Source organism: Halomonas sp. LMYGS-3, assembly GCF_059509875.1.
Map to the genome: position 1 here is coordinate 115,344 of NZ_JCAKFQ010000009.1, position 56,218 is coordinate 171,561.

The following is a 56,218-nucleotide window of genomic DNA, read 5'->3' on the forward strand; positions in this document are numbered from 1 at the left end:
CGACGAGATCAGGTTGTAGAGGTCCCAGCCCATGGCCGTGTCGTAGGTGTAGAGGCGCCGCGGCATGCCCACGAGCCCCGTCCAGTGCATGATCAGGAAGGTCAGGTTGAAGCCGACGAAGGTCAGCCAGAAGCCGAGCCGGCCCAAGCGTTCCGAGGGCAGGCGCCCGGAGACCAGCGGCAGCCAGTAGACGAACCCGGCCATCAGCGGGAAGAGCATGCCCCCCACCAGCACGTAGTGGAAGTGGGCCACCACGAAATGGGTGTCGTGGACCTGCCAGTTGAACGGCACCAGCGCCAGCATCACCCCGGTGAGACCGCCACAGACGAAGATGACCAGGAAGCCGAGGATCCACAGCATCGGCAGGGTCATGCGCGGGCGGCCCAGCCACAGGGTCGCCAGCCAGGCGAAGACCTGGATGGCGGTGGGTACCGCCACCAGCATGCTGGCCGCCGAGAAGAAGGCCTGGGCCAGCTGGGGGATCCCCACCGTGTACATGTGGTGGACCCAGAGCCCGAAGCTGATGAAGCCGGTGATGACGATCGCCGCCACCACCCAGCCGTAGCCGACGATGGGCCGCCCGGCGAACACCGGCAGCAGGGTCGAGACGATGCCCGCCGCCGGCAGGAAGATGATGTAGACCTCGGGGTGGCCGAACAGCCAGAACAGGTGCTGCCACAGGATGGGGTCGCCGCCCCCCTCCACGGCGAAGAAGGGCATCCCCGCGGCGCGCTCCAGCTCGAGCAGCACGCTGCCGAGGATCAGCGGCGGGAAGCCCACCACGATCATCAGCGCCATGGCCAGGATGTACCAGGCGAACAGCGGCATGCGGTGCAGCGCCATGCCCGGCGCCCGGGTGCGCAGGATCGACACCGTCAGCTCGACGCCGGCCGAGAGCGCCGAGATCTCGATGAAGGTGATGCCGAGCAGCCAGAAATCGGAGCCCGGGCCCGGGGAGTGCTCGCCGGAGCTCAGCGGGGTGTACATGAACCAGCCGCTGTCCGGCGCCACCTCCAGCAGCAGGCTCGAGAAGAGGATGATGCCGCCGAACAGGTAGCACCAGTAGCCGAAGGCGGTGAGCCGCGGACAGACCAGGTCGCGGGTCCCGATCATCTTGGGGATCAGGTAGATCGCCAGCCCCTCGAGCATGGGGATGGCGAACAGGAACATCATCACCGTGCCGTGCATGGTGACGACCTGGTGGTAGATCCCGGGCGCCATGAAGGCCTGGTCGGGGAGCGCCAGTTGGGTGCGCAGTAGCATCGCCAGCACCCCACCGAGCAGGAAGAACACGAGCCCGGTGGCCATGAACCGCAGCCCCAGGGTGCTGTGGTTGACCACCGTCAGGGCACGCCAGCCGCGGGGATTGGCCCACACCGCCTCGAGCTCGCGGTGCAGCCGCGCGACCTCGGCGTCTCCGCTGGCACTATGCGGCGTCTCGCTCATGGGCGCAGGGTCTCCAGCCAGGCACCGAGGGCCTCGAGGGTCGCGGCGTCGAGATGGTCGTGAGCGGGCATGCGATTGCCGGGCTTGAGCGCCTGGTGCTCGGCCAGCCAGCGAGCAATGGCGCCCTCCTCCAGGGCCAGCACCCCGGCCCCCAGGGTGGCCCGTGAACCGAGATCGGAGAGATCCGGCCCCCCGCTACCCTCGGCGAGGCCGTCGACCCGGTGGCAGCCCGCGCAGTGTTCGGCGAAGGCCTCGCGGGCCGGGTCGTGCCCCTCGGCCTGGGCTGGCGGCCGGCGCCGTGCCGCCAGCCAGGCCTCGAAGTCATCGGGGGGCACGGCCTCGACATGCAGCCGCATATGGGCGTGCTGGGTCCCGCAGAATTCGGCGCACCGGGCACCGAAGACGCCGGGCGCGTCGGCCGCCAGGCGGATGCGATTGACGCGTCCCGGGATCATGTCGATCTTGCCGCCGAGCCGCGGTACCCAGAAGGCGTGGATGACGTCGGCCCCGGTGACGTGGAAGTCCACCGGTTCGCCGGCCGGCATCACCAGCCGATTGGCGGTGACCACCTCGCCCTCGTCGTCGGGATAGCGGATCTCCCACCACCACTGGTGGCCGGTGACCTCGATCACCCGCGGCAGCTCGCCACCGGGCAGCGGCAGGGGCAGCAACCGCTGTCCGGCCGGGACCCCGACGGCCAGCAGCACCAGGATGCTCACTCCGGGCAACAGGATGCCGCCGCCGAGGATCCAGCCCAGGCCGAGCCGACGCTCCCGGGCCGCGCTGCGCCGGACAGGCTCACGGCGCCGAAAGGCGGCCAGCCACAGGCCGACCACGCCCACGAAGACCAGGGTGAAGGCCGAGAGCATGCCCCACCAGAGCCAGGCCACCTCCCGGGCCGCCGGCCCGGCCGGGTCGAGAACGGAGTGATCGCCGCGGCAAGCGGCCAGCACGAGCGGCGACATCGCCAGGCTGGCAAGCTTGACCCCTCTGCGGTGGCGGCCTTCAATGCCAGGCAGGACTCCACGACGACCGACAGGGACGGTGCCATGCCCAGAGCGCAACTCAGATCGCCACGACGCTCGATCCATAGCCGCGTCGCCATCGCCGGCCATCCGCTGCACCCGATGATGATCCACTTTCCCGTGGCCGCGCTGATGGCGCTGGTGGCCAGCGACCTGGGCTACCTCTATACGGGAGACCCCTTCTGGGCCCGCGCCTCGCTGTGGCTGGCCGGGGTCGGCGCCTTCGGCGGCTGGATCGCCAGCCTGGCGGGCCTCGTCGACCTGATCACGGTGAAGGGCATCCGGCGCCTGGTCACCGCCTGGAGTCACGCCGTCGTCGCCGTGGTGATGCTCTCGCTGGCCTCGCTCAACTGGCTGTGGCGCTTTCTCGGTGAGGCGCTGCTGCCCTGGGGCCTGGTGCTGTCGCTCGCCACCGCGGCGGCGATCGCGCTGACCGGCTGGCTCGGCGGCCAACTGGTCTACGAGCATGCGGTGGGGGTGGAACTCGACGACTGAACGTTGGCGATCCGACATTCGCCTCCTCCCTGAACGCCCTCACAGCGCCGGCTTGACCAGCACCAGCCCCACCACCGCCAGCATGCAGGCCGCGGCCAGCCACCCGGCCGCCATGGCCGCGCCCGCGACTCCCCGGGTGTCGCCCTGCTCGAGGCGCAGCGCCAGCCAGCCACAGGCACCATGGGCCAGCACCATGCCGGCCACCGCCAGCAGCTTGAGCACCAGCCAGCCACCGGCGAGGCCCTGCCCCAGGAACAGCAGCGTACCCGAGGCGATGGCGAGCAGCGCGGCGGGAGCGGCCAGGCTGTTGTAGACGAAGCGCGGCATGGGCGGCGAGCCAGCGGCAAAGGAGGCCCTGCCGGACGTGGCACGCGCCGACTGCACCACCAGCGCCGGCAGGTAGAGTAACGAACCGCACCAGGTCACCAGCGCCACGATATGGAGAAACTTGAGCCAGGGCATGGGCGTCCTTGCGTCTCACGCCCGCCGACACCACCGCCGGAGGGCACTTCTCACCCTAGCCGAGCTGCCCGGTGCCAGCCAATCCGGGCACACCTCAGCCGAACAGCCCCTGGCTCCTCAGGTATTCATCGTAACTGCCGCTGAAGTCGGTGATGCCGGCGTCGCTCATGTCGAGGATGCGGTTCGCCAGCGAGGAGACGAACTCGCGGTCGTGGCTGACGAAGATCAGGGTGCCGGGGTAATGCTCGAGGGCCAGGTTGAGCGCCTCGATGGACTCCATGTCCAGGTGGTTGGTGGGCTCATCCATCAACAGCACGTTGGGCCGGGTCAGCGACAGCTTGCCGAACAGCATGCGGCCCTGCTCGCCGCCGGAGATCACCTTCACCGACTTGCCGATGTCATCGCTGGAGAACAGCATCCGTCCCAGGGCGCCGCGGATCACCTGCTCGCCGCCATCGGTCCACTGGGCCATCCACTCGAACAGGGTGGCGTCGTTGGCGAAGTCGTCGGCGTGATCCTGGGCGAAGACGCCGAGCTCGGCGCTGTCGGTCCAGCGCACCGCCCCGGCCTGGGGGTGCAGCTCGCCGGCGAGCGTCCTGAGCAGGGTGGTCTTGCCGATGCCGTTGGGGCCGATGATGGCGATACGCTCGCCGGCCTCCACGGTCATGGAGAGCCCCTCGAACAGCGCTGCCTCGCCCGGATATCCCTGGCTCAGCGCTTCGACGTTGACCGCATTGCGGTGGATCTTCTTGCCCTGTTCGAAGCGGATGAACGGGCTGACCCGGCTCGAGGGCTTGATGTCCTCGAGCTTGATCTTGTCGATCTGGCGCGCCCGGGAGGTCGCCTGCTTGGCCTTGGAGGCGTTGGCCGAGAAGCGGCTGACGAAGGCCTGCAGCTCGGCGATCTGCGCCTTCTTCCTGGCGTTGTCGGCGTACTGACGCTCGCGGGCGGCGGTGGCGGCGGTCATGTAGTCGTCGTAGTTGCCCGGGAACAGCTTGATCTCGCCATAGTCCAGGTCGGCCATGTGGGTGCAGACGCTGTTGAGGAAGTGGCGGTCGTGGGAAATGATGATCATGGTGCTGTTACGCGCCGTGAGCACCCCCTCCAGCCAGCGGATGGTGTTGATGTCCAGGTGGTTGGTCGGCTCGTCGAGCAGCAGCACGTCGGGGTCGGCGAACAACGCCTGGGCCAGCAGCACGCGCAGCTTCCAGCCCGGCGCCACCTCGCTCATGGGCCCGCTGTGCTGGTCGATGGGGATGCCGAGCCCCAGCAGCAGCTCGCCGGCGCGGGCCTCGGCGGTATAGCCGTCGAGCTCGGCGAAGCGGACCTCCAGGTCGGCCACCGCCATGCCGTCGGCCTCGCTCATCTCCGGCAGCGAGTAGATGCGCTCGCGCTCGGCGGCTACCTGCCACAGCTCACGGTTGCCCATGATCACGGTGTCGATGACCCGCTCGGCTTCGAAGGCGAACTGGTCCTGGCCCAGCTTGCCGAGCCGCGCACCCGACTCGACCATCACCTGGCCCGACGACGGCTCCAGATCGCCGCCCAGGATCTTCATGAAAGTGGACTTGCCACACCCGTTGGCGCCGATCAACCCGTAGCGGTGGCCGTTGCCGAACTTGATGGAGACGTTCTCGAACAGGGGCTTGGCCCCGAACTGCATGGTGATGTTGGCGGTGGAGATCACGTGGGGGGGGTCCAGGTCGGTGCACTAAAGTGCGCGATTGTACCGGTTATGGCCCCGCGTCACACGCCGCGGATGAAACCTCGCCACCGCGGCCGCGGTGGCGAGGTCGAGTCAGCGGCTCAGTCGTGGCGGTCCACGATGAAGATGCTCTGCAGCTTGTGCTTCTTGCCGTAGAGATGCACCGTGGTCTCGTCGAAGGGGAAACGCTCGAGGTACTCGCTTTTGCTGTTGAAACGCGGCTTGTGGGCGTTGATCATTGCCGCCGCCAGCCGTTCTCGGTTGGCGTGACCACAGAGCCCCACGGCATACCAGAGCTCCTCGCCGGGCTGCAGGAAGGAGCGCCACTTGTCCTGATCCTCGTGGTGCTCCAGGCCAAAACGTGCGCTGCGGTGCTCCCCCACGTAGAGCAGCTCCTGCACGTCCATCTCGCCGCTCTCGGGGTCCCGGGCGGCCCGGAACACGCAGTAGATGCCCGACTCGTCGGGGGCATCGTGGCGGTGCTCGTCCGTCCAGTACCCCAGCATCTTGGGCGAAAGCATCTGATCCGTCATGGCATCCTCCTCAGTAGTCCTCGAGCCGTTGCATGTCCCTGGCGATGCGTCGCACCTCGGCTTCGTGGCCGGCGGAGAGCGCATCGAAGAACTCCTGCTCGCTGCCGGCTCCGGCTCTGTCGCTGCGGTGGGCATAGAGATCCTGGAGGGTGCGATGGGCGGTCAGTGCCGTGGCCAGCACGCCCTGCACGGTCGTGCAGTCGATACTGTCGGGCAGGCGTTCGAGTACCGGTGGGTGCGGGAAGTCGGCGGGGTCGTCGAACCAGGTCTCGAGCACGCTGCGGTGCCCGCCATTCTCCACCAGATACGATGCCAGGTCCGCCTGCAGCTTGCGCTCACGATCGGCCAGATACTCCAGTGCCATGCGCACCCGCTCCTCGACACCACTGCCTGCCAGCGTCACGTACTGCTCGGCGAGGCGCCCATGATAGTCGGCCGCCCAGGCGACCAGTTCCTTTACCTGATGAAACCGCATGCCCGCCCCTCCTCGTCGCAGTTCGCCAGCGGCACCGCCGACCGGCTCTTGTCTTCATCCTAGCCAACGCCGCTGGGCCGCGCTTGATGTGTATCAACGGAGGATGCTGGAGACGGTGACCCGCCATCGCCCTAGCGGAGCAGCGGCGCCTCGATGGGGGTGAAAACGCTGGCCGCGCGGATCAGGGAATCGGCGGTGAGGCGTTCCACCCCGACCACGGTCACCTCGACACCATGGCGCTCGCGCAGTCGCTCGACCAGCAGGTCGAAGTCGCCGTCGCCCGAGACCAGCACCACTCGGTCGACCCCCGGCGCGGCCTCCACGGCATCGAGGGCGATGCCCACGTCCCAGTCGCCCTTGGTTGATCCGTCACTGCGCTGGATGAAGGGCTTGAGCTTCACGCAGAAACCGATGCGGCGCAGGATGTCCTGGAACTGGCGCTGGCGCGGATCGCCCCGCTCCACCGCGTAGGCGTTGGCGACCACGACCTCGCGCCCGGCGGCGAAGCGCGCCCAGAAGGCATGGTAGTCGAAGTGCTGGCCGAAGGCCTGACGGGTGGTGTAGTAGACGTTCTGCACGTCGACGAGGAGGGCGACACGCTCGGCGGCCATGCGGGTCACCACTCCTGGCTGGTCTCGCGCAGCGCAGCGATCTCCGCCTTGGCCTCGCGCAGGCACCAGCGCAACTCGTCGGCCAGCGCCGCCCCGCTACCGGTGACGATCAGCCCCTGGGCACCGCCGCCAGTGCGCCGGGCCACGCCATCGCTGCCATGCAGGGCCTCGAGCCTGGCCAGCAGCCAGGCCAGCCAGCTGTCCTCGCGCGAGGCGAGTTCGCGCAGCCGGTGCAGTTCGGCCATGGAGCGCCCACCGGGGCCGAGCAGCTCGCGCCAATCGTGGCGCTCGAGCAGGGCGTGCTCGGTGACCTCGCGCAGCAGTGACTGCAGCGCCAGCTCGGTCAGCGCCAGGGCCCCCTCCTCCACCGCCATGCGCCGGGCCTCGACATGCTCGTCGCCACCAGCAGGCGTCTCGAGCAACAGCTCGGCCTGGTAGAGCAACTGGTTGGTACGCGAACGCGGGGTCACTTGCGCTTGTCCTCCACTTGCCACTTGCCGTTGTCGAAGACGGCCTTCCAGCCGGTGGCCTTGCCGTCCTCGTCGGTCATCACGAACTGCTCCTTGGCCTTGCGCGAGAAGCGGATCTGGGCCGGGCGGCCATCCGGGTCTTCGCTCGGCGCATCGAGCAGGAAGCGGTACTTGTCGGGAAGCTCCTCGGCGTGGGCCTTGAGTTCACGCACCAGCGGTGGGCGGGTCTCGCGGTTCTTGGGGAACTTGCTCGCCGCCAGGAACAGCCCGCTGGCGCCGTCACGCAGCACATAGTGGTCGTCGACCTTCTGGCAGGCGAGCTCCGGCATGGGAATGGGGTCCATCTTGGGCGGCGCCACCTCGCCGTTGCGCAGCAGCTTGCGGGTATTCTTGCACGCCTCGTTGGTACAGCCGAAGTACTTGCCGAAGCGCCCGGACTTCAGCTGCATCTCGCTGCCGCACTTGTCGCACTCGATGGTCGGGCCATCGTAGCCCTTGAGGCGGAACCTGCCCTGCTCGACCTCATGGCCGTCACAGTCGGGACTGTTGCCGCAGATATGCAGCTTGCGCGTCTCGTCGATCAGGTAGCTGTCCATGGCGGTACCGCACTTCGGGCAGCGGTGCTTGGCGCGCAGCGCTTCGGTCTCGGCCTCCTCGTCGGCATCGGCGGCCACCGCCTCCTCGCCGGGCAGCAGGTCGATGGTGGTCTTGCAACGCTCCTTGGGCGGCAGGTTGTAGCCGGAGCAGCCCAGGAAGACCCCGGTGGAAGCGGTACGGATCTGCATCTTGCGCCCGCAGCTCGGGCAGTCGATGTCGGTGGGCACCGGCTGGTTGGGGCGCATGCCCTCCTCGCTCTCGGCGGCCTCGAGCTCCTGCCGGAACTCGTCGTAGAAGGCATCGAGCAGGGCGCGCCAGTTGCGCTCGCCCTCGGCCACCTCGTCGAGGCCATCCTCCATCCGCGCAGTGAAGGAGTAGTCCATCAGATCGGGGAACGACTCCTTGAGCCGCTCGGTGACGATGTCGCCGAGCTTCTCGGCATAGAAACGGCGATTCTCCAGCTTGACGTAGCCGCGGTCCTGAATGGTGGAGATGATCGAGGCATAGGTCGAGGGGCGACCGATGCCACGCTTCTCCAGCTCCTTGACCAGGCTCGCCTCGGTGTAGCGGGCCGGCGGCTTGGTGAAATGCTGCCGGGGCTCCAGCGCCGCCAGCGTCATCGGCGTGCCCTCGGCCAGGTCCGGCAGCGATTGATCCTCGTTCTTGCCGGCCGGCTTCATCACCCGGGTGTAGCCGTCGAACTTGAGCACCCGCCCCTTGGCCTTGAGCTCGAAGCCGTCGGCTTCCACGGTCAGGGTGGTGGAGAGGTACTCGGCCGGGGTCATCTGGCAGGCGACGAACTGGCGCCAGATCAGCTCGTAGAGGCGCTCGGCGTCACGCTCCATGCCGGCCAGGTCGGAAGCGCGGCGATCGACCTCGGAGGGACGGATCGCCTCGTGGGCCTCCTGGGCGCCCTCCTTGCTGGAGTAGCGGTTGGGCGCCTCGGGCAGGTAGCGCGGACCGAACTCGCTGCCGATGAAGTCGCGCACGTGCTCCACCGCATCCTTCGACAGGTTGGTGGAATCGGTACGCATGTAGGTGATGTAGCCGGCCTCGTAGAGGCGCTGGGCCAGGGTCATGGTCTTCTTGACCGAGAAACCGAGCCGACCGCTGGCCGCCTGCTGCAGCGTCGAGGTGATGAAGGGTGCGTTCGGCCTGGAACGGGTCGGCTTGTCCTCCCGCGAGGTGATCTTGAGCGACGCCGTGCGCAGCGCGGCGATGCGTTCCAGGGTCTCGGCCTCGGAGGTCGGCCGGAAGGCCTTGCCGTCCTGGCGTGTGAGCTCGAAGCGCACCGGTTCGGCGGTTTCCTCGCCCGCCCCGTCGCCCGGCAGCAGGTCGGCATGGACGTCCCAGAACTCCTCGGGGACGAAGGCACGGATCTCGCGCTCGCGCTCGACGATCAGCCGCATGGCTACCGACTGCACCCGCCCGGCGGAGAGGCCACGGGCGATCTTGGCCCACAGCAGGGGTGAGAGCATGAAACCGACGACACGATCGAGGAAGCGCCGTGCCTGCTGGGCCTCGACCCGCGGGATGTTCAGGCTGCCGGGATCCTGGAAGGCGTCATGGATGGCGTTCCGGGTGATCTCGTTGAACACCACCCGGCGGTAGCGGGACTCGTCGCCCCCGATGGTCTCGCGCAGGTGCCAGGCGATGGCTTCCCCCTCGCGATCGAGATCGGTGGCGAGATAGACGGCATCCGCCTTCTCGGCGAGCTTCTTGAGCTCGGCCACCACCTTCTCCTTGCCGGGCAGGATCTCGTAGTTGGCCTTCCAGCCGTGCTCGGGATCGATGCCCATGCGACGGATCAACTGCTCGCGGGACTTCTGCTTCCGGTACTCGGCCTTCTCCTCCGACGACATCTTCCGGGTCGCAGCGGCCTGGCGCGCACGCTCCTTGGGGTCGGCGGCCGCCTTGCCCGAGCCGCTGGTCGGCAGGTCACGAATGTGCCCCACGCTCGACTTCACGATGAACTCGTTGCCGAGGTACTTGTTGATCGTCTTGGCCTTGGCCGGTGACTCGACGATGACCAGTGACTTGCCCATAGTGCTCCACGATTGTGCATGGCGCGTTGGCATCGCATCGCGCCTGTCGGTTCCGTCCGCCCATCTCCCGGGCGGTGAAAAATCCGCTTACCCTACCCCAGCACCGCGCATCACGCCAGTCGCATGGGGTGCATGCGGCGCGAAGCGGCCTTCTGACCCTAGACCGCCGAGGCCTGCCCCGGCAAGGCGCCGTGACCGACGACACAACGACGACGCCCCCACCGGTACTCCAGCAGGGGCGTCATCCGCGGCGGCGCGCTTCAGGTCTTGTCGCCGCCCTTCGGCTTCGCCCTCCTGGTCGCCGCCGGGGTCGACGGCCGATCGGCCGGGGCCTCGGCCTTGGCGGTCGGCTTCTCGACCGGGGCCTCGGCCTTGGCGGTCGGCTTCTCGACCGGGGCCTCGGCCTTTGCGGCCGGCGTCTCGACCGGGGCCTCGGCCTTGGCGGTCGGCGTCTCGACCGGGGCCTCGGCCTTGGCGGTCGGCGTCTCGGCCGGGGCCTCGGCCTTGGCGGTCGGCGTCTCGGCAGTGGCGTCGGCCATGGCATCATCCCGGGCGGCCGGTCTGGGGGCGGCACTCTTGCGTGTACCGCTCGCCTTGCCGGTCGTGCCCGGCTTGCCCCGGGTCGTCGCGGTCCTGCGACCCTGCACCTGGGGCGGGGCGGCCTCACCGGCCGCCGCCGTGCCGGCGTGCCCCGCAGCCGAGGGAGGCAGTGACGGGGAGGCCGGGCGCGCCCGGTCAAACAGCGCCTTGATGCGCTCGAAGCGATCCGCGACATGTTCGGAAAGCTCGCCGCTGGCGGCCAGCACATGCTCGATATGCGCCAGGTCCTCGTCGATCTGCTCGGCGCTCTGCCCCTCGAGCAGGGCCGGGATCGCCGCCAATGCCGCCTCGCGATCGAGCTTGAGAATGAAGAACTGCTCGCGCATCAGGTGCTTGAAGTCGGCCAGCTGAATGCTCGGCTCCAGCTCGGCGCGGGAAGCGCGCAGGCGGTTGAAGTTGCGCTCGTCGGTGGCCGGTGCCCCGCCCAACACGTAGATCACGGCGCGCATCACCGCCTCGTGGCTGCCACCCTCGGCGATATGCGCCCGCAGCTCGGCCTGGCGGCGCTCGACGAAGCGGCGGTGCTCGGGCTCGGCGCCCGGGCGACGACGGTGGACATGGGCATCGCCGCCCAGGCCGACCAGTGACTGCAGCAACGGCTGGCCGTAGAGGTCGAGGAACAGCCGCTCGATGCTGCTGTCGCGCAGGTCACGCCAGGCGTTCAGGCTACGCGTGATCTGGTCGGAGACGATGCCCTCGACCACCCGGAAGAGGTTGTCCTCCCCGAGCGGGTGGCGCTCGGCGCGTACCCGCTCGGCCAGCACCGGGACCGGCACCATCAGGGGGTTGCGATCGGAGAGCAGCCGATAGCCCAGGCGGTTGGGGTGCATGCGCCGCATCCACTTCGCCGATTCCGGCGTGGCCAGGGCGCGAAGCCAGGGCTGCAGGAACTGCCGGTACAGCCCCAGGTTGATCTCCGAGATCCGCGCCACCGTGGCGAAGCGAGTGTCGTCCTCCGGCTGGTGCTGGACCTCCTGGTCAAGCTCCTCGATGGTCCGCGGGGTGAACTCGAGCAGGTAGTCACGCTCGATCAGTTCGGCGTCGCTGCGCTCCGCCGCCGACGAGACCGTGGTCTCGTAGAGGCCCGGCGGCAGCACGTCGATGTAGTCCATGTTGGCAGTGAACTCGGCGTGCTCCTTGCGCGAGACGCTGCCCGAGACGAAGATCCCCAGGTGGCCGGTGGTATCGTGGACGCAATAGACGATGGTCTGTTCGTTGGCGATGATGTCCTCGACCCCTTCGAAGAGGTCACGCACCCAGCCCAACGCCTGGGGCGGCGGGGTGATGTCGTCGCCCCGGGAGCAGAACACCACCACCGGCGAGCGCACGTTGCGCAGGTCGATGCGCCGCCCGTCGGAGGTCACCAGTTGCGCGGTGGAGAGGCGGTTGCCGACGAAGAGGTTGTCGACGATGTACTGGATCTCTTCGCCGCCCAGCACCACATGGCCGCCCCACCAGCGCTCGAACTCCAGGTAGCGCTCGGCCTCGGTATCGACCCGGGAAAAGAGCCGGTACTGCTTGCGCCACCAGGTGTTCGCCGGGTTCAGGCGCTCGAAGTTCTGGACGAGAAAGGCGCCGTCGAACAGTCCGTCACCCAGGTCGCTGAGCAGCGAGGTCATCCAGCTGCCGCCGGTCAGGCCGCCGGTGTAGCGCATGGGGGCGTGGCCACGCTCGCCGGCCCAGTAGGAGAGCGGGGACCCGGCGATCAGGATGGGACCGAACAGGTCGGGCTCGAGGGCCGCGGCCATCATGATCTGCCAACCGGCCTGGCAGTTGCCCACCACCATGGGTTTCTCGGTGGTTTCCGGATGGCGCTCGATGACGTGGCGCAGGAAGGCGACCTCGGCCTCGACAACATCCTCGACGGTCTGCCCCGGGACCGGATACGGCAAGAAGCCGATGAAGTAGCAAGGATGCCCCGCCCGCAGGGCCACGCCGATCTCGCTGTCGGACTTGAAGCCGCCGATGCCGGGACCGTGCCCGGCGCGGGGGTCGACCACCACGAAGGGGCGCATCAGCGAGTCGGTGACCACCCCCTCGGGTGGCAGGACCCGCAGCAACTCGTAGTTCACCGGCCTCGACAGCTCGCGACCGTCCATCAGCACTTCGGCCTCGAAGCCCAACACATTGGGCTTGGTCTGCTCGATGTGCTCGAGGTACTGATTGCCGCGGACGCGCATGACATCCATGTAGAGCACGCTTCGCTCCAGCGCATCGCGCCAGTAGTCGAAGGCGGCACGTCCAAAGCCGAACGGGTCCAGGAAAGGCAGCGCAGTGGGCGGGGGGGTCGGCATCAGGGACTTCATCTCGGGCTCCAGGCATGGCGAGAAGGAAATGCTGCGTTGCAATATAGCGCATATCCGTCAATATCACGAGCCCGGACCGGAACATGAGGATGTCCCGGTTCAACGCCTGTCCCGGCCCACGGCCTCCATCCGCGCGGCGGCCGGGAACACGCCGAGCAGCTCCTCGAGGGCACGCCGGCCGCGGCGGGAAGCCTCCTCCGGGTGTCGCCCCCAGGCCAGCAACCGTGCGTCGCCGGGGGCCTCGGGGGGACGATCCAGGCGCACGCCGGGGCCACCGGAGAAGGCGATGTCGGGGTCGAGTGACAGCCGCCACAGCAGGGCGTGCCCGCGGGGGGCGAGGCCCGGCTGACGCTCGCGTAACCGCTCCCCTGCCGCCAGCCGCAGTTGCGCGACCACCGGGTCGAGCCCCACCAGGGTCTCATCCAGCGCCTCGCTTCCCGAAAGCCCGGGGGTCATCGCCTCGAAACCGATGCGGTTGTCCCACACCCGGAACGTCAGCGTCACCACCCCCTCGTGCGCGAGGCTCGCCACTCCCTGAATGGCGAGCTGGCCCAGGTAGGTACGCTGTTCCAGCGTCAGCCAGGGCACGGGGGCTCTGACCAAGCCGTCAGGGCGAGCGTCACGGGCCGGAAGGAAGAGCGTACGGCCGGTGCCATCCGCCAGCACCGGCACCCGTACCAGGCGTCCCGCCGTGCCGGGGGGCGCGAGCGGCAGCCCGGCCTCGCGCATCCGCTGGCGCATCGCCTGACCGTCACACATCGCCTCGAGCAACGCCGGACACGCCCCGACGAGGAGCAGCCCGGAGCGACGACACGCCGAGGCCAGCACGAGCTGCCGCCGCGGCTCGCACTCGCCGGGGTGCAGGACGCGGCAACCCGCCGTGCGGGCACGCGCGACCAGCGCCTCGGGCTCCTCGCCCGGAAAGGGGGCCTCGCGACACTCGACACCGAGCTCGCGGCAGGCCTGGCGCACGCGCAGGCCTGCGAGGGGGGAGGCGACGAGCAGCAGTCGCGGGGCATCGTCATCGGCGCCGGCAAGGCGCAAGCGGGGGGGCGTCATGGCATCTCCGAGATGGCCCGGGCGGGAGTGGCGATGCTAGCATGGACTCCGGACCATCAGAGGTCGCCACGGCGATATCCGGCCGGGCGGATGCACCATGACCACCCCCAAGCTGCTCAATCGCCTGACCTTCCGTCAACTGCAGGTGTTCCAGGCCGTGTATGACCAGCAGTCGTATTCGCGGGCCGCCGAGCGCCTGGGATTGACCCAGCCCGGGGTGAGCTCGCAGATCCGTCAGCTCGAGCAGGCGCTCGGCCAGCCATTGTTCAAGTACGCCGGCAAGACCCTGCACGCGCTGCCTGCGGCCGACGCCCTGGCCGCTTCGGCCGGGGCAATCTTCGGTCAGGTCTCCCGGCTGCAGATGACGCTCTCCGACATGGCGGGCACCATCAACGGGGAGCTCGACCTCGCCGCGGTCTCCACCGCCCAGTACGTGGTCCCCCACCTGCTGGCGCGGTTCCGTGCCCACTATCCCAATGTCCGGGTGCGGCTGCGGGTCTGCAACCGCAGCCAGGCACTGGAGCGGCTCGCCGAGCGGCGCGACGACCTGGTGATCATGGCCCGGGTACCGGTGGACGACGACCTGGTGTTCATGCCGATCCTCGACAACGAGATGATCCCGCTGGCGTGGCCCGGGCACCCGCTGCTGACGGCCAGAGACCCGACTCTGGAGGACTTCGCCCGCCACTACGTGCTGATGCGCGAGCCCGGCTCCGGCGTGCGCAGCGCCTTCGAGGAGCTGGCCGCCGACCAGGATGTCCGGCTCGCCCACACCATCGAGCTGGGTACCAACGAGGCGGTCAAGCAGGGGGTCATGGCGCAGCTGGGCGTGGCGGTACTTCCCCGTCTGGCGGTGCGCCTCGAGCTCGAGGCCGGCCTGCTCGGCGAACTCGCCCTCCCCGGCTTCCCGCTGCGCCACTCCTGGTGCAGCGTCTATCCCCGCGACCGCTTCCCCACCCCGGTCACCGAGCTCTTCCTGCGCTTCCTGCGCGAGCACCTGGGCGAATTTCACGCCTACTTCACTGCCCCACCGAGCCCCCTGCCCAGTCACGGGGTCGATTGCCTGCCGCTCGCCGAGGATCGATGACGCATCACGCCGGGACGGGTGCCCGTCTGTCCAGGATTGCGGCTCCTGTGATACCTTTACGCTCCCTGCCAACGTATCGTTCGGCGCAACATACCGCTCGGTGGCGGCCCCCGGTGCAGTCACGCCGCGGCGGCCACACCACACCTTCGAGACGTCGACAGCCGGCGAGTAGAGAGGCTCACATCCTATGAGCGACACCACCTCCAAGCGAGTGCCCAGCGGTGAGAAATTCCGCAATGAACACGGCATGGCCGTGATCAAGGATGGCATCAAGCAACGCAAGCAGGTCGAGGAGCGCACCGCGACGACCGAGCGCAAGCCCCACTGGTTGCGCGCTCAGATCCCCGGAGGGGGACGCTTCGAGGCGGTGAAGAAGAACGTCGCGACGCATCGGCTCAGTACCGTCTGTGCGGAATCGCACTGCCCGAACATGGGCGAATGCTGGAGCAACGGCACTGCGACCATCATGCTGATGGGCTCGGTCTGTACCCGGGCCTGCCGTTTCTGCGCCGTGGATACCGGCAACCCCCGGGGGTGGCTCGACAGCGAGGAGCCCGAGAACACGGCGAAGTCGGTCGAACTCATGGGCCTGCGCTACGTCGTACTGACCTCGGTGGACCGCGACGACCTCCCCGACGGCGGCGCTGCGCACTACGCGTCCTGCATCCGCGCCATCAAGACACACACGCCGGAGGTGGTCGTCGAGGCCCTGACCCCGGACTTCGACGGCGACCCGGCGGCCATCGAGCGCGTCGTCGACTCTGGCCTGGAGGTCTTCGCCCAGAACGTGGAGACCGTCGAGCGCCTCACCGCCCGGGTGCGTGATCCCCGGGCCGGTTACCGCAAGACGCTGGACGTCCTGGCACACGCCAAACGACACCGGCCCGAGGTCATCACCAAGACCAGCCTGATGCTCGGCCTGGGGGAGACCGAGGAGGAGATCCTGGCGACCTTCGACGACCTGCGCGCCATCGGGGTGGATATCGTGACCCTGGGGCAGTACCTGCGTCCGACGCGCAACCACCTGCCGGTCGAGCGCTGGGTCACCCCGGAGGAGTTCGACCGCTACCGGACCCTGGGGCTGGAGAAGGGCTTCATGGAGGTCCCTTCCGGTCCGCTGGTGCGTTCCAGCTACCGGGCCGACCGGGTGTTCGAGAAGAACAACCTGGGCCTGGCCGCCCCCGCCGAGGTGCCGGGCCAGGAGGCCGACCCCAACCGCATCGACGCCGTCAACGTCGGCTAGTGCCGAGCGCCCGACGACATGGAGCCGTCGGGCGCTGCAGCGAAGCGATATCTACCCGGGAACGCGAGCGTAGTGACCGACGGCCCCCCGAGACCTGAGAACGCGGCATTCCGGCGACAGGCTTTCGCGGAGGCGCTGTGACCCCCTCCCTGGGCGCTACTTTTTCCTTCCCTGGAAAAAGACCTCCGCTACTCCCTGTCCCCGGCGCCGCTCACCTCAGCCGTCACCCGCATCCGCGAGTATTCTGCCGGGCGCTCGGCGTCGACCAGCTTGCGGCCCAGCTCACGGGCAAGACATTCGGCCAGGCGTTCGCCCACCGCCTCGACGCCGGGGCACTCTTCCACCAGGTCCGCCAGCCGGGTCATGGCCATGCCGGCATAACCACACGGATTGATGCGATCGAAGGGCGACAGGTCGCCATCCACGTTCAAGGCGATGCCATGGAAGCTGGCACCGCGCCGGATACGCAGGCCCAGCGAGGCGATCTTGGCCTCATCCACGTAGACGCCGGGGGCATCGGGACGGGCCCGGGCTGCCACGCCATGCTCGTCGAGCAGGGCGATCACCGCGTTCTCGAGCGCCGTCACCAGGTCACGCACCCCGAGCCGGGCGCGACGCACGTCGAGCAGCGGGTAGAGCACGACCTGCCCCGGGCCGTGATAGGTCACCTGGCCACCGCGGTCGGTGGCCACCACCGGGATCTCGCCGGGCATCAGCAGATGCTCGGGCTTGCCGGCCTGCCCCTGGGTGAACACCGGGTCGTGCTCGACCAGCCAGAACTGGTCGGCCGTCGCGGCATCACGCCTGTCGGTGAGCTCGCGCATGGCCTGCCAGACCGGCAGATAAGGGCGCCGGCCGAGACGATGGACGGCGATGGGCGGTAGCGCGCCGGCCGCCGACATCAGACCACCATGTGCACGCGGCCGGTGGCCTTGAGGTCGACGAACAGGGCCTTGAGCTGCGCCTCGCCCGTGGCGCGGATGGTCAGACGCACCGACTGGAAGCGGCCGTTGCGGCTCGCCACCACTTCGAGTCGGCTGCCGTCGAACCCCGGATCGTGGCGGCTGACCACCTGGCAGACGGTGGCGGCGAAGTCCTCGGCGGCATCGCCCACCACCTTGAGCGGATAGCGGCAGGGAAACGTGATCTTCGGCGGCGCTCCGCCGGGCCCAGCCGCCGAGGGCCGGCGAAGATCGCGCAGGGTCTTGTCGTTCATCCATCACCCCCCTAAGCGGAATACCCGACTATTCTACTCAACTTACGGCCACCCACCAAGATTCGCTCAACCGAACCAGCCACCGATGAGATTGCTGAAGAATCGCTGCACCTGGTCGAACAACCGCTTGAACAGGCCGCCCTCCTCGATACTCTCCAGGGCGACCAGCGCCTGCTCGCCGACCACCTCGTCACCCATGCGCACCTCCAGGGTGCCGACCTTGTCGCCGGCCTGGATCGGGGCTTGGATGTCGGCGCGAATATCGAGACGCGCCGTGAGCTGCTCATTGCGCGCCCGCGGTACGGTCATCTCCACGTCACGATCGACCCCCACCCGCAGCTCGTTCTTCTCGCCGCCCCAGATCCGCGGGGTGTTGAGCACCGCACCGCGATCGTAGAGCTTGAGGGTCTCGAAGTAGCGGAAACCGTAGCTGAGCAGCTTCTGGGTCTCCTGGGCACGGGATTCCTCCGAGCTGGTGCCCATCACCACCGAGATCAGGCGCATGTCGTCGCGCTTGGCCGACGCTACCAGGCCGTAGCCCGCCTCGGTGGTCCAGCCGGTCTTGAGGCCATCGACGGTAGGGTCGCGCCACAGCAGGCGGTTGCGGTTGGGCTGGCGGATATCGTTGTAGCTGAAGTATTTCTCCGCGTAGACGGCATAGTGCTCGGGGTAGTCGTTGATGATGTACTGCGAAAGCAGCGCCATGTCCCGGGCCGAGGAGTACTGCTCGGGGTGCGGCAGGCCGGTGGCGTTGGCGAAGTTGGTGTTGTGCATTCCCAGACGAGTCGCGTGCTGGTTCATCAGGTCGGCGAAGGGGGCCTCGCCGCCGGCGAGGTGCTCCGCCACGGCGACGCTGGCGTCGTTGCCCGAGGCGATGATGATGCCGTGGAGCAGCTCATGGATGGGCACCTCGGTGCCGACCTCGATGAACATCTTGGAGCCCCCCCGTGCGCCAGGCATTCTCGCTGACCAGCACGCTGTCATCCAGGGTGATGTTGCCGCGATGCAGCTCGCGCTCGACCAGATAGGCCGTCATCAGCTTGGTCAGGCTGGCCGGCGGCAGGCGCTCGTCGGCATTGTGCTCCACCAGCACCCGGCCGCTGTCGGCATCCATCAGGAACCACGACTTGGCGGCGAGCTGGGGTGGCGCCGGGATCATGGCTTGCGGCGCGGGCACCGCCTGGGCCAGGGCCTGGGGAACGGCCAGCACCAGGAGGACCAGCAATACCGGAAACCAGCGACGGTGAAGCGAGGGGAACACTCTCATGGGGGAGAATCTCATCAGGGACATCGGGGGCATCATGATACGGGGTGCCGCTTCATTCGGCACCGTTGACAACGAAGGCCTGGTCGAAACCGGCGCGGCGCAGCTCGTCGCGTACCGGGGCGACCTGGCCGGCATGGGCGAGCGGCCCCACCTGCACGCGGTGCATGCCGGTGGCACTGGCCACTCGCACCGGATGGGACAGCTCGCGCTGCAGGCGCACCTTGAGGGCCTGAGCATTCTCGACGGAACCGAGGGCGGCGATCTGCAGGTAGATAGGGCGGCCATCCGCGGAGCGGCTCTCCGGCACAGCATTGCCACCGGCCGGAGCTCGCTCCACCGAGGACGGGGCGATCGAGGCGGCGGACGCGCGGGCCGGCTCGGCGACCCTCGCCGCCACCGCCTGGCGAGCGTCAGCATTGCCCTGCGCGCCGCCCGAGGGGGCACCGCCCGGGCCGTTCTCGGCCAACCAGCGTTCCACGTCGATGGCCTCCACCTTCACCCGACCGGTTCCCCGATCGAGGATGTCGAGACGCGCGGCGGCGGCGTAGGAGAGGTCGATCTCACGGTCGTTGTGAAAAGGGCCACGATCGTTGACGCGCACGATCACCGAGTTGCCGTTGTCGAGGCTGGTCACACGCACGAAACTCGGCAGCGGCAGCGAACGGTGGGCGGCACTCATCTTGTACATGTCGTAGATCTCGCCGTTGGAGGTGGCATAGCCATGGAACTTCTCGCCGTACCAGGAGGCCGTGCCCTGGCGAGCGTAGCCGCGGGCATCGGGCAGCACCTCATAGGTCTTGCCCCACACCTCGTAGGTGGGCCGATTTCCGCCGCGAGAGTGGGGCTCGAGCCGCGGCACGGCATCGGGCACCCGGCTGACGTCCGGCGGCTCCAGAGGATAGGCGTCACCGGACATGGCGTAGCGCTCGCCGTTGTCGGTGGCCGCGGCGGGTGCCGAAGCCGGCCGCTCGTCGCTTGTCCGGGTGCCTCCGCCGCCGGCACAGCCCGCCAGCAGCAGCACGACCGACAGTATCACCCACCAGGTCCTCATGAACGCCCCTCCGCCGCATCGCCACGGGGCTCCAGGGGAATCGCCTCGAGCCTCTGGGCCTCACGGATCGCCTCGGCCAGCTCGGTCACCGCCATGGCATAGAGATGGCTGTGATTGTAACGGGTGATGACATAGAAGTTCTCGTGACCGAGACGATAGCGATGGACGTCGTCGGCATGGTCGAGGGCCAGCGGTACCACCGACTGTTCGTCGTCGATCTCGCCACGGGGCTGAATGCCCGCCCGCCGCAGCGCCTCGACCGGGGCATAGGGCGGCCGCGTGAGATTGAACTCGACTCCGTCGGGCAGCGCGTCGGGGCCCTCGGCCTCGTGATAGATCGGCGCCCCCGGCCGCCAGCCGTGCTCGGCGAAGTAGTTGCCCACGCTGCCGATGGCATCGACCGGGTTGGTCCAGAGGTCGCGAATGCCGTCGCCGTCGAAGTCGACCGCGTAGGCCCGGTAGCTGGTGGGAATGAACTGCGGATAGCCCATGGCGCCGGCGTAGGAGCCCTCGAGACTGCCGGGGTCGACCCCCTGCTCGCGGGTGATCTCGAGGAAGGCCGCCAACTCGCCGCGGAAGAAAGGGCCGCGTACCGGATGATGGAAGGCCAGGGTGGAGAGCGAATCGAGCACCCGGTGGCGGCCGGTGAAGCGGCCGTAGCTGGTCTCGACGCCGATGATGGCGGCAATCACCTCGGGGGGGACGCCGTACTCGGCCTCGGCACGCTCGAAGGCAGCGCGGTGGGCCGCGATGAAGGCCACCCCGCGGCTGATGCGCTCGGGCTGCAGGAAGATCTCGCGGTACTCGTCCCAACGCAGGCGCCGCTCGGCGGCCCCTTCCATGGCATCCAGCACGCCCTGCTGGAAGGCAGCGTCGCGCATGGTTGCCACGAGCCAGTCGCGCTCGATCCCCCGCTCGGCGAGTTCCGCGACCAGCGCCCCCGCCCCCTCGTGCCGGGCCGGATCGAAATCCAGTGTGGCCTCGACATGGAACGCCAGTAGCGACAGGCCGGCGCCGGCGACCACGGCCAGCCCCCTCCTCGATCCTTGCAAACGGGACACCGTCATACTCTTCCCTCTCCCGGCTTCGACGGCTAGCGCGGCAGCAGCCTACGATGAGCGTGAATGGCCATGAGAATACCGAAACCCGCCAGCAAGGTCACGCTGGAGGTGCCCCCGTAACTGACCAGTGGCAGCGGGACCCCGACCACCGGCAGGATGCCGCTGACCATGCCCACGTTGACGAAGACGTAGATGAAGAAGGTGAGGACGATGCTACCGGCCAGCAGGCGCCCGAAGGTGTCCTGGGCGCCGGCGGCCAACCACAGGCCACGGCTGACGATCAGCAGGTAGAGCACCAGGACCGCCAGCATGCCGACCAGCCCGAACTCCTCGCCCAGTACCGCGACGATGAAGTCGGTGTGCCGCTCGGGCAGGAACTCGAGCTGTGACTGGGTACCCTGCAGCCAGCCCTTGCCGAACAGCCCACCGCTGCCGATCGCAGTGGTCGACTGGATGATGTTCCAGCCCGCCCCCAGCGGGTCGCTGTTGGGGTCGAGGAAGGTCAGCACCCGCTGACGCTGGTAGTTGTGCAGGTTCATCCACAGCACCGGCAATGCCGCCGCCGCCAGGCCGGCCAGCGCGGCGATGAAGCGCCAGGAGAGGCCGGCCAGCAGTACCACGAAGACCGCCGCCGTGGCCACCAGCAGGGAGGTACCCAGGTCGGGTTGCTTGGCGATCAACCCCACTGGCATGCCGATGAGCAGGGCACAGATCGCCAGGTCCTTCAGTCGCGGCGGCAACTCGCGACGGCTGAGGTAGGCCGCCACCATCAGCGGCATGGCCAGCTTCATCAACTCCGACGGCTGGAAGCGGATCACCCCGGGGATCACCAGCCAACGCTGGGCGCCCATGCCCATGTCCCCCACCAGCTCCACCGCCACCAGCATCAACAGGCCGGCGACATAGACGGGCAGTGCCCAGCGCAGCAGCGTGGCCGGGGTGAGCTGGGCGAGCAGCACCATCACCACCAGTGCCACCCCGAAACGGATGCCCTGGGCGATCACCGCCTCGAGCCGCTGGCCGCTGGCACTGTAGAGCACCGCCAGCCCGGCGAGCATCAGCACCAGCAGCATGACCAGCAGCCAGGGATCGAGGTGGGTACGCTCCCAGACGCTGCGACGGCGGGCGATGCCGCTCTCGGGGGGGCGGACCGGGTGGCCCCGCAGGGCACGAGTCAGGTCGATCAATGCCATGGGTCAGTTCCCCGCCACGTTGCCGGTATCGTTCTCCATTGCCTCGCGCAACTCCTCGACGTCGAGATCCTCATCGTCGAGCAACCAGGCGTCGGTCATGGCCCGTGCCAGGTGCGCGGCATGGGTACTGCCGCCACCGGCGTTCTCGACGATCACCGAGACGGCGATCTGCGGCTCCTCGAGCGGCGCGAAGGCCATGAACAGGGCATGGTCGCGCAGCCGTTCGGCGAGCTCCTCGGCGTTGTAGCGCTGATCCTGGCCCAGCGAGAAGACCTGGGCGGTGCCCGACTTGCCTCCCATGCGGTACTCGAGCCCCACCCCGGTGCGGCGCGCCGTGCCCTCGCTGCCGCTGAGCACCTTCTCCATGCCGGAGAACACCTTGTCCCACCAGGCGTCGGTGGCGAGGGAGATGTCCTCGGGGGTATCGGACAGCGCGAGCGGCACCCGATCCTCGCCGACCCGGCTGGCGATACGCGGCTTGACCCACTGTCCCCGGTTGGCGAGCACCGCGGTGGCGGTAGCCAGCTGCAGCGGCGTCACCTGCCAGTAGCCCTGGCCGATTCCCACCGACAGGGTCTCCCCGGGATACCAGGGCTGGTTGAAGCGACCACGCTTCCAGTCCCGCGACGGCATCAGGGCGGTACTCTCGCCGAAGACGTCGTGGGCGACCCGCTGGCCGAAGCCGAAGGCACTCATGTTCTCGTGGAGCCGGTCGATACCCATGTCGTGGGCCAGCGAGTAGTAGTAGGTGTTGTTGGAGACGGCGATGGAACGCTCCATGTCGACCCGGCCATGCCCCCAACGCAGCCAGTTGCGATAGCGCCGCGAGTCGTTGGGCAACTGGTAGTAGCCGGGATCGAAGATCGTCCTGTCCGGGGTGATCACCCCCTCGACCAGGCCAGCCAGGGCCAGGAAGGGCTTGATGGTGGAGCCCGGCGGATACTGGCCACGAATGGCGCGGTTGAACAGGGGCAGGTCGATGTCCTCCTGCAGCGCCCGGTAGGACGCCACATCGATGCCGGTGACGAACTGGTTGCTGTCGAACCCCGGCACCGAGACCATGGCCAGGATCTCGCCGGTCGCGGGTGCGATGGCGACGATCGAGCCACGTCGACCGTCAAGCAGCTCATAGGCCAGCTGCTGAAGCTCCTTGTCGAGGGTCAGGGTCAGGTTCTGCCCCGGCACCGGGTCGGTGCGGCCGAGCTCACGCAGCACCCGGCCACGGGCATTGGTCTCGACCTTGCGCAAGCCGGCCTGGCCGTGCAGGGCATCCTCGTAGAAGCGTTCGACCCCGGTCTTGCCGATGAAGTGGGTACCGGCATAACGCCCCGTATCCAGGGCCTGAAGCTCCTCGGCGTTGATGCGCCCGACGTAGCCCAGGGCATGGGCCATGATCTCGGCATCGGGATAGTAGCGCAGCAATTGGGCCTCCACCTCGACCCCGGGCAGGCGGTGGCGATTGACCGCCAGCCGCGCGATCTGGTCCTCGTCGAGGTCGCTCATCAGCAGGGCCGGCTGGAAGGGCCGCTGGCGCTGGCGCGACCGCACCCGGAAGGCTTCGGCCTCCTCGTCGGGCAGCTCGAGGAGCCGTACCAGCAGTGTCAGGGTGGCATCCAGGTCATCGACCCGTTCCCGCACCAGCGTGAGGTTGTAGGTGGGACGGTTCTCGGCCAGCAGTATGCCGTTGCGGTCGTAGATCAGGCCGCGGGTCGGAGGCAGCGGCTCCACCCGGACCCGGTTCTTCTCCGAGCGCGTGCTGTAGACCTCGTGCTGCACCACCTGCAGATAGACCAGCCGCCCCATCAGCAGGCCGGTCAGGGCGAAGACCAGCAGTATCGCCAACAGCGAACGCACGCGAAAGGTTCGCAGTTCCTGCTCTGGGTTCTTCAGGGTCTCGCGTCGCTCACGCATTCTCGGCAATGGCCTCGGCTGGCGCCCCGCACCCAGGCGGGGCTCACGTCGGTTACAGGGGCACCTTCGAGGGTCGGGGACGACTCAACGGTGATAGGGATGGCCCACCATCAGGGTCCAGGCACGATAGAGCTGCTCGGCGAGCAGGATGCGTACCAGCGGATGCGGCAGGGTCAGCGGCGACAGCGACCAGCGCTGGTCGGCGCCGGCCGAAAGCGACGGCTCGAGGCCATCCGGGCCACCCACCAGCAGCGCCACGTCACGCCCCTCGAGCCGCCACGCCTCGGCCTCCCGTGCCAGTTGCTCGGTGCTCCAGGCCTTGCCGCCCACCTCCAGGGCCACCACGCGCTCGTCTCCCCTGAGCCGGGCACGGATGCGCTCGGCCTCGAGAGCGACCGCCCGGGTCACGTCGGCATTCTTGCCACGCTGCCCCGGCGCGAGCTCCTCCACCTCCAGGGCGAAATCCCGGGGCAACCGCTTGCGATACTCCTCGACACCCTGGGTCACCCAGCCGGGCATGCGGTTCCCCACCGCCAGCAGGCGGACCCTCATGCGCCGCCTGCCTCGCCTCCGCTACGCGGTCCACGCACTTCCAGCGATTCGGCGTCGCAGGGCAGGTCTGCCCAGAGCCGCTCGAGATCGTAGAGCTGGCGAGTTTCGGGAAGCATCACGTGGACCACCAGGTCGCCGAGATCCACCAGCACCCAGTCGGCGCCGCTCTCGCCCTCGACACCCAGCGGCTGGATGCCGCTGGCCTTGGCCTTCTCGACCACGTTGTCGGCCAGCGCCGCCACATGGCGGGTGGAGGTTCCGCTGGCAATCACCATCAGATCGGTCACGCTGGTCAGGCGCGAGACATCCATCAGGCTGATGTCTCTGGCCTTGAGCTGCTCCAGCGCATCCACCGCCAGAGTCTTGAGTGCGTCGATATGCATAGCCCTTTGTGTCAGCCCTTCGTTGAAGTTACCGTCATTGTACTGGTTTGCGACTGCTCTCAGGAACCAGAATAGAAACCATGGGCCAGGATCTTCGCCTCCACCGCCTCGGGAAGCAGGTAGCGCACGCTGCGCCCCTCGGCCAGGCGCCGACGCACCTCGGTGGCCGAGATCGCCATGCGCGAGGGCAGCGCCAGGCGCAGCAACGACCCTGCCGGCCGGTCCATCAGGGTCTCGGCGGAGTCGACCTCGCGCCCGTCGAGCAGCGCCATTAGTGCCGCCGGCAGCGGTGCGGCGAAGTCGGGGCGGTCGATCACCACCACATGGGCCAGCTCGAAGAGCCGTTCGGGCTCGTGCCAGTCGGCCAGGCGCCGGAAGGCGTCGTGACCCAGCGCCATCACCAGGCGGGCCCGCCCGCCGAACTCCTCGCGCAGCGAGGCCAGGGTGTCGGCACTGAAGGAGGGGCCATCGCGCCTCAGCTCGCGGGGATCGGCGATAAGCCCCGGCGTGTCGCCGATGCCCAGGCGCAGCAGCTCGAGCCGGTCGACGGGAGCGACATGCGGCTCCCCCCGCAGCGGGGGCATGCTGGCGGGAATCATGTGCACGCTATCCAGGGCGAGCGTTTCGCGCAGTTCCACGGCGCTGCGCAGGTGACCCAGGTGCACCGGATCGAAGGTGCCGCCAAGCATGGCGACACGCGGCGGGGCATCGGCCCGCGCCGGCAAGCTGCGCGGCGTGTCAGGGGTCACTGGCGAACCTGGCCATCACCGAGGACGATGTACTTGCGGGTGGTGAGCCCCTCGAGGCCCACCGGGCCGCGGGCGTGGAGCTTGTCGGTGGAGATGCCGATCTCCGCGCCCAGGCCATACTCGAAGCCGTCGGCGAAGCGGGTCGAGGCATTGACCATCACCGAGCTGGAGTCGACCTCGGCCAGGAAACGACGGGCCAGGCCGTAATGCTCGGTGACGATGGCGTCGGTGTGGTGCGAACCGTAGCGCTCGATGTGCGCGATCGCCGCGTCGATGCCGTCCACCACACGAATCGCCAGCACCGGCGCCAGGTATTCGGCCTGCCAGTCCGCCTCGGTGGCGGCGGTCGATGCAGGGAGGATGGCACGGGTACGCTCGCAGCCGCGCAGCTCGACGCCGTGCTCGGCGTAGGCCGCGGCCAGCTTCGGCAGCAGCGCCTCGGCCACCGGCGCGTCCACGAGCAGGGTCTCCATGGTGTTGCAGGTGCCGTAGCGATGGGTCTTGGCATTCACCGCGATGGCCAGCGCCTTCTCCGGGTCGGCGGTGGCATCGATGTAGACGTGGCAGACCCCGTCCAGGTGCTTGATCACCGGCACCCGCGCCTCGCGGGAGATGCGCTCGATCAGCGACTTGCCGCCCCGCGGGATGATCACGTCGACATACTCCGGCATGGCGATCAGCCGGCCCACGGCGGCACGGTCGGTGGTCGCCACCACCTGCACCGCCGCCTCGGGCAGCCCGGCATCGCGCAGACCGGCGCGGATGCAGGCGGCGATGGCGGCGTTGGACTCGCACGCCTCGGAACCGCCGCGCAGGATGCAGGCATTGCCCGACTTGAGGCACAGGCTGGCGGCCTCCAGGGTGACGTTGGGGCGCGACTCGTAGATGATACCGATCACCCCCAGGGGCACACGCATCTGGCCCACCTGGATGCCGCTGGGGCGCGAATGCAGGCCATCGATCTCGCCCACCGGGTCCGGCAGCGCCGCGACCTGGGCGAGCCCTTCGACCATGGCGTCGAGGCGGCCGTCGTCCAGCGCCAGGCGATCGAGCAGCGCGGCATCCAGGCCGCTATCCCGCCCCCGCGCCAGGTCGCGGGCATTGGCGGCGAGCAGCTCGGCCCGCGCCTCGGTGAGCCGCTCGGCCATGGCCAGCAGCGCGGCATTCTTGGGGCCGGTGGCCGAGCGGCGCATCTCGGCGGCCGCAGCGCGGGCCGCCTGACCGAGGCGCTCCATGTAGGCATCGACATCGCCGATGCTCGCGGCGCCGGCGGCCAGGTCGGAAGACGAAACGGAGTGGGAGGCGTAAGCAGTCATGCCGTAGAGTGTCTCCTGAGGCCGGCGCCACCGAGACAGGGACGACGCCGACGTTATACTGTGCGGAAAACCGGGAAGGGATTCATAGTAAGCCACCATGCAGAGCAAGTACAAAATCGGTCTGCTGAGAGGCAACCTGCTGGCCGCGGCCCTGTTGCTGGCGCTCCTGGCCCCCGCCGCGCCCACCCTCCCCGAGGCCCTGCTGCTGTGGCTGGCGACGGGCTGGCTGGGGGTGACCGCCGGGCTGCTCGAATTCAGCCATCGCCGTCCGGCCATGGTGCCGTGGCAGCTGTTGCCCAGCCTGCTGCTGGCCGCCCTGCTGTGGGTCGCCCCCGAGCGCTACCTGATCTGGCTGTGGGGCTGGGCGGTACTGATCATGCTGCCCCAGCCCGCCTGGATGACCGGGCTCAACGTCCTGCTCGCCGGACTCACCTGGTGGTCGCTATGGGACAGGATGAGCCTGGAGCAGGCCGCGCTCTCGGGACTGGTCCTGGCCGGCCTGTTGCTGCTCGGCCTGGTCCGCAGCCGTGACCTGCAACCGCTGCCCGGCGCCGCTCGCCGCCGCATGCGCCTGATCCCGGGACTGCGTCTCTGGCCCCGGAGCCAGCTCTCCCACGACCTGGTGCGCGAGCGGGCACGGGCCCAGCGCGAGGGTGTCCACGCCGAACTGCTGATACTCCAGACCTCCCCCGGCCAGCTCTGGCCGCTGGCACGCCGGCTCTGCCAACTCACCCGCAGCTTCGAGAACTGCTACCGTCTCGACCGACACACCCTGGCGACGCTGCTGCTGAGTCGCGACGCCGAACAGGCCGGACAGCGCCGCGACCGCCTGCTGCAGGCCCTCGGCACACCGACCCGGCTGCGCGTTGCCGCTCTCTCCCGGGTCGAGTCGCTCGGCGACGAATGCCGCGCCCTGGAACGCCAGCATATGCCCGTGACCGTGATCCGGGAGCCCGAGCATGATTGAGCCCCGACCCGCACGATTGCATGCCCTGGTCTACGCCACCGGCGCCCTGCTGCTGCTGGGCCATGCCCTGTGGCTCTACCTGATGGGCGACTATCCGAACATCCTGCTCCCGGTGCTGCTGACCCCGCTGATGCTGCTCGCGGCCCTGTTGCGCCTGGGCCAGGACGACCATGCACGACTGTCGGCCTACCTGGTACTGATCTGCGGCTACCTGCTGATTGCCGTGGCACTACCCCAGCAGGCCGCGCTCGCGCCACTGTGGCTGGGCCTGCCGGCGGTGCTCACCCTGCTGCTGCTGCCACTGGGGCCGGCCATGCTGCTCAACGTCACGCTGGTGCCGATCTGGCTGATCCTGGTCGGCGAGGAACATCTCGATCGCGAGCTGACGCTGAGCTACCTGGCGCTGGTCGTGGTGGCCGGACTGACGCCCTGGGAATTCCTGCGTCAGCAGGCGCTGTTGCGCGCCACCGACCCACGCGACCCGGAGTGCTCGGCGATCAACCGCGAGACCCTGCACGACCGGCTGCACAGCGAGTGCGAGCGGGCCGAGCTGCTGGATCAGCGCCTCGCGGCGCTGCTTCTCCATCTGCCCCAACTCGACATGGCCGGCGAGCAGTTCGGCCCCACGGCCCGCCAGGCCCTGCTCGATGCCGTCTGCCAGGAGATCGACAAGCGCTGCCGCGACCACGACCTGCTGGGCCGAGAGGGCCCGGCCGACTTCTGGCTGGTACTGCCCGACACCAGCGAGAATGGCGCCATGCTGGTGCGTCAGCGTCTCGAGCAGTCGCTGGAGCGCACCGTGCTGCTGGAGACCGGCCCGATCGAGACCCGCATGGCACTCTGCCTGCTGCAGCCACTGGAGACAGCGGAACACTTCGAGCAGCGCCTGCAGGCCCGGACCCAACGCCTGGCCGAGATCTGATTCCCTGCCGCCGACCACGGAGTTCCTACTTGAGTCTTGCCGACACCCTCTACCAGTTGACCCCTTCCCCCACCCTGCTGCTGCTGATCATCGCCGCCATCGCCCTGGTGGAATCCCTGGCACTGGTCGGCCTGCTGGTACCCGGCGTGGTCCTGATCACCGCCGCGGCCTCCCTGGCCGGCCATCAGGAGATCGCCCTGCCGACGGTCATCGTGGTCGCCTTCGCCGGTGCCGTGGTGGGTGACGGCGTAAGCTTCGCACTGGGCTACACCCAGCGCGAAAGGGTCACCCGCCTGTGGCCCCTGTCGCGCCACCCCGAGTGGCTGGCAAGGGGCGCCCGTTTCTTCCAGCGCTATGGCACCCTGTCGGTATTCTTCGGTCGCTTCGTCGGGCCGGTGCGCCCGATGGTGCCGATGATCGCCGGCATGCTGCACATGTCGCCGCGCGCCTTCACCTGGGCCAACCTCGCCTCGGCGGCCCTGTGGGCTCCCGCCTACGTGCTGCCCGGCTACCTGCTGGGACGTACCTGGCAACAGCTGCTGGACCTGCCGGAGGGTACCGAGACCTGGCTGATCACCCTGGCCGTGCTGCTGGTGGCACTGGCGGTGGTATTCTCCTGGCTGCGCCAGCAGGTCACCCGCCCCGGGCGTCTCTATCGCCTGGCGGCCAACGGCGCGCGGCGCCATCCGGTGATGCGGCGCTTCTGGCTGGCCCAGAGCTGGCGGGGACAGGGCGAGGTGCCGCTCGCCAGCTGGCTGCTGCTGATCCTCGCCCTGGGCGCACTCTCGGGCTGGACCCTGATGGTGATCCAGCAGCAGGGGCCGCTGGACATGGACCTGCGCGTCGATTCGCTCTTCGCGGCACTGGCCACCCCCACCTTGCAGCGTGCCGGCCAGGTGCTCGCCCGGATCGGCGACACCTACGGGGTGCTGGCCCTGGTGCTGCCCTGGGGCCTGTGGCTGCTGTGGAAGCGGCACCTGGCCGCCTTCGTGCACATTTCGGCCGGACTGGGCGGCATCGCCCTGCTCAACACCCTGGGCAAGGCACTGATCGGTCGCGACCGCCCCGGCACCCCGGACTACCTGACCGGCTCCCTGGCCTACCCCAGCGCCCATGCCTCCACCGCCGTGGTGGTGGCCGGCCTCGCCGCCGCCTTCATCGCCCGGGAACTGCCCCATCGACAGCGTCACTGGATCTACTGGGGAGCGATCCTGTTCGTCGTCCCCATGGCGCTCTCGCGGCTGATGATCGGCGTGCACTGGCTCAGCGATCTGGTCGGCGGCGCCCTGCTCGGACTGGTGGTCTGCGCCCTGGTGCACCTGGCCTGGCAACAGAAGCCGCATCCACGGCTCGCCCCCTGCCCCTGGTGGTGGCTCGGCGCCGCTTCGCTGGCCCTGGTCGGCGCCCGGGTGGCCTGGCTACCGCCGGTCTAGGAGCCTGTCGGATTTGACCGATCGTCGCGAGGAACACGGATTTCGAGACAAGTTTATCGATCTGATGAGGCGAATAGCGCGCTATTTAACGAATCAGATCGAATGAAATTGGCCGAAAGCCCGGGTTTCGTAGCAGATCAGCGTTAAGTCCGACAGGCTCCTGGGCCGGGCCCCCTACCCCAGGGCAAGCCACAGCCCGACGCCGACCATCAGCGTGCCGGCGATGCGGTTGAGCAGGCGCACGTTGCCGCTCTCGCCGAGCAGCCGGCGCAGGCTGCGCCCACCGGCAGCGTAGAGCAGCAGGCAGAGGAACTCGATGGCCAGGATCAGCGCGATCAACACGGCAAGCTGGCCGGCCAGCGCCCGGGAGGCGTCGAGGAAGGGCGGCAACAGGGCGACGAAGAAGGCCCAGCCCTTGGGGTTGGCCACCGCGGTGAGAAACCCCTGCAGTGCCAGCTGCCCGCGTGAGGCCGGTGGCAGCTCGACGCTCTCGAGCGGAATCGCCATGCGCCCCCGGGAGCGCCACATCATCACCCCCAGATACCCCAGGTAGGCGCCGCCCACCCACTTGAACAGCGCGAACAGCTCCGGCTGACGCAGCATCAGCGTGGCCACTCCGGCACCGGCGGCGGCGGCCACCAGGCCCACCCCGACCAGCTCGCCCGCCATCATCCACAGGGTGCGCCTCACGCCCTGGGTCATCCCCAGCACCATGGATAGCGTCATGCACATGCCGGGGGTCAGCGACACGAGCAGGAAGGTCGGCACGAAGACCGACAGCAGCGACAGCTTGATCATCATCGCAGGCCTCGTCCTTGTGTGCCCCCAGCCTGGCAGGAGCGGGTGACACCACCGTGACGACTCCCATACCGGGAGCCTCCCGTCATTCGCCCCAGCGTGGCACCAGGCGATGCTCGATCCCCAGTTGGTTGAGGATCCGCGCCACGATGAAGTCGACCAGGTCGTCGATGCTCGACGGCCGATGGTAGAACCCCGGCGCCGCCGGCAGGATGACCGCGCCCATGCGGGTCAGGCTCAGCATGTGCTCGAGGTGGATCGCCGAGAAGGGCGTCTCCCGAGGCACCAGGATCAAGCGGCGACGCTCCTTGAGCGCCACGTCGGCGGCGCGCTCGATCAGGTTGTTGCTGGCCCCCGTGGCCACCGCCGAGAGGGTGCCGGTGGAGCAGGGACAGATCACCATCGCCGACGGCGCCCCGGACCCGGAGGCCACCGGTGCCATCCAGTCCTCGCGGGCGAAGCAGCGGATCTGGCCGGGGGCCGCGCCGCTGCGCTCGGTCAGCGCCTCGGCCAGCCGCTGCGGGCGCACCGGCAGGTCGGCCCCGGTCTCGGTGGCGATCACCAGATGGGCAGCCTTGGAGATCATCACCCAGACCGCGTGGTCGGCCGCCACCAGCGCCTCGATCAGGCGCAGGCCGTACTGGGCCCCGGAAGCCCCGGTGATGGCCACGGTGACCGGTTCGCGCAGCTCGTCAGCCATGGGCGGCCTCCAGCGCGGCCAGCAGCTTCTCGTGGATACCGCCGAACCCGCCGTTGGACATCACCACGATGCGATCGAGCGGACGCGCCTCGACCACCAGGGCGGCGACCAGCGCGTCGAGATCCTCGTGCAACCGGGACGGCACCGGACTCGCCTCGAGCAGCGGCGCCAGCGACCAGTCGAGCTCCGGGGACTGGTACCAGAAGGCGGCATCGGCGGCGGCGACGCTGCCGGCGAGGCGATCGCGCAGGGTGCCCAGGCGCATGGTGTTGGAGCGCGGCTCGATCACCGCCAGCAACCGGCCGCGCGCGGTAGCGGCGCGCAGCCCCTCCAGGGTGGCGGCGATGGCCGTGGGATGGTGGGCGAAATCGTCGATCACCTGGATCCCGGCCACCTCGCCGCGCAGCTCCTGGCGCCGGCGAGGGGACTCGAAGCGCGACAGCGCCGCACAACCGCGGGCCAGGTCGATCCCGCACACCCTCGCCGCCGCCAGCGCGGCCAGGGCGTTGCGGGCGTTGTAGGCGCCGGTCAGCGTCCAGTCGACCACGGCGTCCTCGTCGACGCTTTCCTCACCCTGGCCCTCCTGGTGGATCACCCGGAAGCGGGAGGCGTCCTCGCGCTCGAGCGCCAGCCGCCAGGGACTGGCGGCGTCGCTGCCGAAGCGGACGACCGGCGTCCAGCAGCCCTGCTCGAGCACCCGGTCGAGCGCCGGTTCACCGTCGGCCACCAGCAGCCGGCCCCGGCCGGGCACGGTGCGCACCAGGTGGTGAAACTGCCGCTCGATGGCGGCGAGGTCGGGAAAGATGTCCGCGTGGTCGAACTCGAGGTTGCCGAGGATCGCGATCTCGGGCCGGTAGTGGACGAACTTGGAGCGCTTGTCGAAGAACGCCGTGTCGTATTCGTCGGCCTCGACCACGAAGGGGGCGTCATGGGCCCCGAGACGCGCCGAGACGCCGAAGTTGCGCGGCACCCCGCCGATCAAAAAGCCCGGGGCGAGACCGGCGGACTCCAGCAGCCAGGCCAGCAGGCTGGCCGTGGTGGTCTTGCCGTGGGTGCCGGCCACGGCGATCACCCGCCGCCCGGCCAGCACCTGCTCGGCGAGCCACTGGGGCCCCGAGACATAGGGCAGCCCCAGGTCGAGCAGCGCCTCGACCTCGGGGTTGCCCCGGGACAGCGCATTGCCCACCACCACCAGGTCGGGGCACGGCGAGAGGTTGGCGGCGGCGTAGCCCTCGGCCAGGTGGATACCGGCCTCCTCGAGCTGGGTGCTCATGGGCGGATAGACATTGGCATCCGAACCGCTGACGGTGTGGCCAAGCTCCCGGGCCAGCAGCGCCAGGCTGCCCATGAAGGTGCCACAGATGCCGAGAATATGAAGGTGCATGCTGTCTCCGACTGCATCGTGCCGCCGCAGGCCGCGGCGCGGTCACGGGAGACTAGCATGGTGCCCGCGGCGCGCTCCAGCGGGCACCGTCGCAGGCGGGGCACAAGCCCGCTTGACCTCCTCGGCTGCACAGATGCAGGACTCGCCGCTTTCGGCTAGAATCACACCCCTTTCGACCCCGAAGGAATCACTGAATAGACCGGCGGCGCGGTCGCCCGGACCGCTATTCAGTGATTCCTGGACGCTACCCAGGAGCAGGAAAGCCCCCATGGCCCAGCACAACGCCTTCTACGCCCAGTCCGGCGGCGTCACCGCCGTGATCAATGCCAGCGCCTGCGGCGTGATCGAGGCCTGCCGCCGCCACCCGGACCGCATCGGCAAGGTCTATGCCGGCCACAACGGCATCATCGGCGCGCTGACCGAGGACCTCATCGATGTCAGCCAGGAATCCGACGAGACCATCGCCGCCCTGCGCCACACCCCGGGTGGCGCCTTCGGCTCCTGTCGCTACAAGCTCAAGGACATCGAGAGCCACCGCGCCCAGTACGAGCGGCTGATCGAGGTGTTCAAGGCCCACGACATCCGCTACTTCTTCTACAATGGCGGCGGCGACAGCGCCGACACCTGCCTCAAGGTCTCCCAGCTCTCCGAGAAGCTGGGCTATCCGCTGACCGCCATCCACGTGCCCAAGACCGTGGACAACGACCTGCCGATCACCGACAACTCGCCGGGCTTCGGCAGCGTGGCCAAGTACATCGCCACCTCGACCCTGGAAACCTCGCTCGACATCGCCTCGATGTGCGCCACCTCCACCAAGGTGTTCGTGCTCGAGGTGATGGGACGCCACGCCGGCTGGATCGCCGCCGCCGGGGCGCTGGCCGGCAACGGCGAGGGCGAGCCGCCCCACCTGGTGATCTTCCCCGAGGTGCACTTCGACCGTGCCGCGGTGATGGCCCGGGTCGAGGAGGCGGTGCAGAAGTACGGCTACTGCGTGATCGTGGTCTCCGAGGGCGCCCGCTACGAGGACGGCACCTTCCTCGCCGACTCCGGCAACACCGACGCCTTCGGCCACCGTCAGCTGGGCGGCGTGGCGCCGACGCTCGCCGGCATGGTCAAGCAGGACCTGGGCTACAAGTACCACTGGGCGGTGGCCGACTACCTGCAGCGTGCCGCCCGTCACCTGGCCTCGAAGACCGACGTCGACCAGGCCTACGCCGTGGGCGAGAAGGCCGTGGAACTCGCCCTCGACGGCAAGAACGCCATGATGCCGGCGATCAAGCGCGTCTCCGATGCCCCCTACGCCTGGCGCATCGAGGCCGCGCCGCTGGCCGAGGTGGCCAATCGCGAGAAGTTCATGCCCCGGGAGTACATCCGCGAGGACGGCTTCGGCATCACCGAGGCGTGCCGCCAGTACCTCTCGCCGCTGATCCAGGGCGAGGACTTCCCGCCGTTCGAGAACGGCCTGCCGAGGGTCGCCCGGCTCAAGCGTGCCAAGGTCGAGCGCAAGCTGCCCGAGTTCAAGCTCTAGGCTTCGGGCTTCGGGCTTCGGGCTTCGGGCTTCGGGCTTCGGGCTTCGGGCTTCGGGCTTCGGGCTTCGGGCTTCGGGCTTCGGGCTTCGGGCTTCGGGCTTCGGGCTTCGGGCACTAGTCTGCTCGCAGCTCGTGGCCCGTGCCCCCTATGGGGTCAGCCTCGGCGCTTACCGCAACAGCCACGACAGCACCAGCAGCAACAACAGGATACCGGCGACCCCCTGCCAGAAATTGGCCGGCTCGCGCAGCATCCGCGGACTGCTGCGGCCACTGTCACGCTCGGCACCCAGCGGCCGACGCAGGGCATGCAGGAACTCCGACATGCGCCGATAGCGCAGCGAGCGTTGCGGATCCAGCGCCCGGCGCAGGGCGTCGTCCAGCGCCGGCGTCACCTCGGGATTGAGGGTGCGGGCACTGCGATAGGCGAGCTGCTCCAGATCGGTGTGGCTGCGCAGTCGGTTGGGTGTCAGGGAATAGGGCAGCTCGCCGGTCAGTAACCAGTAGACGGTGGACGCCAGCGAGTACTGATCGCTGCGGCGCCCCACCGAATCCCCCAGGGCGTACTCCGGGGCACTGTGCTCGGTGAGCCCCACCTGATGCACCAGTTCCCGGGAGCGCTTGTGGCCGTCCACGTCGCGCAGGTGGCAGGCACTGAAGTCGGCCAGCACCACCTGGCCATGGGAGTCGATCAGCACATTGCCGGGATGGATCTGCTGGTGCAGCAGGTCACGGTGGTGCAGCGCCTGTACCGCCTTGCCGAGCTGGTTGGCGATATCAAGCCGCTGGACCAGGCTCGCCTGGGGATGCCGGCGCGCCCACTCGATCAGGGTCTCCCCCTCCACGTAGGCCATCAGGTAGTAGAGATAGCGCCGCGGCCGCGAGGACTCCATGATGCGCACCACGAAGGGCGACTTGACCCGCTCCACCACCCACTGCTGGAGCAGGAAGTGCTCCAGGTAGGCGTTGCGGTTCGAGAGCTCGGGACTCGGCGCCTTCATGACCATCTCCCGCTCGGTGTGCACGTCGCGCACGCGGTAGACCCGCGACTGAGCGGTGCGCGACAGCACCGCCTGCACCTCCAGTCCATCCAGGCGCTCGCCGGGGGCGAGCTCCGGGGGGATCGGCAGGTCGCCGTAGACCCGGCCCGGAGAGTCCTGCTCCTCGTCGGGCAACTGGTCGATGCGCACCAGCTGGAAGCAGAACTGCTCGGCCCCATAGCCCCGCTCCTGGGCACGGGCGACCGCCGCCCCGGCGAGGCGCTCGCAGGCGGCATCCAGGTCACTGGCGTCCTGGCGGATCAGCTGCACGTATTCCGAGGGCATCAGGGTGCCCAGGGCCACCTGGGTGGTGAACAGGAAGAGGTCGCCCTGCTTGAGGGGGGTGCGCACATAGTCGATGTCGATGCTGCCGTCCATGCCGAGCGCGCGGGAGGGGTAGCGATAGCCACCCAGGTCGGCGACATGGTCGCGGGAAAGCTGCTCGAACTCGGCGCCGCGCAGCCGGAATACCAGGGTGTCGCCCATGTGGAAGAGGTGCGCCTCGCGACCACGGTAGACCACGGCCGAGAGCGAGGCGACATAGCTCCCCTCCTCGAGGTGCTGGCTCTGGCTGTAACACCAGCCGTTGAGGGCGCGCAGCACCCGGGTGGCCGAGGTCTTGATGTCCCAGTGGTCGGGGGTCGAGAAATAGTCCGCCAGGAAGCCGCGCACGCTGAGGTCGCCCGCCTGCTTGGCGATGGCGTTGCGCGAGGTGGAGTCACTGATCACCGCACAGGCGCCCTTGGCACGCAGCAGGGTCGGCTCGGGAACGCGGACCGACATCGAGCTGCGATGCCGGCGCAGGTCCGGGGCCACGAAGGCCTGTCCATAACTCAGTGACAGCTGGGCGGATGCCAAGTTGCTCTCCTCGGGGTCGAACTCGGGGTCGATACGGCACGTCGTCACGCGCCGGGGATCCATCGGAACACCATGATACACTCGTGTTGGTGCGGCGAGGGTGTCAACCAAAGCCGAACACCGCCTCCCCTGCCCGGCCATCTCGCCACGGCAAGGCCCACCCTCCCATTGCAGCACCTATGTCGCATTGGTAATCCCCGTTACGGCTCCGTATAATTCGCCGGATTTTTCGCCTATCCGGATTTTCGCCAACCGAAGGAAGCGACGATGAACTTCGACAACATCCCCGCCGGCAAGGAACTTCCCAACGACGTCTATGTGGCGATCGAGATCCCGGCCAACCACACGCCGATCAAGTACGAGATCGACAAGGACATGGGGGCGCTGCTGGTCGACCGCTTCATGGCCACGCCGATGTTCTATCCGGCCAATTACGGCTTCATTCCGCATACCCTCGCCGACGATGGCGATCCGCTGGACGCCCTGGTGGTGACACCCTATCCGGTCCAGGCCGGTGCGGTGATCCGTGCCCGCCCGGTCGGCATCCTCAACATGACCGACGAGGCCGGCGAGGACGCCAAGCTGGTCTGCGTGCCGCACCCCAAGCTCTCCACCCTCTATGACGACATCCAGGAGGTCACCGACCTGCCCGAGCTGCTGCGCCAGCAGATCGCCCACTTCTTCGAGAACTACAAGGATCTCGAGAAGGGCAAGTGGGTGAAGGTGGAATCCTGGGAAGGCGCCGAGGCCGCCCGCAAGGCCATCGAGAAGGCCGTGGCGGCCCACGACAAGGCCTGAGCACGCCTCGCGCACACGCGAACGGGCCGCCCGCCGGGCGGCCCGTTCGTCTAGTTAGTCGTCCTGCCGGCACTCACTCCGGGGAGGCGTCGACCTCCGGCCCCTCCCCGGCCGCGTCCGGGGCGGTCTCCGTTATCGGTTCCGGCTCGCCACGCTGCTGCTCCTCCCCGGGCGACGCCAGCCCCGGCGGCGGGCTCTCGGCCTCGACCTCCTCGCTGCGCTCCACCGCCTCCACCGGCGGCTCGACCGGCTCCGGCTCCTCCTCGAGCGCATCGGGGGTGGCCAGCCCGGCCGGAGGCGCCTCGAACGCCCGGGCCAGCTCCCGCGCCAGGTCCCGGGCGCGGATCACATGGTTGGCCATCACCAGCGAGTGGTTGGCGAAGATGCCGAAGCCCGAACCGTTGAGCACCACCGGACTCCACAGGCGGCGCTGGGTTCGCTCGAGCTCGGCGACGAGCATCTCCCACTCGTCCAGCACACCGGCCCGCTCGATCGCGTCCGCCTGGTCGCGACGCACCGCCTGAAGCAGATGCACCAGCGCCCAGCCGGCCCCCCGGGCCTCGAAGAAGATGTCGTCGACCCGGTGCCAGGGCGTGCGCGGGGGCAACTCGTCGGCATCGATGCCCAGGTCGCGCAGCCGTTCGCGGCTGCCGACGCTGGCGGAGAGCCGCAGCCCCAGGTCATCGAGGCGCCCGGCGACCTGCTCCAGCCAGGCCGACAGACCGGCGCCTTCGGCGAAGCCGGCACCGCCCGCCTCGCCCAGCGCCGCCAGATACTCGTCCAGTGCCTCCAGCGCCTGCTCGAGCCGGTGCTCGGTTGAGGGATAGAACCAGTCGCGGCCGTCTCCCCTCAACCGCTCGGCGACCTCCTCCAGCACCGGAGCCTCGACCGCCTCCATGGTTGATAATGCCCGGGAGAGATCGCGGGCCTGGTTCAACACCCCCAGCTCCCAGTTGGGCATGTTGTCCAGCCACAGACCCGGTGGCACGAGGTCATTGCGCAGGTAGCCGCCGGGCTTGTCGAGCAGGGTGCTCACCACGGTCATCAGGGTGGCGGTGGTGACGGCACCGCGGGACGCCGGGGTGGAGGCCGCCTCGCCACGCCGTTCGGCGGTGGCCTGTTCGATGTCGAAGGCGGCCGGCTCCCGGCTCCACCAGATACCCAGCGCCACGGTCACCAGCAGGGCGACCACTACCAGCGCCAGCAACGGTTTCCATATCCAGCCATAGTCCGGACGTTCGAGCACCTCGGTCTTCCTGCGGCGCCTGGCGGCGCCCTTCTCCGTCAAAGCCATGTTCCTGTTTCCCTGCGAGTGGCAAAGGCAGCGGCGCGACAATGGGGCGCAGCCGAGACCGGCATCGGGCGATCCACAGTGCCGGCATCCTGCGTTATCCTAGCAGCTGATCTCTCCCGCGGCGCCCGGCACGGAACCCCCGAGTGACCGCGAGGGTCATAGTCGCGCCCACCCGGAGAAGGAAAACCGTCTTGATCATCCGACGTCTGGCCTGCCTGCTCGCCCTGATACTGCTGCCGCTCACCGGACACGCCCAGTGGTTCTCCTCGAGTGGCTCCAATGGCGACTTCCTGCCGGTGCTGGAGGCCTTCCAGCCCAGTGCCTGGCATGACGGCGAGACGCTCTTCGTCGGCGTCGAGAATGCCGACGGCTACTACCTCTATCGTCACCGCTTCGCTGTCGAGGCCGAGGACGGGGCGCTCGATCTGGGTGAGCCCCGGCTACCGCCGGGCGAGGCCAAGAGCGACGAGTTCCTCGGCGACGTCTACGTCTTCTACGATCGGGTGGTCTTCGAGGTGCCGCTCGAGAACGGCGCCGCGGGACCTCAGGACCTCACCCTGACCTTCCAGGGCTGCGCCGATGCCGGGCTCTGCTACCCCCCCGAACGGGTCGACCTGCAGGCCGCCGAGCGTTCGGCGCCGGCGGCCTTCGCCGGCTGGCGGGCCGACGGCGGCAGCGGTGATGCCAGCCTCTCCTCCACGACGCCCCCCGCGCCCCAGAGCCAGGATGGCCGCTTCAGCGCACTGATGAGCGATGCCAGCCTGCCGCTGGCGCTGGGCCTGTTCTTCCTCGCCGGGCTGGGGCTGACCTTCACCCCCTGCGTGCTGCCGATGGTGCCGATCCTGTCGTCGATCATCATCGGCCAGAAGCCGACCCGCCCGCGCGCCTTCGCCCTCTCGGCCAGCTACGTGGCCGGCATGGCGCTGACCTACGCCGCGGTCGGCGTCCTGATGGGACTGTTCGGCGCCGGCCTCAACCTCCAGGCGCGCCTGCAATCCGCCCCGGTACTGATTACCTTCGCGGCACTCTTCGTTCTCTTCGCCCTGGCCATGTTCGGCGCCTTCAACCTGCGTCTGGCCCCGCGGCTCGCAGGACGCATCGACGCCTGGCAGACCCGCGCCCAGCGTAGCGGCCCCGCTGGCCTGGCACTGGCCGGCTCGCTTTCGGTGCTGGTGGTCTCGCCCTGCGTCTCGGCGCCCCTGGCCGGGGCCCTGGTGTTCATCTCCACCACCGGTGACGCCATGCTGGGAGGCGCCGCCCTGCTCGCCCTGGGGCTCGGCATGGGCGTGCCGCTTCTGCTGGTCGGCACCTTCGGCACGACCCTGTTGCCGCGCACCGGCGCCTGGATGACGGGCGTGAAGATCGCCTTCGGCATCCTGCTGCTGGGGGTGGCGATCTGGCTGGTCGAGCGCCTTCTCCCCCCCGCCATGGCCCTGCTGCTGTGGGCGGCACTCGCCATCGGCAGCGCCCTGGCCCTGGGGGCACTGACACTCGGCCAGGCCCAGGGCTGGCCCCGGGTGCGTCAGGCCGCCGGCATCCTGCTGCTGGCCTGGGGCGTCGCCCTGGTGCTCGGCGCCGCCCGCGGCGCCCACGATCCGCTCCGCCCCCTGGCCCCTCTCCTGACCCAGCCCGGCCAGGCCGGCGAGACGCTCGAGATCACCACGGTGAGCCGGCTCGACACCCTGGAGGCAGCCCTCCGGGCGGCCAGTGACGAGGGCCGCCCGGCCTTCGTTCACTTCACCGCCGACTGGTGCATCTCCTGCAAGCAGATGGAGCGCCAGGTCTACCCCGACCCCCGGGTCGCCGATCCGCTCTCCTCGTTCGCCCGCATCAACGTCGACGTCACCGGGATCGACGACACCACCCGCGAGGTGCTCGACCGCTTCGGGCTGTTCGGCCCCCCGAGCCTGCTGTTCTTCGACGGCACCGAGGAGATCCGCCAGGCACGTATCCAGGGCGAGGTGCGGGCCCCCGCCCTGGCCAGCCACCTGGACGAGGTGCTGGAGTGGCTCGATACCCGTCAGGGCTGACCCGCCCATCCCTGGCGGGGAACCGTGAACATCGCCAATCGGGCGGTCAAACTCCGCGATCGAACGCTGTTCTCTGACTGGCTGGACATCCTCGCCGATTTTCGGCACACTCCGGCGTCAATGCCTTATCAAGGCCGATAGAGGCGGAAAGAGTCGCCATCTTGCCGTGATCTATTGCGAGTTGGTCCGGGTTGACAGCGTCGCCGGGGCCTCCCGCCACCCACCGATACCAATCGAGACAGAGTCATGGATATCCGCAAGGTCAAGAAGCTGATCGAACTGCTCGAAGAGTCCAACATCAGCGAAATCGAGATCCAGGAAGGCGAGGAATCGGTACGCATCAGCCGACACCCCAACGGCACCAACTGGCAACAGCCCATGCCCCAGGGCTATGCGCCACCGGCACCGGCAGCCGCCCCCCCGGCCGTGGCGGCACCCGCCGAACCCGCCGGTGAAGCGGCACCCGCCTACCAGGGCCACGCCGTGGCCTCGCCCATGGTCGGCACCTTCTACCGCTCGCCGGCACCGGGCGCCAAGCCCTTCGTCGAGGTGGGCTCCAGCGTCAAGAAGGGTGACACCGTGTGCATCATCGAGGCCATGAAGATGATGAACCAGATCGAGGCCGATCGCGATGGCGTGATCGAGGCGTTCCTGGTCGAGGACGGCGAACCGGTCGAGTTCGACCAGCCGATGCTCGTCATCTCCTGATCTTCCCACAGACACTGGCGGACCCCATCATGCTGGACAAGGTTCTCATCGCCAATCGCGGCGAGATCGCCCTGCGCATCCTGCGCGCCTGCAGGGAGCTGGGCATCAAGACCGTTGCGGTCCACTCCAAGGCCGACCGCGAGCTGATGCACGTGCGCCTGGCCGACGAGGCCGTGTGCATCGGGCCGGCGCCCTCGGCCCAGTCCTACCTGAACATCCCGGCGCTGATCAGCGCCGCCGAAGTCACCGATTCCAGCGCCATCCACCCCGGCTACGGCTTCCTCTCCGAGAACGCCAACTTCGCCGAACAGGTCGAGCGCTCCGGCTTCACCTTCATCGGCCCCCGCGCCGAGACCATCCGCCTGATGGGCGACAAGGTCAGCGCCATCGAGTCGATGAAGAAGGCCGGCGTCCCCACGGTTCCCGGCTCCGACGGCCCGCTGCCGGAGGACGACGAGGGCGAGATCGTCGCCATCGCCCGGCGCATCGGCTATCCGGTGATCATCAAGGCCGCCGCCGGCGGCGGCGGCCGCGGCATGCGCGTGGTACACACCGAGGCGCACCTGCTCTCGGCGGTCACCGTCACCCGCACCGAGGCCCATTCGGCCTTCGGCGACGGCACCGTCTACATGGAGAAGTTCCTCGAGAACCCGCGCCACGTCGAGGTGCAGGTGCTGGCCGACGGCCAGGGCAATGCCATTCACCTCTATGATCGCGACTGCTCGCTGCAGCGCCGCCATCAGAAGGTGATCGAGGAGGCCCCCGCCCCGGGCATCGATCCCGCCGCCCGCGCCGAGGTGCTCGAGGCCTGCCGGCAGGCCTGCCTCACCATCAACTACCGTGGCGCCGGCACCTTCGAGTTCCTCTACGAGGACGGCCAGTTCTTCTTCATCGAGATGAACACCCGGGTCCAGGTGGAACATCCGGTCACCGAGATGGTCACCGGCGTGGATATCGTCCGCGAGCAGCTGCTTATCGCCTCGGGGCTGCCGTTGTCGGTCCGCCAGGAGGAGGTGCAGCTCAACGGCCACGCCTTCGAGTGCCGCATCAACGCCGAGGATGCCCGTACCTTCATGCCCTCCCCCGGCAAGGTGACCCTCTATCACCCGCCGGGCGGCCTGGGCGTGCGCATGGACTCCCACGTCTATACCGGCTACACGGTGCCTCCTTACTACGATTCGCTGATCGGCAAGCTGATCACCTGGGGCGCCGACCGCGAGAACGCCTTGACTCGTATGCGCAACGCCCTGGACGAATTGCTGGTGGAGGGCATCAAGACCAACACCGATCTGCACAAGGAGCTGGTGCGCGACGGCTACTTCCAGCAGGGTGGCGTGAATATCCACTACCTGGAAAAGAAGCTCGCACAGTAACTCGCACAGCGTTTCGCGGGGTGGCCGACGCCACCCCGTTTTCGTTTCCCGCTGTCTGTCACCCCGGCGATTCAATCGCCCCTTGACCCCTCTAGGAGCCCGTCATGCCCTGGCTGCAACTGAAGGCCCGTATCGCCCCCGAGCAGGCCGAGCCCCTGGAAGAGCTGCTGCTCGCCGAAGGTGCCACCGCCATCACCCTCCAGGACGCCCATGACCACCCGGTGTTCGAACCCGAGCGCGGCACCACCCCGCTGTGGGACGAGACGGTGCTCACCGGGCTCTACGACGACCTGGAGGGTATCGAGGCGATGCTCGAACGCCTCGCTGCCGCCTGGGCCGAGACGATCCCCGGCGAGCCGCTCCCCGAGATCGAGTACGAACTGCTCGCCGACCGCGACTGGGAGCGCGAGTGGATGGCGGACTTCACGCCGCTGCGCATGGGACAGCGGCTGTGGATCGTGCCGAGTTGGCACGAGCCCCCGGAGCCCGGTGCGGTGAACCTGCACCTCGACCCCGGGCTTGCCTTCGGCACCGGCACCCACCCCACCACGGCGCTCTGTCTGGCGTGGCTCGACGGCCTGGCGGTGGCCGGTGAGCTCGCGGATCGCGAGGTGCTCGACGTCGGCTGCGGCTCCGGGATCCTGGCCATCGCCGCCCTCAAGCTGGGCGCCGGCCGGGCAGTGGGTACCGACATCGATCCCCAGGCGCTGCAGGCGAGCCGCGACAACGCCGAACGCAACGCCGTTGCCGAGAACGACTTCCGCCTCTGCTACCCGGAGCAGCTCGAGGGGGCGGCCCGCTTCCCCATCGTGGTCGCCAATATCCTCGCCGGCCCACTGGTCGAGCTGGCGCCGACCATCGCCGGCCATGTGGCCCCGGGTGGGCGCCTGGCGCTCTCCGGGATCCTCGAGCCCCAGGCCGAGGCGGTGCTCGAGGCCTACCGGGCCGAGAACCTGCTGATGGAGGCTCCGAGCGTGCGCGACGGCTGGGTGCGGCTGAGCGGCCATCGGACGGGATAGGGAGCAGGCCCCTGGCGAGTTCAACCCCGGTTGCGCGACAAAAGATCGCCTTCACCATCGACCATCGGGGGCGTATGATATGCCCCCTTCGAGCCAGCAGACGCCATCATGCCCGAGACTCGCCCCCCGCCGCCGCGGATCGGCCGCTTCGCATTGCCCAACCGGGTGATCCTCGCCCCCATGGCCGGGGTCACCGACCGCCCCTTCCGGCAGCTCTGCCGGCAGTTGGGGGCGGGCCTGGTGGTGGGCGAGATGGTCACCTCGGACCCCGGCCTGTGGCACACCCGCAAGTCGCGACTGCGCCTGGATCACCGCGGCGAACCCGGCCCCCGGGCGGTGCAGATCGCCGGCGGCGACGCCGCGATGCTCGCCGAGGCGGCGCGGCTCAATGCCGAGCACGGAGCCGAGATCATCGACATCAACATGGGCTGCCCGGCCAAGAAGGTCTGCAACAAGGCCGCCGGCTCGGCGCTGCTGCGCGACGAGGCGCTGGTGGCCGAGATCCTCGAGGCAGTGGTGGCCGCGGTGGATGTCCCGGTGACGTTGAAGATTCGCACCGGCTGGTGTGCCGAGAGCAACAACGGGGTGCGCGTGGCCCGGCTCGCCGAAGCCGCCGGCATCCAGGCCCTGGCGGTCCACGGCCGCCATCGCCAGCAGCGCTACTCGGGCGAGGCCGAGTACGACACCATCGCCGCGATCAAGGCCGCGGTGAAGATTCCGGTCTTCGCCAACGGCGATATCGATTCTGCCGAGAAGGCCACCCGGGTCCTCGACTATACTGGTGCGGATGCAGTGATGATCGGTCGCGGCGCCCAGGGCAACCCCTGGATCTTCCGCGAGATCGACCACTACCTGCACCGGGGAGTCCATCTCGCTCCCCCGGACGACGAGGAGCGCGCCGGCGTACTGCGCGCTCACCTCGTGGCCCTGCATGATTTCTATGGTGAGCACATGGGTGTGCGCATCGCACGCAAGCACGTCGGCTGGTATCTGACCAGCGATACCCGCCTCGACGAGGCGACCCGGCGTGCCCTGCGGGCCACCTTCAATGGCCTGGAGTGCCCGGCAGCCCAGTGCCGCTTCATTGACGAACTGTTTCGTCACGGCCCCGCCGCGGCTCCGTGCCGCCCGGCCCGGACCGTGGCATCGGATGGAATCTGTGCCGCATGACCAGCCAAGCCTTTCCCCAGAATCCCGAGCTGTCGGGGCTCGACATCGCCCGGACCTCCCGTGATCTCGCCGGCGTGAGCGACCCCGCCGGGGACTCCTCCCCGGACGGCAGGCCGACGGCGTCGCAGCAGCCGCTGCGCGAAGCCGTGGACGCCGCCATGCGACGCTACTTCGATCACCTGGACGGCGGCGACGTCACCGGCCTCTACGCCATGGTGATGGCCGAGGTGGAGGCACCGCTGCTGGCTTCCGTACTCGAGCATACCCAGGGCAACCAGACCCGCGCCGCGGAAATGCTCGGACTCAACCGCGGCACCCTGCGCAAGAAGCTCAAGCAGTACGGCCTGATCTGAGCATGAAGGGAGGCCCGACGGACTCCCTTGGCCTCCTTCGCCCCCGTCCCGTGACCCGCTTTCCGTGTCCCGACCTTCCACCCATCCACTGCCAGCCAGAGAGTGTTCCATGGCCCAATCCTCCTCCGGCGCGGTTCGCCGCGCTCTGATCAGCGTTTCCGACAAGACCGGCATCGTCGACTTCGCCCGCGGTCTCAGCGAGCACGGCGTCGAGCTGCTCTCCACCGGCGGCACCTTCCGCCTGCTGCAGGAGCACGGCATCAGTGTCACCGAAGTCTCCGAACACACCGGTTTCCCGGAGATCATGGACGGCCGGGTCAAGACCCTGCACCCGAAGATCCACGGTGGCATCCTCGGCCGTCGCGGCCAGGACGACGCCGTGATGGCCGAACACGGCATCGACCCCATCGACATGGTGGTGGTCAACCTCTACCCCTTCGCCCAGACCGTGGCCAGGCCGGACTGCACCCTGGACGACGCCATCGAGAACATCGACATCGGCGGCCCCACCATGGTGCGCGCCTGTGCCAAGAACCACGCTCACACCACCATCGTGGTCAGCGCCGACGACTATCCCCGGGTGCTGAGCGAGATCGCCTCGGGCAGCGGCGTGGTCGGTGACGCCACCCGCTTCGACCTCGCCGTCAAGGCCTTCGAGCACACCGCCGGCTACGATGCCGCCATCGCCGACTACCTGGGGCAACGCGTCCCCGGCGGCGAGGACGGCTTCCCGCGCACCTACAACCTGCAGTTCGTCAAGAAGCAGGCCATGCGCTACGGCGAGAATCCCCACCAGAGCGCGGCCTTCTACGTGGAGGCCGATGCCGCCGAGGCCAGCGTGGCCACCGCGACCCAGCGGCAGGGCAAGGCACTCTCGTTCAACAACGTTGCCGACACCGACGCCGCCTTCGAGTGCGTCAAGGCGTTCACCGAGACCGCCTGCGTGATCGTCAAGCACGCCAACCCCTGCGGCGTGGCGGTGGGCGCCAATGCCCGCGAGGCCTACGACAAGGCCTTCGCCACCGACCCCACCAGCGCCTTCGGCGGCATCATCGCCTTCAACGTACCGCTCGATGCCGACGCCGCCCGCGCCATCATCGACCGCCAGTTCGTCGAGGTGATCATCGCCCCCGGGGTGGCCGAGGACGCCCTGCCGATCGTCGCCGAGAAGCAGAACGTGCGCCTGCTCGACGTCGGCGCCCACTGGCCCGGTGAGCGCGAGCACGCCCACGACTTCAAGCGCGTCACCGGCGGGCTGCTGGTGCAGGACCGGGACCTGGGCACGGTCGGCCGCGATGAACTCACCGTGGTCTCGGAGCGCGTGCCCAGCGAACAGGAGATGCGCGACCTGGCGTTCGCCTGGAAGGTGGCCAAGTACGTCAAGTCCAACGCCATCGTCTACGCCAAGGCCGGCCAGACCATCGGCGTGGGCGCCGGCCAGATGAGCCGCGTCTACTCGGCGAAGATCGCCGGCATCAAGGCCGCCGACGAGGGCCTCTCGGTGCCCGGCTCGGTGATGGCCAGTGACGCCTTCTTCCCGTTCCGCGACGGCATCGACGCCGCGGCGGCGGCCGGCATCACCGCGGTGATCCAGCCCGGCGGCTCGATGCGCGACCAGGAGGTGATCGACGCCGCCAACGAGGCGGGGATCGCCATGGTCTTCACCGGCATGCGCCATTTTAGGCACTGACGCCGGCGGCGAGCTCAAGTCACAAGGAAAACCCCACCGGGCCATGGGCCTCGGTGGGGTTTTTCATGCTGCTTAGAAAACTGTCGTGAATCTCAGTCGAGGCTGAGCACTTATGGTGGGAGCTGGGCTTTGCCCGGCGAATGGAGACCGAAGGGCTCCTGGGCGGCGGGCACTAACGCAAGCAAGTTCCGCCGAGGCGCCTGCGGCGCCAATCGCCCGGCAAAGCCGAGCTCCTACGAACTCCCACACCCCCACCGCCATGCGGTAGGGGTGTTCTGCTCCCAGCTATTAACCGAGATCGATACAGAGGTACTTGGTCTCCAGAAACTCATCCAGCCCCTGATGGCCACCCTCGCGGCCGAGGCCGGACGCCTTGACCCCGCCGAAGGGCGCGGCGGCGTTGGAGATCAGCCCGGTGTTGATGCCGACCATGCCGTACTCCAGGGCCTCGGCGACACGCCAGACACGCCCCAGATCGCGGGAATAGAAGTAGGACGCCAGGCCGTACTCGGTGTCATTGGCCATGGTGACGGCGTCCTCCTCGTCTTCGAAGGGGAAGACCGCCGCCAGCGGACCGAAGGTCTCCTCGTGGGCGACCTTCATGCTCGAGGTGGCGAAGCTGATCAGGGTCGGGGTGAAGAAGTTGCCCCCCAGCGGATGAGGATGGCCGCCCAGCAGCAGCTCGGCGCCATGATCCACCGCATCGTGGACATGCTCGCTGACCTTGGCCACGGCGTTGTCGTCGATCAGCGGACCGATGTTGATGCCCTCCTGAGTCCCATCGCCCACCTTGAGCTCGGAGTTCATGGCCACCGCCAGTTTCTCGCAGAAGGCGTTGACCACACTCGATTGCACCAGGAAGCGGTTGGTGCAGACGCAGGTCTGACCGGCATTGCGGAACTTGGCCGCCATGGCCCCTTCCACCGCGGCGTCGAGGTCGGCATCCTCGAAGACGATGAAGGGGGCATTCCCGCCGAGCTCCAGCGAGATCTTCTGGATGTGCTGCGCGGCCTGGGCCATCAGCTGACGCCCCACCTCGGTGGAGCCGGTGAAGGTGATCTTGCGTACCAGGGGCGACTCGGTGAGCGCTGCGGCGATCTCGGCGGCGCGGCCGGGCACCACGTTGAACACCCCGCGCGGCACGCCGGCGCGCTCGGCCAGCAGCGCCAGGGCGGTGGCGGAGAACGGGGTCTGGCTGGCCGGCTTGACCACCACGGTACAACCCGCAGCCAGGGCCGCCCCCGCCTTGCGGGTGATCATCGCCGCCGGGAAGTTCCAGGGGGTGATGGCCCCTACCACGCCCACCGGCTGCTTGGTCACCACGATGCGCTGGTTGGGTTTCGCCGCCGGCACGGTCTCGCCGTAGACGCGCCGGGCCTCCTCGGCGAACCAGCGCAGGAAACTCGCCGCGTAGGCGATCTCTCCGGCGGCCTCCTTGAGCGGCTTGCCCTGCTCATGGGTCATGATCATGGCCAGGTCATCCTGATGCTCGAGCATCAGGTCGTGCCACTTCATCAGGATATCGGCACGCTCCTGGGCGGTGAGCGCCTTCCAGGCCGGCAAGGCGGCATCGGCCGCGGCGATGGCGCGTTCGGTCTCGACCCGCCCCAGGCGCGGCACGTTGCCCATGTTCTGGCCGGTGGCCGGGTTGAGCACATCGATCTGTTCGCCGCTATCGGCGGCGACCCAACTGCCGTCGATGTAGGCAAAGGGGCAATAGAGCTGCGTTTCCTTCAGGGCTTCCATGTTCGTCTCCCGCCGCGCATGCGGCTCGTTGTCGGTTTCCCTTCATGCTAAGCGTAAAGGCCCCGGTGCACCAAGCACCGCGACCAATCCATTGCCGGCTACCGCCCCACCGGGGGTTCGATGCTAGCGTCGTGGCTCGCGGGATTCGGACAGGGTGACAGAGACGGAGTCGGCGAAGCGCAGGGCGTGGGGCTTGTCGATCTCCACCTGGGCGGTGAGTACCTGCTCGTGGGCCATGATCAGGTCGAGCACCTCGCGGGTCATGCGTTCCAGCAGCTGGAAGCGGTTGTCCTCCACGTGGGCGATCACCTGCTTGGTGATGGTGCGGTAGTTCAGCGCCTGCTCGATGTGGTTGAACGCCACCGCCTTGTCGGCGCGATAGCGAATCACCGCATTGATCACCACATCCTGGCGATTGAGGATCTCGTCGTCCTTGATGCCGATATGGGTACGCAGACGCAGGTTCTTGATGCGAATGGTCGCCAGGTCATGGTCGAAGTGCTGGTCATCGATGGCGTACAGCGGCATGGCAGGGCTCCTTGCGTAGCGGGCCTCAGCGGCCGTTGACCAGGGTCAGGAATTCCTGGCGCGTGGGCTGGTTCTCGCGGAAGGCACCCAGCATCACCGAGGAGGTCATGCTCGAGTTCTGCTTCTCCACGCCGCGCATCATCATGCACAGGTGGCGCGCCTCGATCACCACCGCCACACCGCGCGCCTCGGTGACTTGCAGGACCGCCTCGGCGATCTGGCGGGTCAGGTTCTCCTGGATCTGCATGCGGCGGGCATACATGTCCACGATGCGGGCGAACTTCGACAGGCCCAGTACTCGCCCACGCGGCAGGTAGGCGATGTGGCACTTGCCGATGAAGGGCAGCAGGTGATGCTCGCACATGGAGTAGAGCTCGATGTCCTTGACCAGCACCATCTCGTCGGTCTCCGACTCGAAGACGGCACCATTGACGATCTCCTCGAGCGACTGGTTGTAGCCATGATTGAGGAACTGCATGGCCTTGGCGGCCCGCTTCGGAGTATCGCGCAGCCCCTCACGTTCGGGATCTTCCCCCAGCTCCAGGATGATCTGGCGATAGTGGTTGGCGAGTTCTTCGGTCATCGTCGGGCCCCGTGGCATTGTCGTTGGTCGTGATGCTCGCATTGCGTGGTGATGGTCACAGACCTCGCTGGCAGCCGGTGCCACCATGTCATGTACAGGACCGTCATGTACAGGACCATGTACAATATTCATACGCAGAAAGCAAAAAGTACAATAAAGGCATCCACGAACCCTGCATTCTAGCGCAAGCCGCATGCCATGCGCAGGTCTCGGAGCGCCATCGGAGTGACAGTATGTCGCGCCGGGCGACACGCGGCCACGGCTGCTCCCTCCAGCCCGCTGTGATAGCATGGGTTCCCCTTGATGCTGCGCCCCTGTCATCCTCGAGAGCCGACATGATCAAGACCCCCATGCTGCTGACCGCGGCCCTGCTGATCCCATCCCTGGCGCTCGGCGCCACCCTGGAACTCCCTGCCGACGCCCGGGTCGAGTTCCAGGTCATCGACTCCCTGGAACTGAGCCAGGACGAGCCGCGTCGCGACGACATCGTGATGCGCCCCGTCGCCGACGGCACCGGCACCCATCAGCTGCCGGAGTACTGCGTGGTGATCGGCGATGCCCGCCTCGACGGCGAGCGCGTCCGCGTCACCGCCAAGGCCCTGACCTGCATCGAGACCGAAGGGAGTGACAGCGAGATCTACAGCGGCGCGATCTCCGCCGCCGCCTACGAGGCCGACGGCAGCTATGGCGTGGCCGCGTGCGAGACGGGTCGCTGCGTGCTGGAGCCTTCCGCTGGCTTCCTGCTGCAATTCGCCGAGGCGCTCGCCATCGAGCAGCAGGACAACCCCTCGGCGCGGCTCAACGAGCAGCGTCGCCAGGCCGAAGGCGCCGGCGTGGCCAACCCGATTCCCGCGGATGCGCCGAACCCCGACGATTGAAGCCAACCGCCGCCACGTCCCTGCACAACGCTCCCTTCGGGGGGCGTTGTGCCTTCCACCACGGTGAACGTCACGCCAGCCAGCGGGGCTTCAGCTCGAGCTCCTGCCGCTGCTGCTCCAGCATGCGGATATGGCCGTCCCAGTAGCCGGCATCGGCCAGCCAGGGGAAGGCCACCGGGAAAGCCGGATCCTCCCAGCGCGCCACCAGCCAGGCACTGTGACGCAGCAGGCGCAGGGTGCGCAGCGGCTCGACCAGCGCCAGCTCGCGGCGGTCGAAATCCAGGTGCTGCTCGTAGCCCTCGATCACCTCGGAGAGCTGCATCTGGCGCTCTTCGTCGTGCTCGGCGGTGAACAGCATCCACAGGTCCTGGACCGCCGGGGCCATCAGACAGTCGTCGAAGTCGACCAGGGCGAAATGCTCGTCGCGCCCCAGGATATTGCCGATATGGCAGTCGCCGTGGCAACGGATCGCCCGCTCGGGCACCCAGGCATGGGGAGCGAGGCGCGCGTGGAGGTCATCGGTGATCCGTTCGTAGGCGCGGCGCTGGCGACGATCCAGCCAGGCGCTGCCCAGCACCCGCTCGCGCGCCTCGATCACCATGGCGTCCAGGTCCAGGGTCACGCGGTGGGCGAAGGTCGCGCGGCGGCCCACGGCGTGGACGGCACCGATCAGTTCGCCCAGGGCGAACAGGTGGGCGGGGTTCTCCAGTTCCGGTGCCTGTCCCGGCAGCTGCGGGTAGAGCGCGAAACGGAAGCCCTCGGCCCGGTGCAGGCTCTCGCCCGTCGCGTTGCGCCAGGGGGCCGCCACCGCCACCCCCGCGACCTCCAGCTCGGCCAGGTAATCATGCTCCTCCTGGATCTGGGCATCGCTCCAGCGCTCGGGGCGGTAGAACTTCACCACCCAGCGACGGCGCTCCTCGTCGTGCACCAGGAAGACACGGTTCTCGTAGCTGTTCAGCGCGAAGGGTTCGCCGGGCAACCACAGGCCGAGCGACTCCACCGCCGCCACGATCCGGGCGGGCTCCAGGCGGGCGAAGGGGTGTGGGGTGGTTTCCATGAGGACTCCCGAAACATCAAGAACCTCATGCTATCAGGGAAGCGCTGATTTGTGTTGCGAGCGAAGAGAGGCTGGCCGTCGCCGGTGCGGAGTAACCGGAGTTGACTGGCTGCTCAATGAGGATTGCGACGGTCCGACGCTTCGGCACCGCCGGCGACCAGGATGGCTAGGTTCGTTCCTGACGAACCAACGCACTTCCCACATCCATGTGGGTCGTCGAGCGCAGCAGCAAATCAGTGTTTCCCGAGAGGGGTGCGGGCCACCGCCCACGCCTCCACCTCCTCGGCGCCGGCCCGCCGGCAAGCCGCCGCCAGGGCGTCCAGGGTCGCACCGGTGGTCATGACGTCATCGACCAGCGCCACCCGGGACGGCAGCGCCGCGTCGACCCGGAAGGCGTCGCGCAGGTTGGCCCGCCGCTCACGGCGATCGAGCCCCCGTTGGCTGCGGGTATCGCGCCATCGCTCGGCCCGAATCAAGGGCCGCCCCAGCCTCCCGGCCAGTCGCCGGGCCAGCCAGGCCGCCTGGTCGAAGCCCCGCTCCCGGGCCCGGCGTGGATACAGCGGCACCGGCACCAGTGCCGCGGGCCAGGCCTGCGCCTCGGCCGGCAGCCCGGTCGCCAGCAGGTCGAGCAGCACCGTGCCCGCTCGCGGCGAGGCGTGAAACTTGAAGCGCTGCACCAGACCGGCGACCTCGCCCTCGTAGCGCAGCGGGACCCACGCCCGGTCGTAGGCCGGCGGCAGGCGCAGGCAGGTACCACACGGCCGCCCACACAGTTGCCCCGGCTGGGGTTCGCCGCAGCACGGGCAGGCCGGCAGGTTCCAGGGCAGTGACGCGAAGCAGGCCTCGCACCAGGGAAGGTCGCGGCTGCCGGGGGCCAGGCAGAAGGCGCAGCGGCCGGGCAGGGCCTGGCGCAGGGCTTTGTCAACCAGATCAGCCAGCATGGTTGACAAGCCGTGTCGAGTCCGTAAGCTGTTCGTCAACCCGGTGATTCCAACAAAGTTGACCATAAGCGAGCCTGCCATGTCTTCCGTACCGCCAGCACACCGCGACGATACCCTGACCCTAGCCGCCTCTCCGGCCATTCGCCACGACTGGACCCTCGACGAGATCGAGGCGCTCTTCGCCCTGCCCTTCAACGACCTGCTGTTCCGCGCCCAGCAGGTGCACCGCGCCCATTTCGACGCCAACGCCGTGCAGGTCTCCACCCTGCTGTCGATCAAGACCGGGGCCTGCCCCGAGGACTGCAAGTACTGCCCGCAGTCCGGTCACTACAACACCGGGCTCGGCAAGGAGAAGCTGCTGGAGATCGAGAAGGTGGTGGAGCAGGCCAGGGCGGCGAAGGAGGCCGGCGCCAGCCGCTTCTGCATGGGCGCCGCCTGGCGCAGCCCCAGAGACAGGGACCTCGAGGTGGTGCTCGAGATGGTCGGCCAGGTCAAGGCGCTGGGGCTCGAGACCTGCATGACGCTGGGCATGGTCGACACCGACCAGGCCCGGCGCCTCTCCGAGGCCGGGCTCGACTACTACAACCACAACCTCGACACCTCGCCGGAGTACTACGGCGAGATCATCACCACCCGCAGCTACGGCGACCGCCTGGCGACCCTGGCCAACGTGCGTGAGGCCGGCATGAAGGTCTGCTCCGGGGGCATCCTGGGCATGGGCGAGGCGCCCCGCGACCGCGCCGCCCTGCTCCAGCAGCTGGTCAAGCTCGAGCCCCACCCGGAGTCGGTGCCGATCAACATGCTGGTCAAGGTTCCCGGCACACCGCTGGAAGACGCGAAGGATCTGGACCCCATCGAGTTCATCCGTGCCATCGCCGTGGCCCGCATCCTGATGCCGAAGAGCCACGTGCGCCTCTCCGCCGGCCGCGAGCAGATGAACGAATCGACCCAGGCGCTGGCCTTCCTGGCCGGGGCCAACTCGATCTTCTACGGTGACCAGCTGCTGACCACGTCCAACCCCCAGGTGGAGCAGGACCGGGCGCTGTTCGCCAAGCTCGGCCTCCACCCCGAACGCCGCGAGACCTGTGCCGACGACGACCACCAGCGGGAAACGCTGGAGGCCGCCATGGCACGCCAGGCCGGCCAGGCCCGGGCTGCCGCCCTGGCCTACGACGCCACTGCCACCACCGGGGCCTGAAGTCCCCATGGTGGCGCCACGCAGCGACTGGACGACATGGCTCGCCGAGCGGGCGAGCGAACGCCGGGCCCGCGGGCTGTGGCGCACGCGCCGTTGTCATGTCCCAGAGGGCGTTCGCGACTTCGCCGGCAATGACTATCTCGGGCTGGCCCGGGACCCCCGACTGGCCGAGGCCCAGGCCACCGGCGCTCGCCGCTTCGGTGCCGGCGCCCGAGCCTCGCACCTGGTCAGCGGCCACCTCGAGGTCCACGAAGCCCTGGAGGAGCGCCTCGCCGCGCTGACCGGTCGGCCGGCGGCGCTGCTCTTCTCCACCGGCTACATGGCCAACCTCGGTACCCTCCAGGCGCTCTGCGACGGTCGCACCCAGGTCTTCCAGGATCGACTCAACCACGCCTCGCTGCTCGACGGCACGGCGCTCGCCGGCGCCCGTTCGCGGCGCTTCCACCACCGCGACCTCGCGGATCTCGAGCAGCTGCTTACCCGCGCCCCGGACGAGGCACTCCGGCTGGTGGTCAGCGACGGGGTGTTCAGCATGGACGGCGACGTGGCCGACATCGCCGGCCTGGCCGCGACCAGCGAGCGCCACGGCGCCTGGCTGATGATCGACGACGCCCACGGCCTCGGCGTGCTCGGCGCCCATGGCGATGGTTGCGTGGGCCGCGCCCATGGCGTCGAGGCGGTGCCGATCCTGGTGGGTACCCTGGGCAAGGCCCTGGGTACCGGCGGCGCCTTCGTCGCCGGCAGCCGCGAACTGATCGACCACCTGACCCAGTTCGCCCGCCCCTATGTCTATACCACCGCCCAGCCCCCCGGGGTCGCCGCGGCGACGCTCGAGGCGCTGGAGATCCTGGCCGCCGAACCCGAGCGCCGTACCCGGCTCGTGTCGCTGGTCGAGCGCTTCCGCGCCGAGGCGGCCCGACTCGGCCTGCCGCTGGCCGACTCAGCCACGCCGATCCAGCCGCTGGTACTTGGCGACAGCGCGCGCGTCATGCGCTGGGCCGGACGCTTGAACGAACACGGCCTGCTGGTCGGTGCCATCCGCGAACCCACCGTCCCCCGCGGCCAGGCACGGTTGCGCATCACCCTCAGCGCCGCCCACGACGACAACGACCTCGACGCCCTGCTCGAGGCCCTGGCCAGGCTGGAGCGCGAGGATACCCCCCCATGACCGATCTGGTGCTGCTCTCCGGCTGGGGAATCGATGCCCGCGTCTGGGCTTCGCTCGAGGTCCATTGGCCGGCCGACCTCGTGGTGACCACCCCCGACTGGCCCGGTTATGGCGCCCAGCCGCGCCTCGTCGACCCCGCGGACCTCGCCGAGCTGGCGGCGGCCATGGCCGAGGACCTGCCGGCGGATACCGTCTGGGTCGGCTGGTCGCTGGGCGGCCTGCTCGCCGCCGCCCTGCTCGGCCAGCTGCCCGCCCCGCGGGCACTGGTACTGCTCGGCATGGGCCCTCGGTTCTGCGTTGACGGCGGGATCTCTGCCACGGAGCTGGCCGCCTTCCGCCGCGCCTTCGCCCGCGACGGCGAGGCTACCCGGCAGCACTTCCTGCGCTGGCAACTGCAGGGCGAACCCGCCCCGCGAGCCGCTCACCGCCGCCTGATCGACCTGATCGGCCGGGAGCCAGGAGCCGAGGCCGCCACCCTGGCCGCCGGACTCGAACAGCTCGCCACCCTGGACGTCTCGGAGCGGCTGGCCACAGCGCCCTGCCCGGTGTGGCGCATCGCCGGCGAACACGACCCGCTGCTCGCCCCCCCGCTGCGCGAGACGGCCGATCATCGCCTGTCCGGCGCCGGCCACTGTCCCATGCTGTCGCAACCCGAGGCCCTGGCGACGTGCCTGACTCGCATCGCCCGGGCGCCGGCCCCCACCGAGGAGTGCCCGTCATGACCGCCTCGCTCGCCCGCTTTCCACTGCCCCCGGCCCCGGACTGGCAGCGCCGGGTGGCACACGCCTTCTCCCGCGCCGCCGGCCGCTACGAGCGTCTCGCCCACGCCCAGCAGGCCATGGGCGAGACGCTCTGGGACCGGCTGCCGGCCCGGGCCGAGCGCGTGCTCGACCTGGGCTGCGGACCGGGTCACTGGAGCGCCCGCCTGGCGGACCGCTATGGTCCCGACTGCCGGGTGGCCGGGCTCGACCTGGCGCCCGGCATGCTCGAAGTCGCCAGGGCTCGCCACGGGGCGCGGGCCCGCTGGTTGTGTGCCGATGCCGCCGCCCTGCCACTGCCCGATGCCAGCCTGGACCTGGTGTTCTCCAACCTGGCGATCCAGTGGTGCCCGGACCTGGAAGTGGTGCTCGGTGAACTCCGCCGGGTGCTGCGCCCCGGCGGGCGGGCGCTGGTCAACACCCTGGGGCCCGGCACCCTG

52 protein-coding genes and 1 pseudogene (2 of these 53 only partly in view) are annotated in these 56,218 nt (G+C 68.9%); 20 read left to right on the top strand and 33 right to left on the bottom strand.

Annotated elements, in window-relative coordinates; translation table 11 throughout:
• A protein-coding gene (gene ctaD, locus AC5W54_RS10785) for a cytochrome c oxidase subunit I (RefSeq protein ID WP_495962084.1) crosses the window boundary here: on the bottom strand, positions 1-1,446 show its 5' portion. 1,089 nt of this gene lie to the left of the window's left edge; 1,446 of the gene's 2,535 nt are visible here — the first part of the coding sequence; it begins with the start codon at positions 1,444-1,446; its stop codon lies beyond the left edge, outside the window.
• Complete coding sequence (gene coxB, locus AC5W54_RS10790; protein ID WP_495962085.1) at positions 1,443-2,411, bottom strand: cytochrome c oxidase subunit II; 969 nt, start codon at positions 2,409-2,411, stop codon at positions 1,443-1,445. The genes ctaD and coxB overlap by 4 nt, the downstream gene beginning before the upstream one ends.
• Before the next feature lie 84 nt (positions 2,412-2,495).
• Between coxB and AC5W54_RS10795 the strand changes: the two genes are divergently transcribed.
• Positions 2,496-2,966 (top strand): DUF2231 domain-containing protein, encoded by a 471-nt coding sequence (locus AC5W54_RS10795; RefSeq protein WP_495962086.1) that lies wholly within the window; start codon positions 2,496-2,498, stop codon positions 2,964-2,966.
• A gap of 39 nt (positions 2,967-3,005) precedes the next feature.
• On the opposite strand, the gene AC5W54_RS10800 is transcribed toward AC5W54_RS10795, so the two are convergent.
• From AC5W54_RS10800 to AC5W54_RS10840, 9 genes are all read right to left on the bottom strand, one after another.
• The gene (locus AC5W54_RS10800) at positions 3,006-3,428 is read right to left on the bottom strand and encodes a CopD family protein (protein ID WP_495962087.1); all 423 of its coding nucleotides are present in this window, start codon (positions 3,426-3,428) and stop codon (positions 3,006-3,008) included.
• A 94-nt stretch (positions 3,429-3,522) separates the two neighbouring features.
• Positions 3,523-5,115, bottom strand: a complete 1,593-nt coding sequence (locus AC5W54_RS10805; protein ID WP_495962088.1) for an ABC-F family ATPase — start codon at positions 5,113-5,115, stop codon at positions 3,523-3,525.
• Positions 5,116-5,234: 119 nt separating this feature from the next.
• Positions 5,235-5,666 (bottom strand): hypothetical protein, encoded by a 432-nt coding sequence (locus tag AC5W54_RS10810; RefSeq protein ID WP_495962089.1) that lies wholly within the window; start codon positions 5,664-5,666, stop codon positions 5,235-5,237.
• Positions 5,667-5,676: 10 nt separating this feature from the next.
• The gene (locus tag AC5W54_RS10815; RefSeq protein ID WP_495962090.1) at positions 5,677-6,141 is read right to left on the bottom strand and encodes a 2-hydroxyacyl-CoA dehydratase; all 465 of its coding nucleotides are present in this window, start codon (positions 6,139-6,141) and stop codon (positions 5,677-5,679) included.
• A 131-nt stretch (positions 6,142-6,272) separates the two neighbouring features.
• Positions 6,273-6,752: a LabA-like NYN domain-containing protein gene (locus AC5W54_RS10820; protein ID WP_495962091.1), complete on the bottom strand. Its 480-nt coding sequence runs from the start codon at positions 6,750-6,752 to the stop codon at positions 6,273-6,275.
• A 5-nt stretch (positions 6,753-6,757) separates the two neighbouring features.
• Positions 6,758-7,222, bottom strand: a complete 465-nt coding sequence (locus AC5W54_RS10825) for a DUF6586 family protein (RefSeq protein WP_495962092.1) — start codon at positions 7,220-7,222, stop codon at positions 6,758-6,760.
• A complete protein-coding gene (topA, locus tag AC5W54_RS10830) occupies positions 7,219-9,864 on the bottom strand; it encodes a type I DNA topoisomerase (RefSeq protein WP_495962093.1) in 2,646 nt (881 codons plus the stop codon). Before topA ends, AC5W54_RS10825 begins: the two co-directional genes overlap by 4 nt.
• A gap of 260 nt (positions 9,865-10,124) precedes the next feature.
• Positions 10,125-12,770 carry a DUF3141 domain-containing protein gene (locus AC5W54_RS10835; protein WP_495962094.1) on the bottom strand — a complete coding sequence of 882 codons (2,646 nt, stop codon included), beginning with the start codon at positions 12,768-12,770 and terminating at the stop codon, positions 10,125-10,127.
• A 99-nt stretch (positions 12,771-12,869) separates the two neighbouring features.
• A complete protein-coding gene (locus tag AC5W54_RS10840) occupies positions 12,870-13,829 on the bottom strand; it encodes an ATP-binding protein (RefSeq protein ID WP_495962095.1) in 960 nt (319 codons plus the stop codon).
• A 97-nt stretch (positions 13,830-13,926) separates the two neighbouring features.
• Here AC5W54_RS10840 and AC5W54_RS10845 point away from each other — a divergent pair, with 97 nt between their 5' ends.
• Both AC5W54_RS10845 and lipA read left to right on the top strand, forming a co-directional pair.
• Positions 13,927-14,916, top strand: a complete 990-nt coding sequence (locus tag AC5W54_RS10845) for a LysR family transcriptional regulator (RefSeq protein WP_495962096.1) — start codon at positions 13,927-13,929, stop codon at positions 14,914-14,916.
• 187 nt (positions 14,917-15,103) lie between these two features.
• A complete protein-coding gene (gene lipA / locus AC5W54_RS10850; RefSeq protein WP_495962097.1) occupies positions 15,104-16,159 on the top strand; it encodes a lipoyl synthase in 1,056 nt (351 codons plus the stop codon).
• Between the two features lie 188 nt (positions 16,160-16,347).
• Here the strand turns inward: lipA and lipB are convergent, their stop codons facing one another.
• From lipB to AC5W54_RS10910, 12 genes and pseudogenes are all read right to left on the bottom strand, one after another.
• Positions 16,348-17,061 carry a lipoyl(octanoyl) transferase LipB gene (lipB, locus tag AC5W54_RS10855; RefSeq protein WP_495962098.1) on the bottom strand — a complete coding sequence of 238 codons (714 nt, stop codon included), beginning with the start codon at positions 17,059-17,061 and terminating at the stop codon, positions 16,348-16,350.
• Entirely contained in the window at positions 17,061-17,375 is a 315-nt protein-coding gene (locus tag AC5W54_RS10860; protein ID WP_495962099.1) for an HP0495 family protein, read from the bottom strand. The genes lipB and AC5W54_RS10860 overlap by 1 nt, the downstream gene beginning before the upstream one ends.
• Positions 17,376-17,441: 66 nt before the next feature.
• A complete protein-coding gene (locus AC5W54_RS10865; protein WP_495962156.1) occupies positions 17,442-17,879 on the bottom strand; it encodes a hypothetical protein in 438 nt (145 codons plus the stop codon).
• 27 nt (positions 17,880-17,906) lie between these two features.
• Positions 17,907-18,777: pseudogene (locus AC5W54_RS10870) on the bottom strand (D-alanyl-D-alanine carboxypeptidase family protein); the annotation flags it as partial.
• Positions 18,695-19,693, bottom strand: a complete 999-nt coding sequence (locus AC5W54_RS10875; protein WP_495962100.1) for a septal ring lytic transglycosylase RlpA family protein — start codon at positions 19,691-19,693, stop codon at positions 18,695-18,697. The gene AC5W54_RS10875 and the pseudogene AC5W54_RS10870, both read right to left, overlap by 83 nt.
• A complete protein-coding gene (gene mltB, locus AC5W54_RS10880; protein ID WP_495962101.1) occupies positions 19,690-20,760 on the bottom strand; it encodes a lytic murein transglycosylase B in 1,071 nt (356 codons plus the stop codon). The genes AC5W54_RS10875 and mltB overlap by 4 nt, the downstream gene beginning before the upstream one ends.
• 26 nt (positions 20,761-20,786) lie before the next feature.
• A complete protein-coding gene (gene rodA / locus AC5W54_RS10885; RefSeq protein WP_495962102.1) occupies positions 20,787-21,947 on the bottom strand; it encodes a rod shape-determining protein RodA in 1,161 nt (386 codons plus the stop codon).
• 3 nt (positions 21,948-21,950) lie between these two features.
• Positions 21,951-23,858 carry a penicillin-binding protein 2 gene (mrdA, locus tag AC5W54_RS10890; protein ID WP_495962103.1) on the bottom strand — a complete coding sequence of 636 codons (1,908 nt, stop codon included), beginning with the start codon at positions 23,856-23,858 and terminating at the stop codon, positions 21,951-21,953.
• Positions 23,859-23,942: 84 nt separating this feature from the next.
• Positions 23,943-24,410, bottom strand: a complete 468-nt coding sequence (gene rlmH, locus AC5W54_RS10895) for a 23S rRNA (pseudouridine(1915)-N(3))-methyltransferase RlmH (RefSeq protein ID WP_495962104.1) — start codon at positions 24,408-24,410, stop codon at positions 23,943-23,945.
• A complete protein-coding gene (gene rsfS, locus AC5W54_RS10900; protein ID WP_495962105.1) occupies positions 24,407-24,793 on the bottom strand; it encodes a ribosome silencing factor in 387 nt (128 codons plus the stop codon). Before rsfS ends, rlmH begins: the two co-directional genes overlap by 4 nt.
• A gap of 59 nt (positions 24,794-24,852) precedes the next feature.
• Positions 24,853-25,482 carry a nicotinate-nucleotide adenylyltransferase gene (nadD, locus tag AC5W54_RS10905; protein ID WP_495962157.1) on the bottom strand — a complete coding sequence of 210 codons (630 nt, stop codon included), beginning with the start codon at positions 25,480-25,482 and terminating at the stop codon, positions 24,853-24,855.
• A gap of 56 nt (positions 25,483-25,538) precedes the next feature.
• Positions 25,539-26,858, bottom strand: coding sequence for a glutamate-5-semialdehyde dehydrogenase (locus AC5W54_RS10910; protein ID WP_495962106.1), 1,320 nt, complete (start codon positions 26,856-26,858; stop codon positions 25,539-25,541).
• A 97-nt stretch (positions 26,859-26,955) separates the two neighbouring features.
• Here AC5W54_RS10910 and AC5W54_RS10915 point away from each other — a divergent pair, with 97 nt between their 5' ends.
• The 3 genes from AC5W54_RS10915 to AC5W54_RS10925 are packed head-to-tail and all read left to right on the top strand — an operon-like array spanning position 26,956 to position 30,180.
• Positions 26,956-27,825: a hypothetical protein gene (locus AC5W54_RS10915; protein ID WP_495962107.1), complete on the top strand. Its 870-nt coding sequence runs from the start codon at positions 26,956-26,958 to the stop codon at positions 27,823-27,825.
• Complete coding sequence (locus tag AC5W54_RS10920; RefSeq protein ID WP_495962108.1) at positions 27,818-28,747, top strand: GGDEF domain-containing protein; 930 nt, start codon at positions 27,818-27,820, stop codon at positions 28,745-28,747. Before AC5W54_RS10915 ends, AC5W54_RS10920 begins: the two co-directional genes overlap by 8 nt.
• 29 nt (positions 28,748-28,776) lie before the next feature.
• Complete coding sequence (locus AC5W54_RS10925; RefSeq protein ID WP_495962109.1) at positions 28,777-30,180, top strand: bifunctional DedA family/phosphatase PAP2 family protein; 1,404 nt, start codon at positions 28,777-28,779, stop codon at positions 30,178-30,180.
• Between the two features lie 174 nt (positions 30,181-30,354).
• Here the strand turns inward: AC5W54_RS10925 and AC5W54_RS10930 are convergent, their stop codons facing one another.
• The 3 genes from AC5W54_RS10930 to mpl all read right to left on the bottom strand — a co-directional run bounded on the left by AC5W54_RS10930 (position 30,355) and on the right by mpl (position 33,062).
• On the bottom strand, positions 30,355-30,978 hold the full coding sequence (locus tag AC5W54_RS10930) for a LysE family translocator (RefSeq protein ID WP_495962158.1): 624 nt from the start codon (positions 30,976-30,978) through the stop codon (positions 30,355-30,357).
• 85 nt (positions 30,979-31,063) lie between these two features.
• The gene (locus AC5W54_RS10935) at positions 31,064-31,678 is read right to left on the bottom strand and encodes a flavin prenyltransferase UbiX (RefSeq protein ID WP_495962110.1); all 615 of its coding nucleotides are present in this window, start codon (positions 31,676-31,678) and stop codon (positions 31,064-31,066) included.
• Positions 31,671-33,062 carry a UDP-N-acetylmuramate:L-alanyl-gamma-D-glutamyl-meso-diaminopimelate ligase gene (gene mpl, locus AC5W54_RS10940; protein WP_495962111.1) on the bottom strand — a complete coding sequence of 464 codons (1,392 nt, stop codon included), beginning with the start codon at positions 33,060-33,062 and terminating at the stop codon, positions 31,671-31,673. The genes AC5W54_RS10935 and mpl overlap by 8 nt, the downstream gene beginning before the upstream one ends.
• A gap of 268 nt (positions 33,063-33,330) precedes the next feature.
• Between mpl and AC5W54_RS10945 the strand changes: the two genes are divergently transcribed.
• A complete protein-coding gene (locus AC5W54_RS10945; RefSeq protein WP_495962112.1) occupies positions 33,331-34,590 on the top strand; it encodes a 6-phosphofructokinase in 1,260 nt (419 codons plus the stop codon).
• A 168-nt stretch (positions 34,591-34,758) separates the two neighbouring features.
• Here the strand turns inward: AC5W54_RS10945 and AC5W54_RS10950 are convergent, their stop codons facing one another.
• Complete coding sequence (locus AC5W54_RS10950; RefSeq protein WP_495962159.1) at positions 34,759-36,486, bottom strand: bifunctional protein-serine/threonine kinase/phosphatase; 1,728 nt, start codon at positions 36,484-36,486, stop codon at positions 34,759-34,761.
• A gap of 267 nt (positions 36,487-36,753) precedes the next feature.
• Here AC5W54_RS10950 and ppa point away from each other — a divergent pair, with 267 nt between their 5' ends.
• A complete protein-coding gene (gene ppa, locus AC5W54_RS10955) occupies positions 36,754-37,284 on the top strand; it encodes an inorganic diphosphatase (protein ID WP_495962113.1) in 531 nt (176 codons plus the stop codon).
• Between the two features lie 73 nt (positions 37,285-37,357).
• On the opposite strand, the gene AC5W54_RS10960 is transcribed toward ppa, so the two are convergent.
• Positions 37,358-38,578 (bottom strand): DUF2333 family protein, encoded by a 1,221-nt coding sequence (locus tag AC5W54_RS10960; protein ID WP_495962114.1) that lies wholly within the window; start codon positions 38,576-38,578, stop codon positions 37,358-37,360.
• 191 nt (positions 38,579-38,769) lie between these two features.
• Here AC5W54_RS10960 and dsbD point away from each other — a divergent pair, with 191 nt between their 5' ends.
• From dsbD to purH, 7 genes are all read left to right on the top strand, one after another.
• The gene (gene dsbD, locus AC5W54_RS10965; RefSeq protein WP_495962115.1) at positions 38,770-40,608 is read left to right on the top strand and encodes a protein-disulfide reductase DsbD; all 1,839 of its coding nucleotides are present in this window, start codon (positions 38,770-38,772) and stop codon (positions 40,606-40,608) included.
• Between the two features lie 246 nt (positions 40,609-40,854).
• On the top strand, positions 40,855-41,316 hold the full coding sequence (gene accB, locus AC5W54_RS10970; RefSeq protein ID WP_495962116.1) for an acetyl-CoA carboxylase biotin carboxyl carrier protein: 462 nt from the start codon (positions 40,855-40,857) through the stop codon (positions 41,314-41,316).
• Positions 41,317-41,345: 29 nt separating this feature from the next.
• Positions 41,346-42,689 carry an acetyl-CoA carboxylase biotin carboxylase subunit gene (accC, locus tag AC5W54_RS10975; RefSeq protein ID WP_495962117.1) on the top strand — a complete coding sequence of 448 codons (1,344 nt, stop codon included), beginning with the start codon at positions 41,346-41,348 and terminating at the stop codon, positions 42,687-42,689.
• A gap of 104 nt (positions 42,690-42,793) precedes the next feature.
• Positions 42,794-43,708 (top strand): 50S ribosomal protein L11 methyltransferase, encoded by a 915-nt coding sequence (gene prmA / locus AC5W54_RS10980; RefSeq protein WP_495962118.1) that lies wholly within the window; start codon positions 42,794-42,796, stop codon positions 43,706-43,708.
• A gap of 108 nt (positions 43,709-43,816) precedes the next feature.
• Positions 43,817-44,878 carry a tRNA dihydrouridine synthase DusB gene (gene dusB / locus AC5W54_RS10985; protein WP_495962119.1) on the top strand — a complete coding sequence of 354 codons (1,062 nt, stop codon included), beginning with the start codon at positions 43,817-43,819 and terminating at the stop codon, positions 44,876-44,878.
• On the top strand, positions 44,875-45,231 hold the full coding sequence (gene fis / locus AC5W54_RS10990; RefSeq protein WP_495962120.1) for a DNA-binding transcriptional regulator Fis: 357 nt from the start codon (positions 44,875-44,877) through the stop codon (positions 45,229-45,231). Before dusB ends, fis begins: the two co-directional genes overlap by 4 nt.
• A 109-nt stretch (positions 45,232-45,340) precedes the next feature.
• The gene (gene purH, locus AC5W54_RS10995) at positions 45,341-46,921 is read left to right on the top strand and encodes a bifunctional phosphoribosylaminoimidazolecarboxamide formyltransferase/IMP cyclohydrolase (RefSeq protein ID WP_495962121.1); all 1,581 of its coding nucleotides are present in this window, start codon (positions 45,341-45,343) and stop codon (positions 46,919-46,921) included.
• Between the two features lie 288 nt (positions 46,922-47,209).
• Here purH and AC5W54_RS11000 read toward each other — a convergent pair whose 3' ends face one another.
• The 3 genes from AC5W54_RS11000 to folE all read right to left on the bottom strand — a co-directional run bounded on the left by AC5W54_RS11000 (position 47,210) and on the right by folE (position 49,778).
• Positions 47,210-48,667, bottom strand: coding sequence for an NAD-dependent succinate-semialdehyde dehydrogenase (locus AC5W54_RS11000; RefSeq protein ID WP_495962122.1), 1,458 nt, complete (start codon positions 48,665-48,667; stop codon positions 47,210-47,212).
• Between the two features lie 123 nt (positions 48,668-48,790).
• Entirely contained in the window at positions 48,791-49,195 is a 405-nt protein-coding gene (gene folX / locus AC5W54_RS11005; RefSeq protein ID WP_495962123.1) for a dihydroneopterin triphosphate 2'-epimerase, read from the bottom strand.
• A gap of 25 nt (positions 49,196-49,220) precedes the next feature.
• Positions 49,221-49,778: a GTP cyclohydrolase I FolE gene (gene folE, locus AC5W54_RS11010; protein ID WP_495962124.1), complete on the bottom strand. Its 558-nt coding sequence runs from the start codon at positions 49,776-49,778 to the stop codon at positions 49,221-49,223.
• 335 nt (positions 49,779-50,113) lie between these two features.
• On the opposite strand from folE, the gene AC5W54_RS11015 reads away from it, so the two are divergent.
• Positions 50,114-50,656, top strand: a complete 543-nt coding sequence (locus AC5W54_RS11015) for a TraB/TrbI/VirB10 family type IV secretion system protein (protein ID WP_495962125.1) — start codon at positions 50,114-50,116, stop codon at positions 50,654-50,656.
• Between the two features lie 70 nt (positions 50,657-50,726).
• Here AC5W54_RS11015 and AC5W54_RS11020 read toward each other — a convergent pair whose 3' ends face one another.
• Together AC5W54_RS11020 and AC5W54_RS11025 are read right to left on the bottom strand one after the other, a co-directional pair.
• A complete protein-coding gene (locus AC5W54_RS11020; RefSeq protein WP_495962126.1) occupies positions 50,727-51,713 on the bottom strand; it encodes a serine/threonine protein kinase in 987 nt (328 codons plus the stop codon).
• A gap of 233 nt (positions 51,714-51,946) precedes the next feature.
• Positions 51,947-52,654 carry a ComFC family protein gene (locus AC5W54_RS11025; RefSeq protein WP_495962127.1) on the bottom strand — a complete coding sequence of 236 codons (708 nt, stop codon included), beginning with the start codon at positions 52,652-52,654 and terminating at the stop codon, positions 51,947-51,949.
• 79 nt (positions 52,655-52,733) lie between these two features.
• Between AC5W54_RS11025 and bioB the strand changes: the two genes are divergently transcribed.
• The 4 genes in view from bioB to AC5W54_RS11045 are tightly spaced (at most 7 nt apart) and all read left to right on the top strand, a layout consistent with a single transcriptional unit that may run on beyond the window.
• Complete coding sequence (bioB, locus tag AC5W54_RS11030) at positions 52,734-53,852, top strand: biotin synthase BioB (protein WP_495962128.1); 1,119 nt, start codon at positions 52,734-52,736, stop codon at positions 53,850-53,852.
• Positions 53,853-53,859: 7 nt separating this feature from the next.
• A complete protein-coding gene (gene bioF / locus AC5W54_RS11035) occupies positions 53,860-55,020 on the top strand; it encodes an 8-amino-7-oxononanoate synthase (RefSeq protein ID WP_495962129.1) in 1,161 nt (386 codons plus the stop codon).
• On the top strand, positions 55,017-55,742 hold the full coding sequence (locus AC5W54_RS11040; protein ID WP_495962130.1) for an alpha/beta fold hydrolase: 726 nt from the start codon (positions 55,017-55,019) through the stop codon (positions 55,740-55,742). Before bioF ends, AC5W54_RS11040 begins: the two co-directional genes overlap by 4 nt.
• Positions 55,739-56,218 carry the 5' portion of a methyltransferase domain-containing protein gene (locus AC5W54_RS11045; protein WP_495962131.1) on the top strand. 318 nt of this gene lie beyond the right edge of the window, so the window shows 480 of its 798 coding nt (coding positions 1-480); it begins with the start codon at positions 55,739-55,741; the stop codon falls past the right edge of the window. The genes AC5W54_RS11040 and AC5W54_RS11045 overlap by 4 nt, the downstream gene beginning before the upstream one ends.

Coding starts and splice junctions, on each gene's coding strand:
- AC5W54_RS11020 (WP_495962126.1), bottom strand. CDS start 51,713: ATGGAAACCACCCCACACCCCTTCGCCCGCCTGGAGCCCGCCCGGATC.
- AC5W54_RS11025 (WP_495962127.1), bottom strand. CDS start 52,654: ATGCTGGCTGATCTGGTTGACAAAGCCCTGCGCCAGGCCCTGCCCGGC.
- AC5W54_RS10960 (WP_495962114.1), bottom strand. CDS start 38,578: ATGGCTTTGACGGAGAAGGGCGCCGCCAGGCGCCGCAGGAAGACCGAG.
- accC (WP_495962117.1), top strand. CDS start 41,346: ATGCTGGACAAGGTTCTCATCGCCAATCGCGGCGAGATCGCCCTGCGC.
- AC5W54_RS10810 (WP_495962089.1), bottom strand. CDS start 5,666: ATGACGGATCAGATGCTTTCGCCCAAGATGCTGGGGTACTGGACGGAC.
- AC5W54_RS10820 (WP_495962091.1), bottom strand. CDS start 6,752: ATGGCCGCCGAGCGTGTCGCCCTCCTCGTCGACGTGCAGAACGTCTAC.
- folX (WP_495962123.1), bottom strand. CDS start 49,195: ATGCCGCTGTACGCCATCGATGACCAGCACTTCGACCATGACCTGGCG.
- mpl (WP_495962111.1), bottom strand. CDS start 33,062: ATGCACCTTCATATTCTCGGCATCTGTGGCACCTTCATGGGCAGCCTG.
- dusB (WP_495962119.1), top strand. CDS start 43,817: ATGCCCGAGACTCGCCCCCCGCCGCCGCGGATCGGCCGCTTCGCATTG.
- folE (WP_495962124.1), bottom strand. CDS start 49,778: ATGACCGAAGAACTCGCCAACCACTATCGCCAGATCATCCTGGAGCTG.
- mrdA (WP_495962103.1), bottom strand. CDS start 23,858: ATGCGTGAGCGACGCGAGACCCTGAAGAACCCAGAGCAGGAACTGCGA.
- AC5W54_RS10815 (WP_495962090.1), bottom strand. CDS start 6,141: ATGCGGTTTCATCAGGTAAAGGAACTGGTCGCCTGGGCGGCCGACTAT.
- prmA (WP_495962118.1), top strand. CDS start 42,794: ATGCCCTGGCTGCAACTGAAGGCCCGTATCGCCCCCGAGCAGGCCGAG.
- rlmH (WP_495962104.1), bottom strand. CDS start 24,410: ATGAGGGTCCGCCTGCTGGCGGTGGGGAACCGCATGCCCGGCTGGGTG.
- AC5W54_RS10860 (WP_495962099.1), bottom strand. CDS start 17,375: ATGAACGACAAGACCCTGCGCGATCTTCGCCGGCCCTCGGCGGCTGGG.
- AC5W54_RS11040 (WP_495962130.1), top strand. CDS start 55,017: ATGACCGATCTGGTGCTGCTCTCCGGCTGGGGAATCGATGCCCGCGTC.
- lipB (WP_495962098.1), bottom strand. CDS start 17,061: ATGTCGGCGGCCGGCGCGCTACCGCCCATCGCCGTCCATCGTCTCGGC.
- ppa (WP_495962113.1), top strand. CDS start 36,754: ATGAACTTCGACAACATCCCCGCCGGCAAGGAACTTCCCAACGACGTC.
- lipA (WP_495962097.1), top strand. CDS start 15,104: ATGAGCGACACCACCTCCAAGCGAGTGCCCAGCGGTGAGAAATTCCGC.
- AC5W54_RS10920 (WP_495962108.1), top strand. CDS start 27,818: ATGATTGAGCCCCGACCCGCACGATTGCATGCCCTGGTCTACGCCACC.
- AC5W54_RS10835 (WP_495962094.1), bottom strand. CDS start 12,770: ATGAAGTCCCTGATGCCGACCCCCCCGCCCACTGCGCTGCCTTTCCTG.
- AC5W54_RS10915 (WP_495962107.1), top strand. CDS start 26,956: ATGCAGAGCAAGTACAAAATCGGTCTGCTGAGAGGCAACCTGCTGGCC.
- bioF (WP_495962129.1), top strand. CDS start 53,860: ATGGTGGCGCCACGCAGCGACTGGACGACATGGCTCGCCGAGCGGGCG.
- AC5W54_RS10910 (WP_495962106.1), bottom strand. CDS start 26,858: ATGACTGCTTACGCCTCCCACTCCGTTTCGTCTTCCGACCTGGCCGCC.
- accB (WP_495962116.1), top strand. CDS start 40,855: ATGGATATCCGCAAGGTCAAGAAGCTGATCGAACTGCTCGAAGAGTCC.
- AC5W54_RS10865 (WP_495962156.1), bottom strand. CDS start 17,879: ATGCGCCTGATCTCGGTGGTGATGGGCACCAGCTCGGAGGAATCCCGT.
- AC5W54_RS10875 (WP_495962100.1), bottom strand. CDS start 19,693: ATGAGGACCTGGTGGGTGATACTGTCGGTCGTGCTGCTGCTGGCGGGC.
- AC5W54_RS10930 (WP_495962158.1), bottom strand. CDS start 30,978: ATGATCAAGCTGTCGCTGCTGTCGGTCTTCGTGCCGACCTTCCTGCTC.
- fis (WP_495962120.1), top strand. CDS start 44,875: ATGACCAGCCAAGCCTTTCCCCAGAATCCCGAGCTGTCGGGGCTCGAC.
- AC5W54_RS10840 (WP_495962095.1), bottom strand. CDS start 13,829: ATGACGCCCCCCCGCTTGCGCCTTGCCGGCGCCGATGACGATGCCCCG.
- purH (WP_495962121.1), top strand. CDS start 45,341: ATGGCCCAATCCTCCTCCGGCGCGGTTCGCCGCGCTCTGATCAGCGTT.
- AC5W54_RS11000 (WP_495962122.1), bottom strand. CDS start 48,667: ATGGAAGCCCTGAAGGAAACGCAGCTCTATTGCCCCTTTGCCTACATC.
- bioB (WP_495962128.1), top strand. CDS start 52,734: ATGTCTTCCGTACCGCCAGCACACCGCGACGATACCCTGACCCTAGCC.
- topA (WP_495962093.1), bottom strand. CDS start 9,864: ATGGGCAAGTCACTGGTCATCGTCGAGTCACCGGCCAAGGCCAAGACG.
- rodA (WP_495962102.1), bottom strand. CDS start 21,947: ATGGCATTGATCGACCTGACTCGTGCCCTGCGGGGCCACCCGGTCCGC.
- rsfS (WP_495962105.1), bottom strand. CDS start 24,793: ATGCATATCGACGCACTCAAGACTCTGGCGGTGGATGCGCTGGAGCAG.
- AC5W54_RS10795 (WP_495962086.1), top strand. CDS start 2,496: ATGCCCAGAGCGCAACTCAGATCGCCACGACGCTCGATCCATAGCCGC.
- AC5W54_RS10935 (WP_495962110.1), bottom strand. CDS start 31,678: ATGGCTGACGAGCTGCGCGAACCGGTCACCGTGGCCATCACCGGGGCT.
- coxB (WP_495962085.1), bottom strand. CDS start 2,411: ATGTCGCCGCTCGTGCTGGCCGCTTGCCGCGGCGATCACTCCGTTCTC.
- mltB (WP_495962101.1), bottom strand. CDS start 20,760: ATGACGGTGTCCCGTTTGCAAGGATCGAGGAGGGGGCTGGCCGTGGTC.
- AC5W54_RS10845 (WP_495962096.1), top strand. CDS start 13,927: ATGACCACCCCCAAGCTGCTCAATCGCCTGACCTTCCGTCAACTGCAG.
- AC5W54_RS10945 (WP_495962112.1), top strand. CDS start 33,331: ATGGCCCAGCACAACGCCTTCTACGCCCAGTCCGGCGGCGTCACCGCC.
- nadD (WP_495962157.1), bottom strand. CDS start 25,482: ATGCTTGGCGGCACCTTCGATCCGGTGCACCTGGGTCACCTGCGCAGC.
- AC5W54_RS10800 (WP_495962087.1), bottom strand. CDS start 3,428: ATGCCCTGGCTCAAGTTTCTCCATATCGTGGCGCTGGTGACCTGGTGC.
- AC5W54_RS11015 (WP_495962125.1), top strand. CDS start 50,114: ATGATCAAGACCCCCATGCTGCTGACCGCGGCCCTGCTGATCCCATCC.